Annotated in this window: 53 protein-coding genes and 1 pseudogene (1 of these 54 only partly in view); 23 read left to right on the top strand and 31 right to left on the bottom strand. The window is 70.0% G+C overall.

Annotated features, from left to right (window positions below; all coding sequences use genetic code 11):
• Positions 1–1,198: the 3' portion of an FAD-dependent oxidoreductase gene (locus ACIA73_RS34565; RefSeq protein ID WP_399442880.1), read on the top strand. The gene continues 17 nt to the left of window position 1, outside the view; the window shows 1,198 of its 1,215 coding nt (coding positions 18–1,215); its start codon lies beyond the left edge, outside the window; its stop codon occupies positions 1,196–1,198.
• Between the two features lie 87 nt (positions 1,199–1,285).
• On the opposite strand, the gene recQ is transcribed toward ACIA73_RS34565, so the two are convergent.
• The 15 genes from recQ to ACIA73_RS34490 form a co-directional block, all read right to left on the bottom strand.
• Positions 1,286–3,343: a DNA helicase RecQ gene (recQ, locus tag ACIA73_RS34560; protein ID WP_399442906.1), complete on the bottom strand. Its 2,058-nt coding sequence runs from the start codon at positions 3,341–3,343 to the stop codon at positions 1,286–1,288.
• Between the two features lie 206 nt (positions 3,344–3,549).
• The gene (gene nuoN / locus ACIA73_RS34555) at positions 3,550–5,214 is read right to left on the bottom strand and encodes an NADH-quinone oxidoreductase subunit NuoN (RefSeq protein ID WP_399442879.1); all 1,665 of its coding nucleotides are present in this window, start codon (positions 5,212–5,214) and stop codon (positions 3,550–3,552) included.
• The gene (locus ACIA73_RS34550; RefSeq protein WP_399442878.1) at positions 5,211–6,785 is read right to left on the bottom strand and encodes an NADH-quinone oxidoreductase subunit M; all 1,575 of its coding nucleotides are present in this window, start codon (positions 6,783–6,785) and stop codon (positions 5,211–5,213) included. Before ACIA73_RS34550 ends, nuoN begins: the two co-directional genes overlap by 4 nt.
• A gap of 5 nt (positions 6,786–6,790) precedes the next feature.
• Positions 6,791–8,686 carry an NADH-quinone oxidoreductase subunit L gene (nuoL, locus tag ACIA73_RS34545; protein ID WP_399442877.1) on the bottom strand — a complete coding sequence of 632 codons (1,896 nt, stop codon included), beginning with the start codon at positions 8,684–8,686 and terminating at the stop codon, positions 6,791–6,793.
• A 15-nt stretch (positions 8,687–8,701) separates the two neighbouring features.
• Positions 8,702–9,001, bottom strand: coding sequence for an NADH-quinone oxidoreductase subunit NuoK (gene nuoK, locus ACIA73_RS34540; RefSeq protein ID WP_189554133.1), 300 nt, complete (start codon positions 8,999–9,001; stop codon positions 8,702–8,704).
• The gene (locus ACIA73_RS34535; protein WP_399442876.1) at positions 8,998–9,831 is read right to left on the bottom strand and encodes an NADH-quinone oxidoreductase subunit J; all 834 of its coding nucleotides are present in this window, start codon (positions 9,829–9,831) and stop codon (positions 8,998–9,000) included. The genes nuoK and ACIA73_RS34535 overlap by 4 nt, the downstream gene beginning before the upstream one ends.
• Positions 9,828–10,478, bottom strand: coding sequence for an NADH-quinone oxidoreductase subunit NuoI (nuoI, locus tag ACIA73_RS34530; RefSeq protein WP_399442875.1), 651 nt, complete (start codon positions 10,476–10,478; stop codon positions 9,828–9,830). Before nuoI ends, ACIA73_RS34535 begins: the two co-directional genes overlap by 4 nt.
• Complete coding sequence (nuoH, locus tag ACIA73_RS34525) at positions 10,471–11,832, bottom strand: NADH-quinone oxidoreductase subunit NuoH (RefSeq protein ID WP_399442874.1); 1,362 nt, start codon at positions 11,830–11,832, stop codon at positions 10,471–10,473. Before nuoH ends, nuoI begins: the two co-directional genes overlap by 8 nt.
• Positions 11,829–14,351: an NADH-quinone oxidoreductase subunit G gene (locus ACIA73_RS34520; protein WP_399442873.1), complete on the bottom strand. Its 2,523-nt coding sequence runs from the start codon at positions 14,349–14,351 to the stop codon at positions 11,829–11,831. The genes nuoH and ACIA73_RS34520 overlap by 4 nt, the downstream gene beginning before the upstream one ends.
• Entirely contained in the window at positions 14,348–15,724 is a 1,377-nt protein-coding gene (gene nuoF, locus ACIA73_RS34515) for an NADH-quinone oxidoreductase subunit NuoF (protein WP_399442872.1), read from the bottom strand. Before nuoF ends, ACIA73_RS34520 begins: the two co-directional genes overlap by 4 nt.
• Complete coding sequence (nuoE, locus tag ACIA73_RS34510) at positions 15,721–16,563, bottom strand: NADH-quinone oxidoreductase subunit NuoE (protein WP_399442905.1); 843 nt, start codon at positions 16,561–16,563, stop codon at positions 15,721–15,723. Before nuoE ends, nuoF begins: the two co-directional genes overlap by 4 nt.
• 17 nt (positions 16,564–16,580) lie before the next feature.
• Entirely contained in the window at positions 16,581–17,921 is a 1,341-nt protein-coding gene (locus tag ACIA73_RS34505) for an NADH-quinone oxidoreductase subunit D (protein WP_399442871.1), read from the bottom strand.
• The gene (locus ACIA73_RS34500; protein WP_399442904.1) at positions 17,918–18,637 is read right to left on the bottom strand and encodes an NADH-quinone oxidoreductase subunit C; all 720 of its coding nucleotides are present in this window, start codon (positions 18,635–18,637) and stop codon (positions 17,918–17,920) included. The genes ACIA73_RS34505 and ACIA73_RS34500 overlap by 4 nt, the downstream gene beginning before the upstream one ends.
• 11 nt (positions 18,638–18,648) lie before the next feature.
• Positions 18,649–19,203 carry a NuoB/complex I 20 kDa subunit family protein gene (locus tag ACIA73_RS34495; protein ID WP_384350743.1) on the bottom strand — a complete coding sequence of 185 codons (555 nt, stop codon included), beginning with the start codon at positions 19,201–19,203 and terminating at the stop codon, positions 18,649–18,651.
• An 18-nt stretch (positions 19,204–19,221) separates the two neighbouring features.
• Complete coding sequence (locus ACIA73_RS34490; protein WP_189821185.1) at positions 19,222–19,581, bottom strand: NADH-quinone oxidoreductase subunit A; 360 nt, start codon at positions 19,579–19,581, stop codon at positions 19,222–19,224.
• An 839-nt stretch (positions 19,582–20,420) separates the two neighbouring features.
• Between ACIA73_RS34490 and ACIA73_RS34485 the strand changes: the two genes are divergently transcribed.
• On the top strand, positions 20,421–21,272 hold the full coding sequence (locus tag ACIA73_RS34485) for a C40 family peptidase (RefSeq protein WP_399442870.1): 852 nt from the start codon (positions 20,421–20,423) through the stop codon (positions 21,270–21,272).
• Between the two features lie 162 nt (positions 21,273–21,434).
• On the opposite strand, the gene ACIA73_RS34480 is transcribed toward ACIA73_RS34485, so the two are convergent.
• Positions 21,435–22,031, bottom strand: a complete 597-nt coding sequence (locus ACIA73_RS34480; RefSeq protein ID WP_399442869.1) for a TIGR03086 family metal-binding protein — start codon at positions 22,029–22,031, stop codon at positions 21,435–21,437.
• 72 nt (positions 22,032–22,103) lie between these two features.
• The gene (locus tag ACIA73_RS34475) at positions 22,104–23,033 is read right to left on the bottom strand and encodes a threonine/serine dehydratase (RefSeq protein WP_399442868.1); all 930 of its coding nucleotides are present in this window, start codon (positions 23,031–23,033) and stop codon (positions 22,104–22,106) included.
• Between the two features lie 57 nt (positions 23,034–23,090).
• Here ACIA73_RS34475 and ACIA73_RS34470 point away from each other — a divergent pair, with 57 nt between their 5' ends.
• Positions 23,091–23,723: a TetR/AcrR family transcriptional regulator gene (locus ACIA73_RS34470; RefSeq protein ID WP_399442867.1), complete on the top strand. Its 633-nt coding sequence runs from the start codon at positions 23,091–23,093 to the stop codon at positions 23,721–23,723.
• A 9-nt stretch (positions 23,724–23,732) separates the two neighbouring features.
• On the opposite strand, the gene ACIA73_RS34465 is transcribed toward ACIA73_RS34470, so the two are convergent.
• Positions 23,733–24,209: a GNAT family N-acetyltransferase gene (locus tag ACIA73_RS34465; protein ID WP_399442865.1), complete on the bottom strand. Its 477-nt coding sequence runs from the start codon at positions 24,207–24,209 to the stop codon at positions 23,733–23,735.
• Between the two features lie 169 nt (positions 24,210–24,378).
• Entirely contained in the window at positions 24,379–25,662 is a 1,284-nt protein-coding gene (locus tag ACIA73_RS34460) for a geranylgeranyl reductase family protein (protein WP_399442903.1), read from the bottom strand.
• Between the two features lie 120 nt (positions 25,663–25,782).
• On the opposite strand from ACIA73_RS34460, the gene ACIA73_RS34455 reads away from it, so the two are divergent.
• Entirely contained in the window at positions 25,783–26,346 is a 564-nt protein-coding gene (locus ACIA73_RS34455) for a GNAT family N-acetyltransferase (protein WP_399442864.1), read from the top strand.
• 127 nt (positions 26,347–26,473) lie between these two features.
• Here ACIA73_RS34455 and ACIA73_RS34450 read toward each other — a convergent pair whose 3' ends face one another.
• The 6 genes and pseudogenes from ACIA73_RS34450 to mqnC form a co-directional block, all read right to left on the bottom strand.
• Complete coding sequence (locus ACIA73_RS34450) at positions 26,474–28,669, bottom strand: hypothetical protein (RefSeq protein ID WP_399442909.1); 2,196 nt, start codon at positions 28,667–28,669, stop codon at positions 26,474–26,476.
• 90 nt (positions 28,670–28,759) lie between these two features.
• Positions 28,760–28,828: pseudogene (locus tag ACIA73_RS34445) on the bottom strand (zinc-ribbon domain-containing protein); the annotation flags it as partial.
• 137 nt (positions 28,829–28,965) lie between these two features.
• Positions 28,966–29,943, bottom strand: a complete 978-nt coding sequence (locus ACIA73_RS34440; protein ID WP_399442863.1) for a glutaminase — start codon at positions 29,941–29,943, stop codon at positions 28,966–28,968.
• A complete protein-coding gene (locus ACIA73_RS34435) occupies positions 29,943–30,635 on the bottom strand; it encodes a demethylmenaquinone methyltransferase (protein ID WP_399442862.1) in 693 nt (230 codons plus the stop codon). The genes ACIA73_RS34440 and ACIA73_RS34435 overlap by 1 nt, the downstream gene beginning before the upstream one ends.
• Before the next feature lie 98 nt (positions 30,636–30,733).
• A complete protein-coding gene (locus tag ACIA73_RS34430; RefSeq protein ID WP_399442902.1) occupies positions 30,734–31,273 on the bottom strand; it encodes a hypothetical protein in 540 nt (179 codons plus the stop codon).
• Positions 31,274–31,280: 7 nt separating this feature from the next.
• Complete coding sequence (gene mqnC, locus ACIA73_RS34425) at positions 31,281–32,477, bottom strand: cyclic dehypoxanthinyl futalosine synthase (RefSeq protein WP_399442861.1); 1,197 nt, start codon at positions 32,475–32,477, stop codon at positions 31,281–31,283.
• A 194-nt stretch (positions 32,478–32,671) separates the two neighbouring features.
• Here mqnC and ACIA73_RS34420 point away from each other — a divergent pair, with 194 nt between their 5' ends.
• Positions 32,672–34,138 carry a hypothetical protein gene (locus ACIA73_RS34420; RefSeq protein ID WP_399442859.1) on the top strand — a complete coding sequence of 489 codons (1,467 nt, stop codon included), beginning with the start codon at positions 32,672–32,674 and terminating at the stop codon, positions 34,136–34,138.
• 91 nt (positions 34,139–34,229) lie between these two features.
• Here the strand turns inward: ACIA73_RS34420 and ACIA73_RS34415 are convergent, their stop codons facing one another.
• Positions 34,230–36,035 (bottom strand): protein kinase, encoded by a 1,806-nt coding sequence (locus tag ACIA73_RS34415; protein WP_399442858.1) that lies wholly within the window; start codon positions 36,033–36,035, stop codon positions 34,230–34,232.
• Between the two features lie 329 nt (positions 36,036–36,364).
• On the opposite strand from ACIA73_RS34415, the gene ACIA73_RS34410 reads away from it, so the two are divergent.
• Positions 36,365–37,414 (top strand): alpha/beta hydrolase, encoded by a 1,050-nt coding sequence (locus ACIA73_RS34410; RefSeq protein ID WP_399442857.1) that lies wholly within the window; start codon positions 36,365–36,367, stop codon positions 37,412–37,414.
• Positions 37,415–37,462: 48 nt separating this feature from the next.
• On the opposite strand, the gene ACIA73_RS34405 is transcribed toward ACIA73_RS34410, so the two are convergent.
• Positions 37,463–38,338: a menaquinone biosynthetic enzyme MqnA/MqnD family protein gene (locus ACIA73_RS34405; protein ID WP_399442856.1), complete on the bottom strand. Its 876-nt coding sequence runs from the start codon at positions 38,336–38,338 to the stop codon at positions 37,463–37,465.
• A gap of 296 nt (positions 38,339–38,634) precedes the next feature.
• Here ACIA73_RS34405 and ACIA73_RS34400 point away from each other — a divergent pair, with 296 nt between their 5' ends.
• Positions 38,635–38,838 (top strand): cold-shock protein, encoded by a 204-nt coding sequence (locus tag ACIA73_RS34400; RefSeq protein WP_008738468.1) that lies wholly within the window; start codon positions 38,635–38,637, stop codon positions 38,836–38,838.
• 107 nt (positions 38,839–38,945) lie between these two features.
• On the opposite strand, the gene ACIA73_RS34395 is transcribed toward ACIA73_RS34400, so the two are convergent.
• Entirely contained in the window at positions 38,946–40,910 is a 1,965-nt protein-coding gene (locus ACIA73_RS34395; RefSeq protein ID WP_399442855.1) for an AMP-dependent synthetase/ligase, read from the bottom strand.
• Positions 40,911–41,001: 91 nt separating this feature from the next.
• Between ACIA73_RS34395 and ACIA73_RS34390 the strand changes: the two genes are divergently transcribed.
• The 5 genes from ACIA73_RS34390 to ACIA73_RS34370 all read left to right on the top strand — a co-directional run bounded on the left by ACIA73_RS34390 (position 41,002) and on the right by ACIA73_RS34370 (position 47,012).
• Complete coding sequence (locus ACIA73_RS34390; protein ID WP_399442853.1) at positions 41,002–42,048, top strand: AraC family transcriptional regulator; 1,047 nt, start codon at positions 41,002–41,004, stop codon at positions 42,046–42,048.
• A gap of 104 nt (positions 42,049–42,152) precedes the next feature.
• Complete coding sequence (locus ACIA73_RS34385; RefSeq protein WP_399442852.1) at positions 42,153–43,328, top strand: lipase family protein; 1,176 nt, start codon at positions 42,153–42,155, stop codon at positions 43,326–43,328.
• A 181-nt stretch (positions 43,329–43,509) separates the two neighbouring features.
• Positions 43,510–44,973: an ATP-binding protein gene (locus tag ACIA73_RS34380; protein ID WP_399442851.1), complete on the top strand. Its 1,464-nt coding sequence runs from the start codon at positions 43,510–43,512 to the stop codon at positions 44,971–44,973.
• Between the two features lie 376 nt (positions 44,974–45,349).
• A complete protein-coding gene (locus tag ACIA73_RS34375) occupies positions 45,350–46,273 on the top strand; it encodes a helix-turn-helix domain-containing protein (RefSeq protein WP_399442850.1) in 924 nt (307 codons plus the stop codon).
• A gap of 91 nt (positions 46,274–46,364) precedes the next feature.
• A complete protein-coding gene (locus tag ACIA73_RS34370; protein WP_399442849.1) occupies positions 46,365–47,012 on the top strand; it encodes a maleylpyruvate isomerase N-terminal domain-containing protein in 648 nt (215 codons plus the stop codon).
• 10 nt (positions 47,013–47,022) lie between these two features.
• Here ACIA73_RS34370 and ACIA73_RS34365 read toward each other — a convergent pair whose 3' ends face one another.
• Complete coding sequence (locus tag ACIA73_RS34365; protein ID WP_399442848.1) at positions 47,023–47,448, bottom strand: ATP-binding protein; 426 nt, start codon at positions 47,446–47,448, stop codon at positions 47,023–47,025.
• Positions 47,449–47,571: 123 nt separating this feature from the next.
• On the opposite strand from ACIA73_RS34365, the gene ACIA73_RS34360 reads away from it, so the two are divergent.
• The 11 genes from ACIA73_RS34360 (at position 47,572) to ACIA73_RS34310 (ending at position 54,970) form a co-directional block, all read left to right on the top strand.
• Positions 47,572–48,432: a helix-turn-helix domain-containing protein gene (locus ACIA73_RS34360; protein ID WP_399442847.1), complete on the top strand. Its 861-nt coding sequence runs from the start codon at positions 47,572–47,574 to the stop codon at positions 48,430–48,432.
• Positions 48,429–48,698 carry a DUF397 domain-containing protein gene (locus ACIA73_RS34355; RefSeq protein ID WP_399442846.1) on the top strand — a complete coding sequence of 90 codons (270 nt, stop codon included), beginning with the start codon at positions 48,429–48,431 and terminating at the stop codon, positions 48,696–48,698. The genes ACIA73_RS34360 and ACIA73_RS34355 overlap by 4 nt, the downstream gene beginning before the upstream one ends.
• Positions 48,695–49,480 carry a hypothetical protein gene (locus ACIA73_RS34350; RefSeq protein ID WP_399442845.1) on the top strand — a complete coding sequence of 262 codons (786 nt, stop codon included), beginning with the start codon at positions 48,695–48,697 and terminating at the stop codon, positions 49,478–49,480. Before ACIA73_RS34355 ends, ACIA73_RS34350 begins: the two co-directional genes overlap by 4 nt.
• The gene (locus tag ACIA73_RS34345) at positions 49,473–49,850 is read left to right on the top strand and encodes a hypothetical protein (protein ID WP_399442844.1); all 378 of its coding nucleotides are present in this window, start codon (positions 49,473–49,475) and stop codon (positions 49,848–49,850) included. The genes ACIA73_RS34350 and ACIA73_RS34345 overlap by 8 nt, the downstream gene beginning before the upstream one ends.
• A gap of 23 nt (positions 49,851–49,873) precedes the next feature.
• Positions 49,874–51,190 (top strand): DUF5959 family protein, encoded by a 1,317-nt coding sequence (locus tag ACIA73_RS34340; RefSeq protein ID WP_399442843.1) that lies wholly within the window; start codon positions 49,874–49,876, stop codon positions 51,188–51,190.
• 2 nt (positions 51,191–51,192) lie between these two features.
• Positions 51,193–51,681, top strand: coding sequence for a DUF6924 domain-containing protein (locus ACIA73_RS34335; protein WP_399442842.1), 489 nt, complete (start codon positions 51,193–51,195; stop codon positions 51,679–51,681).
• 163 nt (positions 51,682–51,844) lie between these two features.
• A complete protein-coding gene (locus tag ACIA73_RS34330) occupies positions 51,845–52,240 on the top strand; it encodes a hypothetical protein (RefSeq protein ID WP_399442840.1) in 396 nt (131 codons plus the stop codon).
• Positions 52,237–52,752, top strand: a complete 516-nt coding sequence (locus ACIA73_RS34325) for a hypothetical protein (RefSeq protein WP_399442838.1) — start codon at positions 52,237–52,239, stop codon at positions 52,750–52,752. Before ACIA73_RS34330 ends, ACIA73_RS34325 begins: the two co-directional genes overlap by 4 nt.
• 29 nt (positions 52,753–52,781) lie before the next feature.
• A complete protein-coding gene (locus tag ACIA73_RS34320; protein WP_399442837.1) occupies positions 52,782–53,246 on the top strand; it encodes a hypothetical protein in 465 nt (154 codons plus the stop codon).
• A 207-nt stretch (positions 53,247–53,453) separates the two neighbouring features.
• On the top strand, positions 53,454–54,716 hold the full coding sequence (locus ACIA73_RS34315) for a cytochrome P450 (protein ID WP_399442836.1): 1,263 nt from the start codon (positions 53,454–53,456) through the stop codon (positions 54,714–54,716).
• Between the two features lie 50 nt (positions 54,717–54,766).
• Positions 54,767–54,970: a ferredoxin gene (locus tag ACIA73_RS34310; protein ID WP_399442835.1), complete on the top strand. Its 204-nt coding sequence runs from the start codon at positions 54,767–54,769 to the stop codon at positions 54,968–54,970.
• A gap of 155 nt (positions 54,971–55,125) precedes the next feature.
• On the opposite strand, the gene ACIA73_RS34305 is transcribed toward ACIA73_RS34310, so the two are convergent.
• Both ACIA73_RS34305 and ACIA73_RS34300 read right to left on the bottom strand, forming a co-directional pair.
• Positions 55,126–55,749: a TetR/AcrR family transcriptional regulator gene (locus ACIA73_RS34305; RefSeq protein ID WP_399442901.1), complete on the bottom strand. Its 624-nt coding sequence runs from the start codon at positions 55,747–55,749 to the stop codon at positions 55,126–55,128.
• 215 nt (positions 55,750–55,964) lie between these two features.
• Positions 55,965–56,333 (bottom strand): hypothetical protein, encoded by a 369-nt coding sequence (locus ACIA73_RS34300; protein ID WP_399442834.1) that lies wholly within the window; start codon positions 56,331–56,333, stop codon positions 55,965–55,967.
• Between the last annotated feature and the right edge of the window lie 156 nt (positions 56,334–56,489).

Here is a 56,489-nt window from a genome sequence, read left to right as displayed (position 1 = left end):
TGTGATTCTGCCGGTGGTTGTCATCGGGGCCGGTCCGTACGGCCTGTCCACCGCCGCCCATCTGCGGGCGCGCGGCATCCCGGTCCGGGTCTTCGGTGACCCGATGGTGAGCTGGCGGGCGCACATGCCCGCCGGGATGCTGCTGAAGTCGACCCCGGTCGCCTCCAACATCGACGCCCCGCAGCCGGGGCACAACCTGGTCGACTTCTGCGCGGAGGCGGGGATCACCCGTTACGAGTCGGACTGGGACCTGATCCGGGTGGAGGACTTCGCCGCCTACGGGCAGTGGTTCGCGGACCGGCTGGTCCCGGAGCTGGAGCAGACACGGGTGGTGTCCGTCGACCGGACGGGGCCGGAGTTCTCGCTGAAGCTGGACTCGGGCGAGCAGTTCCGGGCGCGGGCGGTGGTGGTCGCCACCGGGCTCTCCGGGCTGGCCCGTATCCCGCGCGAGCTGGCGGCGGCGGTCCCGGACGGGCCTTCCGCCACCGGACCCGTTTCGCACGCGGTCCAGCACCGGGACCTGTCGGTCTTCGCGGGCAAGGACGTGCTGGTGGTCGGGGCGGGGCAGTCCGCGCTGGAGAACGCGGTGCTGATGGCGGAGGCGGGAGCCTCTTCGGTACGTATCGTGGCCCGCCGGCGTGGGGCGGTCACCTTCGGGGACGCCCCGGACCGCCAGCCCCGCTTCCGCCCGGAGTCACCCTTCGGCCGCGCCTGGTCCCTCTACGCGCTCTCCTACCAGGCCACCTACGTCCGCCAACTCCCGCCCGCCGCACGGCACTACCTGGTCCGGCGGGTCCTCGGCCCACTGGGGGCGTGGTGGCTGCGCGACCGCTTCACCGGGCGGGTGCGGGTCACCGACGGCCGCCGCATCGAGGCCGCCGGCATCGTCGACGGCCGGCCCACTCTCACGCTCTCCGGCGAGGGTCCCTCCGCCCGGCTCTCGGCCGACCACATCATGGCCGCCACGGGGTACCGCACCGACATCTCCTCGATGCCCTTCCTCGGGGACGGCCTGCGCGCGTCCCTCGCCACCACTCTCGGCGCTCCCGTCCTTGACGCCGGTTACTGCTCCTCCGTCCCCGGGCTCCACTTCACCGGCCTTCCGTCCGCCGCGTCCTTCGGCCCCGTCATGCGCTTCGTCTGCGGCACGGCATACGCGTCGCCCCGGGTCGCGGCATCCCTCGCCAAGAATCAGTAGCCACGGCCCTGGAAGGACGTCCTGGCGGGCCGCACCCTCAGCTTGTTCCTCAAGGTCCCGAAGATCGCTGGATCTTGAGGAACAAGCTCAGTTCTCCGGCGGCGGCTCCATCCCCCAGTCCGGCTCGGGCTCCTCGTCCCAGTCCCACTCGGGCACGGACTCCGCAGCCCGCCCCTGCCCCTGCCCCCGTCCCCTCCCGGCCGGGGACGTCGGGGTGGACGCGGACGGCGACGTCACAGCAGCCGCAGCCTCCGGCGCCGGTGCGGGCGCCGCCACCGACTCGCCCAAGCCCGCCAGTACCTCCAGCACCCCCTCCCCGTACGTGGCCAGCTTCTTCTCGCCCAGTCCCCCGATCCGGCCCAGCTCCTCCATCGAGGACGGTCGCACCGAGGCAATCTCCTGCAACGTCGCATTGTGGAAGATCACGTAGGGCGGCACCCCCTGCTCCTTCGCGAGGGACGTCCGCCACTCCCGCAGCGCCTCGAAGACCGGCACCAGCTCGGCCGGCAGATCCACCGGCGCCGCCTTCGCCTTCCGCTCGCCGCGCGAACCGGAGCCGGATCCCCGGGCCGCCGCGGCCCGCTTCGGTTCCTTTCGGAGGCGGATCTCCCGCTGTCCCCCGAGCACCTCCGCGCTCGCGTCCGTCAGCACCAGGGCCCCGTACTCACCCTCGACGGCCAGCAGGCCCTGGGCCAGCAACTGCCTTACCGCACCCCGCCATTCGGCTTCGGAAAGGTCCTCGCCGATACCGAAGACGGACAGCTGGTCGTGGTCGAACTGAATGACCTTCGCGGTCTTCTTGCCGAGCAGGATGTCGATGATCTGCCCCGCCCCGAACTTCTGCTTCCGCTCCCGCTTCAGCCGCACCACCGTGGACAGCACCTTCTGCGCGGGCACCGTGCCGTCGATGGTCTCGGGCGGGGTGAGACAGGTGTCGCAGTTGCCGCACTTCTCGGCGGCCGGCTCCTGCCCGAAGTAGGCCAGGAGCTGCCCGCGCCGGCACTGGGCCGTCTCGCAGAGCGCCAGCATCGCGTCCAGGTGCGCGGCCGCCCGACGGCGGAACGCCTCGTCACCCTCGCCGCTCTGGATCATCTTGCGCTGCTGGACGACGTCCTGGAGCCCGTACGCCATCCAGGCCGTGGACGGCGCCCCGTCACGCCCCGCGCGGCCGGTCTCCTGGTAGTACCCCTCCACCGATTTCGGCAGATCGAGGTGCGCCACGAACCGCACGTCCGGCTTGTCGATGCCCATGCCGAACGCGATGGTCGCGACGACCACCAGGCCCTCCTCGCGGAGGAACCGTGCCTGGTTGCGCGCGCGGGTCCCGCCGTCGAGCCCCGCGTGGTACGGCACCGCCTCGATGCCCTGACCGCGCAGATACTCCGCCGTCGCGTCGACCGACTTCCGCGACAGGCAGTAGACGATGCCCGCGTCCCCGGCGTGCTCCTCGCGCAGGAAGGCGAGCAGCTGCTTCTTCGGTTCGATCTTGGGGACGATCCGGTACTGGATGTTCGGCCGGTCGAAACTGGCGACGAAGTGCCGGGCGTCCGGCATTCCGAGCCGTGCGGTGATCTCCTCGTGGGTGGCCGCCGTGGCCGTCGCGGTGAGGGCGATGCGCGGCACGTCGGGCCAGCGCTCGCCCAGCACCGAGAGGGTCAGGTAGTCGGGGCGGAAGTCATGGCCCCAGGAGGCCACGCAGTGTGCCTCGTCGATCGCGAAGACGGAGACCTTGCCCCGGCCGAGCAGGTCGAGCGTGGCATCCAGACGGAGCCGCTCGGGCGCCAGATAGAGCAGATCGAGCTCGCCGGCGAGGAACTGCGCCTCCATGGAGCGCCGCTCGTCGAAGTCCTGGGTGGAGTTGATGAACCCGGCCCTCACACCGAGTGCCCGCAGGGCGTCCACCTGGTCCTGCATCAGTGCGATCAGCGGCGAGATCACCACACCCACACCTGGCCTGACCAGCGCGGGGATCTGATAGCAGAGGGACTTTCCGCCACCGGTCGGCATCAGCACGACCGCGTCGCCACCACCGACCACCTGGTCGATGATCTCGCCCTGCTCGCCCCGGAAGGCGTCGTACCCGAAGACCCGGTGCAGCGTCCGCAGCGCCTCGCTCTCCGGTCCCGCCCCCTCGGTCGCCGTCATTACGTCCATACCGCTCGTCACGCTCGTCCCGTCCATCGCGCCGTCCCCCGTAGTGATCCCTGGTCCCCGTACTCGTTTCGCACCCACTACCCACGGTAGAGGCACCCACTGACAACCCGGACCAAAAGCCGCCGCCCGGCGCCCCGGAAAAGGGGTGCCGGGCGGCGGCCGACCACACGTGACAAGGGCGACAGGGCCGGTAGGGCCTACCGGACGAACGTCCCCGCCTGCCCCGCCAGATCCAGGAAGTACTGCGGCGCCACACCGAGCACCAGCGTCACCGCCACTCCCACCCCGATCGCCATCATCGTCAGCGGCGAGGGCACGGCGACCGTAGGGCCGTCCGCCTTCGGTTCGCTGAAGAACATCAGCACGATGACCCGGATGTAGAAGAACGCGGCGATTGCCGAGGACAGCACACCGACCACGACCAGCACGCCGGCGCCGCCCTCCGCAGCCGCCTTGAAGACCGCGAACTTGCCCGAGAACCCGGAGGTCAGCGGGATGCCCGCGAAGGCCAGCAGGAAGACCGCGAAGACGGCGGCGACCAGCGGCGAGCGTCGGCCGAGCCCGGCCCACTTGGACAGGTGCGTCGCCTCGCCGCCCGCGTCGCGCACCAGCGTGACCACGGCGAAGGCGCCGATCGTCACGAAGGAGTAGGCGAGGAGGTAGAAGAGGACGGACGAGATCCCGTCGGGGGTGGCCGCGATGACACCGGCCAGGATGAACCCGCCGTGCGCGATCGAGGAGTACGCCAGGAGCCGCTTGATGTCGGTCTGGGTGATGGCGACGACCGCACCGCCCAGCATCGTGACGATCGCGATGCCCCACATGACCGGCCGCCAGTCCCAGGTGAGACCGGGGAGCACGACGTACAGCAGACGGAGCAGCGCGCCGAAGGCCGCGACCTTCGTCGCCGCCGCCATGAAGCCCGTGACCGGGGTCGGCGCACCCTGGTAGACGTCCGGGGTCCACATGTGGAAGGGGACCGCGCCGACCTTGAAGAGCAGCCCCATCAGGATCATCGCCATGCCGATGAGCAGCAGTGCGTCATTGCCCATGGTGCCGGCGAGCGCCGGGTCGATCTTCTGGGCGGTGCCGTCGACGATGTCGGCGATACGGGCGTACGAGACCGAGCCCGCGTACCCGTAGAGCAGCGCGATGCCGAACAGCAGGAACGCCGAGGAGAACGCGCCGAGCAGGAAGTACTTCACGGCCGCCTCCTGCGACATCAGCCGCTTGCGGCGGGCGACGGCGCACAGGAGGTAGAGCGGGAGGGAGAAGACTTCGAGCGCGATGAAGAGGGTGAGGAGGTCGTTGGCGGCCGGGAAGGCGAGCAGTCCCGCGATCGCGAACATCGCGAGCGGGAAGACCTCGGTGGTGGTGAACCCGGCCTTGACCGCGGCCTTTTCGGCGTCGCTGCCCGGTACGGCCGCGGCGTCCGCGGCGAACGAGTCGCTGTGGTTGCCGTGCTGGACGGGGTCGAGCCGTCGCTCGGCGAAAGTGAAGATCGCGACCAGCGAGGCCAGGAGAATCGTCCCCTGGAGGAAGAGAGCCGGCCCGTCGACCGCGATCGCACCCTCGGCCGCGATGTGCGCCTTGGTGGTGGCGAACCCGCTGGCCGCGAGCCCGACGATCGCCGCGAAGGCCGCGGCGATCGCGACCACCGCAATGAACAACTGGGCGTAATAGCGTCCTTTTCGGGGCACGAACGCTTCCGCGAGTACGCCGATGACCGCCGCACTGACCACGATCAGGATCGGCGCCAGCTGGGTGTACTCGATGGTCGGCGCCTCGAAGGTCTTGCCGGGCACCGCGGGATCGGCCGCCGCCAGATTCATCCACAGGCTGTGGACAGCTGCTGCGCTCACTTCGCGGCCTCCATTTCAGGCTTGGGGTCCTGCTTGTTCACGTCGTGCATGGTGTGGGTGATCGCCGGATTGACGATGTCGGTCAGCGGCTTGGGGTAGACCCCGAGCCCGATCAGCATCACGATCAGCGGAATCACCACCACCAGTTCCCGTGCCTTGAGGTCCGGCATCCCGCTGACCTCGGCCTTCACCGGGCCGGTCATGGTGCGCTGGTAGAGCACCAGCACGTAGAGCGCGGCGAGCACGATGCCGGTGGTGGCGATGATCCCGACCACCGGGTAGGCGGCGAACACCCCGACCAGCACCAGGAACTCGCTGACGAACGGAGCGAGTCCCGGCAGCGAGAGGGTGGCCAGTCCACCGATCAGGAAGGTGCCGGCCAGCACCGGGGCCACCTTCTGCACCCCGCCGTAGTCCGCGATCAGCCGCGACCCGCGCCGGGTGATCAGGAAGCCCGCGACCAGCATCAACGCGGCGGTGGAGATGCCGTGGTTGACCATGTAGAGGGTCGCGCCGGACTGACCCTGGCTGGTCATCGCGAAGATGCCCAGGATGATGAAGCCGAAGTGCGAGATCGAGGCGTACGCGATCAGCCGCTTGATGTCCCGCTGGCCGACGGCGAGCAGCGCCCCGTACACGATGCTGATCAGCGCGAGTACCAGGACGACGGGCGTCGCCCACTGGCTGGCCTCCGGGAAGAGCTGGAGGCAGAAGCGCAGCATCGCGAAGGTGCCGACCTTGTCGACGACCGCGGTGATGAGGACGGCGACCGGTGCGGTCGCCTCGCCCATCGCGTTCGGCAGCCAGGTGTGCAGCGGCCACAGCGGGGCCTTCACCGCGAAGGCGAAGAAGAACCCGAGGAAGAGGAGCCGCTCGATGTTGGTCGACATCTCCAGCGTGCCGGCGGCCCGCATCTCGGCGATCTCCGAGAGCGAGAACGTCCCGGCGACGACGTACAGACCGATCACGGCGGCCAGCATGATGAGCCCGCCGACCAGGTTGTACAGCAGGAACTTGACCGCGGCGTACGACCGTTGGGTGGCCGCCGCCTCGTCCGTGCCCGCGTGCGCCCGGTCGCCGAAGCCGCCGATGAGGAAGTACATCGGGATGAGCATGGCTTCGAAGAAGATGTAGAAGAGGAAGACGTCGGTGGCCTCGAAGGAGAGGATCACCATCGCTTCGACCATCAGGATCAGCGCGAAGAAGCCCTGGGTGGGCCGCCACCGCTTGTTGTCCCTCTTTTCGAGGGGGTCGGCGTCGTTCCAGCCGGCGATGATCACGAACGGGATGAGCAGCGCGGTCAGTGCGACCAGCGCCACCCCGATGCCGTCCACACCGAGTTCGTAGCGGACCCCGAAGTCCTTGATCCAGGCGTGCGACTCGGTCAACTGGTAGCGGTCGCCACCCGGTTCGAACCGTACGACGACGATCGCGGCCAGCACCAGCGTGCCGAGCGAGATCGCCAGCGCCAGCCACTTGGCGAGCGTGCGACGGGCGGCCGGGACGGCGGCGGTGAGGATGGCACCGGCCGCCGGGAGGACCGCCACCGCGGTGAGCAGGGGAAAGGACATCGTGATCAGACCGCCCTCATCAGCAGGGTCGCGGCGATGAGGATCGCCGTACCGCCGAACATCGAGACCGCGTACGAGCGGGCGTAGCCGTTCTGGAGCTTGCGCAGCCGGCCCGAGAGCCCGCCGACCGAGGCGGCGGTGCCGTTGACCACGCCGTCGACCACGCTGTGGTCGAGGTAGACCAGCGAGCGGGTGAGGTGCTCACCGCCACGGACCAGGACCACGTGGTTGAAGTCGTCCTGGAGGAGGTCGCGGCGGGCGGCCCGGGTGAGCAGCGAGCCGCGCGGGGCGACCACGGGGACCGGCTTGCGGCCGTACTGGAACCAGGCGGCGACCACGCCGAGCAGCAGCACCACGATCGTCGCGCCGGTGATGACCGGGATGCTGATCGGCGGGTGCGGGTGCTCGAACTTGGTCACCGGCTCAAGCCAGTTGACGAACCGGTCGCCGATGCTGAAGAGACCACCGGCGAAGACCGACCCGAAGGCGAGCACGATCATGGGGATCGTCATCGACTTGGGCGACTCGTGCGGGTGCGGGTCATTGCCTTCCGCGTCCGGCTGCCAGCGCTTCTCGCCGAAGAAGGTCATCAGCATCACGCGCGTCATGTAGAACGCGGTGAGTCCGGCACCCAGCAGGGTGGCCGCACCCAGGATCCAGCCCTGGACACCGCCCGCCGCGAACGCAGCTTCGATGATCTTGTCCTTGGAGAAGAAGCCGGACAGGCCCGGGAAGCCGATGAGCGCCAGATAGCCGAGACCGAAGGTGACGAAGGTGACCGGCATGTACTTGCGCAGGCCGCCGTACTTCCGCATGTCGACCTCGTCGTTCATGCCGTGCATGACCGAACCGGCGCCGAGGAACAGCCCGGCCTTGAAGAAGCCGTGGGTCACCAGGTGCATGATCGCGAAGGCGTAGCCGATCGGGCCGAGCCCGGCCGCGAGGATCATGTAGCCGATCTGCGACATGGTCGATCCGGCGAGCGCCTTCTTGATGTCGTCCTTGGCACAACCGACGATCGCACCGAAGAGCAGCGTGACCGCACCGACGACGGTGACCACCAACTGGGCGTCGGGGGCGGCGTCGAAGATGGCTCCCGAGCGGACGATCAGGTAGACACCGGCCGTCACCATGGTCGCCGCGTGGATCAGGGCCGAGACCGGGGTCGGGCCCTCCATCGCGTCGCCGAGCCAGGACTGGAGCGGTACCTGCGCCGACTTGCCGCACGCGGCGAGCAGCAGCATCAGGCCGATCGCGGTGAGCTTGCCCTCGCTCGCGCCTTCCGCAGCCCCGAGGACCGGCCCGAAGGCGAAGGTCCCGAAGGTGGTGAACATCAGCATGATCGCGATGGACAGGCCGATGTCGCCGACGCGGTTGACCAGGAACGCCTTCTTGGCAGCGGTCGCCGCGCTGGGCTTGTGCTGCCAGAACCCGATGAGCAGGTACGAGGCGAGGCCGACGCCCTCCCAACCGAAGTAGAGCAGGAGGTAGTTGTCGGCGACGACCAGCAGGAGCATCGCCGCGAGGAAGAGGTTCAGGTAGCCGAAGAAGCGCCGGCGGCGCTCGTCGTGCTCCATGTAACCGATCGAGTAGATGTGGATCAGGGTGCCCACACCGGTGATCAGCAGGACGAAGGTCATCGACAGCTGGTCGAGCTGGAAGGCGATGTCCGCCTGGAAGTCCGCGACCGGGACCCAGCTGAACAGCTTCTGGTGCAGGGCGCGGTCGTCCGCGCCCTTGCCCAGCATGTCGATGAAGAGCACGGCGCCGATGGCGAACGAACCGGCGGCGAGCAGGGTGCCCAGCCAGTGGCCGATCCGGTCCAGCCGGCGTCCGCCGCACAGCAGTACGGCCGCTCCGAGCAGTGGCGCCGCGACAAGCAGCGCGATCAGGTTCTCCACGTTTCTTCCGACCCCTTACAGCTTCATCAGGCTGGCGTCGTCGACCGAGGCCGAGTGGCGGGACCGGAACAGCGACACGATGATCGCCAGGCCGACCACGACCTCGGCGGCGGCGACGACCATCGTGAAGAAGGCGATGATCTGGCCGTCGAGATTGCCGTGCATCCGCGAGAACGCGACGAGTGCCAGGTTGCAGGCGTTGAGCATCAGCTCGACGCACATGAACACGACGATGGCGTTGCGCCGGATCAGCACGCCCGCCGCGCCGATGGTGAACAACAGCGAGGCGAGATAGAGGTAGTTGACCGGATTCACTTGGCAGCCTCCTCTTCTCGGTCACCGTCACGGTCGCCGTCACGGCCGAGCCGCTCCGCGGACCGCTGCTCCAGCGCCTTCAGATCGTTCAGCGCCTGTGTCGACACGTCCCGGATCTGGCCGCGCTCTCGCAGCGTCTGCATCACGGTCAGCTCGGACGGGGTGCCGTCCGGGAGCAGACCGGCGATGTCCACCGCGTTGTGCCGGGCGTAGACGCCGGGGGCGGGGAGGGGCGGCAGGTGCTTGCCTTCCCGTACCCGGATCTCAGCCAGCTCGCGCTGGCTCTTGGCGCGCTCGGTGCGCTCGCGGTTGGTGAGGACCATCGCGCCGACCGTCGCCGTGATCAGCAGGGCGCCGGTGATCTCGAAGGCGAAGACGTACTTGGTGAAGATCAGCTCTGCCAGGCCCTGGACGTTGCCCGCCGCGTTGGCCTGGGCGAGTCCGTTGAAGTCCTTCAACTGGGCGTTGCGGATGCCGGCGATGAGCAGGATCCCGAAGCCCAGCCCACAGGTGGCGGCCAGCCAGCGCTGCCCCTTGAGGGTCTCCTTCAGGGAGTCGGCCGCCGTGACGCCGACGAGCATGACCACGAAGAGGAAGAGCATCATGATCGCGCCGGTGTAGACGACGATCTGGACGACGCCCAGGAAGTACGCCCCGTTGGCGAGGTAGAAGACCGCCAGGATGATCATGGTCCCGGCGAGACACAGCGCACTGTGCACGGCCTTCTTCATCAGGATCGTGCACAGCGCGCCGATGACGGCGACCGTGCCCAGAATCCAGAACTGCACGGCTTCACCGGTGGAAGCAGCAGCGGCGAGGGTGCTGGTCATGCCCCCACCACCCTTGCGGAGGCCGGCTCGTCCTCGCCGAAGGTGGACGCGGCCTCCTGGACCCGCTCGCCCTTGCTGAGCGCGACCTGCCGCTCGGTGCCGGGCGCCGCCTCGGTGACCAGACCCCGGTAGTAGTCCTGCTCGTCCGTACCCGGGAAGATCGAGTGCGGGGAGTCGACCATGCCCTCGGTCAGCCCGGCGAGCAGCTGGTCCTTGGTGTAGATCAGGTTCTCGCGGCTGCTGTCGGCCAGTTCGAACTCGTTGGTCATCGTGAGCGCCCGCGTCGGGCACGCCTCGATGCACAGCCCGCACAGGATGCAGCGGGCGTAGTTGATCTGGTAGACGCGGCCGTAGCGCTCGCCCGGGGAGTAGCGCTCCTCCTCGGTGTTGTCCGCGCCCTCGACGTAGATCGCGTCGGCCGGACAGGCCCAGGCGCAGAGTTCGCACCCGATGCACTTCTCCAGTCCGTCGGGGTGCCGGTTGAGCTGGTGGCGGCCGTGGAAGCGCGGCGCGGTCACCTTCGGCGTTTCCGGGTACTGCTCGGTGAGCCGCTTCTTGAACATGGCCTTGAAGGTCACGCCGAAGCCGGCCACGGGGTTCTGCCAGGGGGCCCGGGGGTCCTCGCCCCGGGAAGATGCCTCAGACACCGTCCGCCTCCTTTCCGTCACTCTCTGTAACTCCACTGTCAGTATTACCCGCACCACTGACAACGAGCTCTCGCTCCTGCCTGGAGCGCCTGCGCGGCACCGGCGGCAGCGTCTGTCCGGGTAGCGGGGGTACCGGGAATCCACCGGCCATCGGGTCGAACGCGGCCTGGTCCTCGGGCTGTTCGTCCCTGCCGCGCCGGAAGAAGTCCCAGAGGAACGACAGCAGGAGAACGGCGATCACGCCTCCGGCGACGTACAGCACGATCTGCTGGTACTCGACGTTCGCGTTGCGCAGCGCCCGCACGGTGGCGACCAGCATCAGCCAGACCACCGAAACCGGGATGAGTACCTTCCATCCCAGCTTCATCAACTGGTCGTAGCGCACCCGAGGAAGGGTGCCGCGCAGCCAGATGAAGAAGAACAGCAGCAGTTGCACCTTGAGGATGAACCAGAGCATCGGCCACCAGCCGTGGTTCGCACCCTCCCAGAAGCTGCTGATCGGGTACGGAGCCCGCCAGCCGCCGAGGAAGAGGGTGACCGAGACCGCCGAGACGGTGACCATGTTGACGTACTCGGCCAGCATGAACAGCGCGAACTTGATCGACGAGTACTCGGTGTTGAAGCCACCGACCAGGTCGCCCTCGGACTCCGGCATGTCGAACGGCGCCCGGTTGGTCTCGCCGACCATGGTGACGACGTAGATGATGAAGGACACCGGCAGCAGGATGATGAACCACCGGTCCGCCTGCGCCTCCACGATCGCCGAGGTCGACATCGACCCGGAGTAGAGGAAGACCGAGGCGAAGGCGGCGCCCATCGCGATCTCGTACGAGATCATCTGCGCGCAGGAGCGCAGCCCGCCGAGCAGGGGGTACGTCGAGCCCGACGACCAGCCCGCCAGGACGATGCCGTAGATGCCGACGGAGGCGCACGCCAGGACGTACAGCATGGCGATCGGCAGGTCGGTGAGCTGCATCGTCGTGCGCTGGCCGAAGATCGAGACTTCGTTTCCGGCCGGCCCGAACGGGATGACCGCGATCGCCATGAAGGCCGGGATGGCCGCGACGATCGGCGCCAGGATGTAGACGACCTTGTCGGCGCGCTTGACGACGACGTCTTCCTTCAGCATCAGCTTGATGCCGTCGGCGAGCGACTGGAGCATGCCCCAGGGGCCGTGCCGGTTGGGGCCGATGCGCAGCTGCATCCAGGCGACGACCTTGCGCTCCCACACGATGGAGAAGAGCACGGTGACCATCAGGAACGCGAAGCAGAAGACGGCCTTGATCGCGACGAGCCACCAGGGGTCCGTGCCGAACATCGACAGGTCTTCTGCGGCGAGTGTGTACGTCGTCATGCCGTCACCTCCGTCGGGGAAGTCGGGGCGCCCGGGGCGGAAGTGACCGCGGGGGCCAGCGTGACGAGCTGTCCGGGGCGGGCCCCGGTGTCGGAGAGGACTCCGCCGCCGACCGAGTTCATCGGGAGCCAGACCACCCGGTCGGGCATCTCGGTGACCTGGAGCGGAAGTTGTACGGAACCGGAAGGTCCGGTCACTTCGAGGATGTCGCCGTGCTTGACGCCCGTTTCGGCGGCGGTGGCGGCGGAGAGGCGGGCCACCGACGCGTGGCGCGTACCGGCCAGCGCCTCGTCGCCGTCCTGGAGCTTGCCCTGGTCGAGCAGCATCCGGTGACCTGCGAGAACGGCCTCACCGGCACCCGCACGCGGAAGCGGACGGGACGTCTCCAGCGGTGCGGAGGCGTGCGGTCCGTCCCAGCCGCCGAGCCGGTCCATCTCACGTCGTACGGACTTGAGGTCCGGCAGCGAGAACGCCACATCCATCTCGTCGGCCAGCATGTGCAGGACGCGGGCGTCGCTCGGTGCGAGCGTCCGGGTCATCTGCTCCGGCTTCAGCGCGGCCTCGAACATCCGCGCCCGGCCCTCCCAGTTGAGGAAAGTGCCCGGCTTCTCGGCCACCGCAGCAACCGGAAGCACTACGTCCGCGTGGTCGGTCACCTCGCTCGGCCGCAGCTCCAGCGAGACCAGGAAGCGCACCTCGTCCAGCGCCACCCGCGCCCTGGCCGGGTCCGGCAGGTCCCCGGGCTCGACCCCGGCGACGACCAGCGCCAGCAGCTCACCGGTGGCGGCCGCCTCAATGATCTGACCGGTGTCGCGCCCGTGGCGGTGCGGCAGTTCGGCCACCCGCCAGACGTCGGCGACCTCCTCGCGCGCACGCGGGTCGGTCGCGGGACGGCCACCGGGCAGCAGCGACGGGATCGCTCCGGCCTCGACGGCGCCGCGCTCTCCGGCCCGGCGCGGGATCCACACCAGTTCGGCGCCGGTCGCCGATGCCGCTCGTACCGCGGCGGTCAACGCGCCCGGCACACCGGCCAGTCGCTCGCCGACGACGATCACCGCACCCGGCTCGCGCAGCGCTTCGGCGGCCGTGACGCCGTCCGCCTCCAGTCCCGCGTGCCCGGCCAGCGCGTCCAGCCACTCCGTCTCGGTGCCGGGCGCGGCGGGGAGCAGGGTGCCGCCCGCCTTCTCCAGGCCCCGGGTCGCATGCGAGGCGAGGGCGAAGGTGCGCTGACCGTGCTTGCGGTGGGCCTTGCGCAGCCGCAGGAAGACGCCGGGCGCCTCCTCCTCGGACTCGAACCCGGCGAGCAGTACCGCCGGGGCCTTCTCCAGCGTGGTGTACGTGATCCCCGCACCATCGAGGTCGCGCCCGCGTCCGGCGACGTGGGCGGCCAGGAAGTCGGCCTCCTCGCTGCTGTGCACGCGCGCGCGGAAGTCGATGTCATTGGTGTCGAGGGCGGTACGGGCGAACTTGCTGTAGGCGTAAGCGTCTTCGACCGTCAGCCGGCCACCGGTGAGTACACCGGCCCGGCCGCGCGCCGCCGCCAGTCCCGCGGCGGCGACCGCCAGGGCCTCGGGCCAGCTGGCCGGCTCCAGTTCGCCGCTCTCCTTGTTGCGTACCAGCGGAGTCTTCAGCCGGTCGGGACGCTGGGCGTACCGGAAGCCGAACCTCCCCTTGTCGCACAGCCACTCCTCGTTGACCTCCGGGTCCTCGGCCGCCATCCGCCGCATGACCTTGCCGCGCCGGTGGTCGGTGCGCGTCGCGCAACCGCCCGCGCAGTGCTCACAGACGGAGGGAGAGGACACCAGGTCGAAGGGGCGCGACCGGAAGCGGTACGCCGCCGAGGTCAGCGCGCCGACCGGGCAGATCTGGATGGTGTTGCCGGAGAAGTACGACTCGAAGGGGTCACCCTCGCCGGTGCCGACCTGCTGGAGCGCGCCGCGTTCGATCAGCTCGATCATCGGGTCGCCCGCCACCTGGTTGGAGAACCGGGTGCAGCGCGCACACAGCACACAGCGCTCACGGTCCAGCAGCACCTGGGTGGAGATCGGGACGGGCTTCTCGTACGTCCGCTTCTTCCCGTCGAAACGGGAGTCGGCGTCGCCGTGCGACATCGCCTGGTTCTGCAGGGGGCACTCGCCGCCCTTGTCGCAGACCGGGCAGTCCAACGGGTGGTTGATGAGGAGGAGTTCCATCACTCCGCGCTGCGCCTTGTCGGCGACCGGCGAGGTGAGCTGGGACTTCACGACCATGCCGTCGGTGCAGGTGATGGTGCAGGACGCCATCGGCTTGCGCTGGCCCTCCACCTCGACGATGCACTGGCGGCAGGCGCCGGCCGGGTCGAGGAGGGGGTGGTCGCAGAAGCGGGGGATCTCGATGCCGAGGAGTTCGGCGGCGCGGATCACCAGGGTTCCCTTGGGGACGCTGATGTCGATGCCGTCGATGGTGAGGGACACGAGGTCCTCGGGCGGGACCGCCGCCTCGCCGCCTGAGGAGGACGCGCTGTGGGTCGTGATGGTCATGCGTTCACCTCCGTGGTGTCGGAGTGCCGGTCGGCCCAGACGGTCGACTTGGCGGGGTCGAAGGGGCAGCCCTTGCCGGTGATGTGCCGCTCGTACTCCTCGCGGAAGTACTTGAGCGAGGAGAAGATCGGCGAGGCCGCCCCGTCCCCGAGCGCGCAGAAGGACTTGCCGTTGATGTTGTCGGCGATGTCGTTGAGCTTTTCGAGGTCGGACATCTGGCCCTTGCCGGCCTCGATGTCGCGCAGCAACTGGACCAGCCAGTACGTCCCTTCGCGACACGGGGTGCACTTGCCGCAGGACTCGTGGGCGTAGAACTCGGTCCAGCGGGTCACCGCGCGGACCACACAGGTGGTCTCGTCGAAGCACTGGAGCGCCTTGGTGCCGAGCATGGAACCGGCCGCTCCGACGCCCTCGTAGTCGAGGGGTACGTCGAGGTGCTCATCGGTGAACATCGGGGTCGAGGAGCCGCCCGGCGTCCAGAACTTGAGCCGGTGTCCCGGTCGCATTCCGCCGCTCATGTCGAGCAGCTGGCGCAGCGTGATTCCCAACGGGGCTTCGAACTGACCGGGGTTGGCGACATGTCCGCTCAGTGAGTACAGCGTGAAGCCCGGGGACTTCTCGCTGCCCATGGAACGGAACCAGTCTTTGCCCCGGTTGAGAATCGCGGGAACCGATGCGATCGACTCGACGTTGTTGACAACAGTGGGACAGGCATAGAGCCCGGCGACCGCGGGGAAGGGAGGACGCAGCCGGGGCTGGCCGCGACGGCCTTCGAGCGAGTCGAGCAGTGCGGTCTCTTCTCCGCAGATGTACGCACCCGCCCCCGCGTGCACGGTGAGTTCGAGATCGAGTCCGCTGCCGAGGACGTCCTTGCCGAGGTAACCGGCGGCGTACGCCTCCCGCACCGCCTCGTGCAGCCTGCGCAGCACGGGGACGGTTTCACCACGCAGATAGATGAACGCGTGACTCGACCGGATCGCGTAGCACGCGATCACAATGCCCTCGATGAGGCTGTGCGGGTTCGCGAAGAGGAGCGGGATGTCCTTGCAGGTTCCCGGTTCCGATTCGTCGGCGTTGACAACTAGATAGTGCGGCTTTCCGTCGCCCTGCGGAATGAACTGCCACTTCATTCCGGTGGGGAATCCGGCCCCGCCCCGCCCGCGGAGACCGGAGTCCTTCACATAGGCGATCAGGTCGTCGGGGGTCATCGCGAGGGCCTTGCGCAGACCCTCGTAGCCCTCGTGCCTGCGGTAGGTCTCCAGGGTCCACGACCGGGGGTCGTCCCAGAAGGCGGACAGGACCGGCGAGAGCAGCTTCTCGGGGCTGTCCCCGTTGCTGCCGTTGCCGTCGATCTCGGTGGTCACGGTCATCACTCCCCCTCCTCGGAAGAAGGCCCGGCCGGGTGCTGCTCGGGTGCGGCAGCGGGGTCGGACGCCGAGGTCTGCTGCGGTGCGTCGTGCGAGCTGAGGTGCTGGGAGCCGGGCTGCGGGGCGTCCTTGGCCTCGCCGCTCCCGGCTTCACCGCGCGGCGATACGACGCGGGGGGCACCCAGCGTCTCGCCCTTGGCCAGCCGGAGGCCGAGCAGTGAGGCGTGCCCGGCGCCGCCGGAGGCCTCGACCGCGCCGGGGCGCTCGTCGGGGAAGCCGGCCAGGATGCGGGCGGTCTCCTTGTAGGTGCACAGCGGGGCGCCGCGGGTGGGCTCGACGGGGCGGCCCGCGCGCAGGTCGTCCACCAGCTGCTTGGCCGACTCGGGCGTCTGGTCGTCGAAGAACTCCCAGTTGACCATCACCACGGGGGCGTAGTCGCAGGCGGCGTTGCACTCGATGTGTTCGAGGGTGACCTTGCCGTCGGCGGTGGTCTCGTTGTTGCCGACCCCGAGGTAGGTCTTCAGCTCGTCGAAGATGGCGTCGCCGCCCATCACCGCGCAGAGCGTGTTGGTGCAGACGCCGACCTGGTAGTCGCCGGAGGCCTTGCGCCGGTACATGGTGTAGAAGGTCGCCACCGCGGTGACCTCGGCGGTGGTGAGGTCGAGGACCTCGGCGCAGAAGCGCATCCCGGTGCGGGAGACGTACCCCTCCTCGGACTGCACCAGGTGCAGCAGCGGCAGCAGCGCGGAGCGGCTGTCGGGGTAGCGGGCGATGACCTCCCTCGCATCCGCTTCGAGGCGGGCCCGGACCTCGTCCGGGTAGGCGGGGGCAGGCAGTTGGGGCATGCCCAGTGACACATCGGTCATCGGTCGACGCCTCCCATCACGGGGTCGATGGAGGCGACGGCGACGATGACGTCGGCGACCTGGCCGCCCTCGCACATCGCTGCCATGGCCTGGAGGTTGGTGAAGGACGGGTCGCGGAAGTGGACCCGGTAGGGACGGGTGCCGCCGTCGGAGACGACGTGTACGCCGAGTTCGCCCTTGGGGGACTCCACTGCCGCGTACGCCTGGCCGGCCGGGACCCGGAAGCCCTCGGTGACCAGCTTGAAGTGGTGGATCAGGGCCTCCATGGAGGTGCCCATGATCTTGCGGATGTGGTCGAGGGAGTTGCCGAGGCCGTCCGCGCCGATGGCGAGCTGGGCGGGCCAGGCGATCTTCTTGTCGGCCACCATGACCGGTCCCGGCTCCTTGAGGCGGGCCAGGCACTGCTCGACGATGTCCAGGGACTGGCGCATCTCTTCGAGCCGGATGAGGAAGCGGCCGTAGGAGTCGCAGGTGTCGGCGGTGGGGACCTCGAAGTCGTAGGTCTCGTAGCCGCAGTAGGGGTCGGTCTTGCGCAGGTCGTGCGGCAGGCCCGCCGAGCGGAGCACCGGACCGGTCGCACCCAGCGCCATGCAGCCGGTGAGGTCGAGGTGGCCGACGTCCTGCATGCGGGCCTTGAAGATGGGGTTGCCGGTGGCGAGCTTGTCGTACTCCGGCAGGTTCTTGCGCATGGTCTTCAGGAGCTCGGCGAGCTTGTCCAGGGCGCCCGGCGGGAGGTCCTGGGCGAGGCCGCCGGGGCGGATGTACGCGTGGTTCATCCGCAGGCCGGTGATCAGCTCGAAGACGTCCAGGATGAGTTCACGGTCCCGGAAGCCGTAGATCATGATCGTGGTCGCGCCGAGTTCCATGCCGCCGGTGGCGATGCACACCAGGTGCGAGGAGAGCCGGTTGAGCTCCATCAGCAGGACGCGGATGACGCTGGCGCGGTCGGGGATCTGGTCGGTGATGCCGAGCAGCTTCTCGACGCCGAGGCAGTACGCCGTCTCGTTGAAGAACGGCGTCAGATAATCCATGCGCGTGACGAAGGTGGTGCCCTGCGTCCAGTTCCGGAATTCGAGGTTCTTCTCGATGCCGGTGTGGAGGTAGCCGATGCCGCAGCGGGCCTCGGTGACGGTCTCGCCGTCGATCTCCAGGATCAGGCGGAGCACACCGTGCGTGGACGGGTGCTGGGGGCCCATGTTGACGATGATGCGTTCGTCGTCGGACTTGGCCGCTGACTGGACGACCTCGTCCCAGTCGCCGCCGGTGACCGTGTAGACGGTGCCTTCGGTTGTCTCCCGTGCCGATGCGGAAGAAGGAGAGGAGGGGGGAGTGGTCACGAGTACGACCTCCGCTGGTCCGGAGCCGGGATCTGGGCGCCCTTGTACTCGACGGCGATGCCGCCGAGGGGGTAGTCCTTGCGCTGCGGGAAGCCCTGCCAGTCGTCCGGCATCATGATCCGGGTCAGGGCGGGGTGGCCGTCGAAGATCAGGCCGAAGAAGTCGTACGTCTCGCGCTCGTGCCAGTCGTTGGTCGGATAGACGGAGACCAGCGACGGGACGTGCGGATCGGCGTCGGGGGCACTGACTTCCAGCCGGATCAGCCGGCCGTGGGTGAGCGAGCGCAGGTGGTAGACCGCGTGCAGCTCGCGTCCCTTGTCCTCCAGGAAGTGCACACCGCTGACACCGGTGCACAGCTCGAAGCGCAGGGCCGGGTCGTCGCGCAGGGTGCGGGCGACCGTCAGCAGGTGCTCGCGGGCGACGTGGAAGGTGAGTTCGCCGCGGTCGACGACCGTCTCCTCGATGGCGTTCGAGGGGAGCAGGTCCTGCTCCTCCAGAGCTCCTTCGAGTTCGTCGGCGACCTCGTCGAACCATCCGCCGTACGGCCGCGAGGTGGCGCCGGGGAAGGTGACGGTGCGGACGAGCCCTCCGTAACCCGTCGTATCGCCACCGTTGTTGGCGCCGAACATGCCCTTGCGGACGCGCAGCACCTCGCCGTTCTCGTCGCGCTGGGCGGGGACGCCGGTGGCGCCCTCGCCCGAGCCGGTTCCGTTCACTGGCTTCTCGCTCACCGGAGCAGGCCCTTCATCTCGATGGTGGGGAGCGCCTTGAGGGCCGCTTCCTCCGCCTCGCGGGCCGCTTCCTCCGCGTTCACGCCGAGCTTGGAGCCCTGGATCTTCTGGTGGAGCTTGAGGATCGCGTCGATCAGCATCTCGGGGCGCGGCGGGCAGCCCGGCAGATAGATGTCGACGGGCACGATGTGGTCGACGCCCTGGACGATCGCGTAGTTGTTGAACATGCCGCCCGAGGAGGCGCAGACCCCCATGGAAATGACCCACTTGGGGTTCGGCATCTGGTCGTAGACCTGTCGCAGCACCGGCGCCATCTTCTGGCTGACCCGGCCCGCCACGATCATCAGGTCCGCCTGCCGCGGCGAACCGCGGAAGACCTCCATGCCGAAGCGGGCCAGGTCGTACCGGCCCGCTCCCGTCGTCATCATCTCGATGGCGCAGCAGGCGAGGCCGAACGTCGCGGGGAAGACGGAGGACTTCCGCACCCAGCCCGCGGCCTGTTCGACCGTCGTCAGCAGAAAGCCGCTCGGCAGTTTCTCTTCGAGTCCCATGGGTGTTCCCTCAGCCCCTCAGTCCCATTCCAGGCCGCCGCGACGCCATACATACGCGTACGCGACAAAAACGGTGAGCACGAAGAGGAGCATCTCGACGAGCCCGAAAATCCCCAGGGCGTCGAAGGAGACCGCCCAGGGGTAGAGGAAGACGATCTCGATGTCGAAGACGATGAACAGCATCGCCGTCAGGTAGTACTTGATGGGAAAGCGTCCGCCGCCGGCCGGCGTGGGGGTGGGCTCGATGCCGCACTCGTACGCTTCCTGCTTTGCCCGGTTGTAGCGCTTGGGTCCGATAAGCGTGGCCATGACCACGGAGAAGATCGCAAACCCTGCCCCGAGGGCGCCGAGCACAAGGATGGGCGCGTAAGCATTCACCCTCCTCGCTCCTTCCAGTCGTCCTTGACCGTTGGACCGCGCCGGGCTCGTGCTTGCCCCGGAGCGGGGGGGCCGGTGCGCCTCTCCCCGTCTCCCATTCGCCCTTGACCGCGAGGACGGTATGAAGATCGCGGATATGTGAGGCAGTTCACAAGCCTGACTGCCCCGCATCCTATGCCTGTCCCTCTGTGATCTGCGACACGGGGTACGACAACGCCTTTGTGATCTCTGCCACCTGACGAAGGATCATGAAGCCGGATGCACGGTGATCTAGGTACGTGAAGCGCGCGAGTGATCACCAGACGTGACATTCAGGCGCGTTGGCGCTGGTGAGAGGGGTGGCGCTCTATCAAGAGGTGGCTGCTACAAGCAAATTGGAGCTGGACGCGACTCGCGTGATAGGCGCGCGGAGCGACCCTTTCGTCCCGTCGCGCACACCCCACCCCTCTCCCGCTCAGCTGAATTCGCGTGCGCTCACCCGCGCGAGAGGGGGGCCGGGAGGCGAGTGGACACGTGCACGCGTTCACGAGCCGCGGAGACCGAAAGCGGACTCCGGGGACAACGACGTAAACCACGGGCAGGGATTGTGACCTGCGTCACTGTCGATGATCCGTCAGAAAGACGGGCTTGGCCATGCGTGTGAACGGATGGTAGGCGTCGGGGCAATTCGGACGTATCGCGGAAAACCCGTGATCACAGGGTTGCCTGCGTGTGCCCGATTTGCCCTTTACGGCGTCAATAAGGGTGCGCGGACGCCCAATTCGGGCCGCTGGTTGGCAACTGTGGCGCAGACCACGTTTCTTGATGCCGACTCGTTACCTCTGATAGCGGTAGTTCTCATGTCCCACACCGCTCACATACCCAGCCACCGGAAGCCCCGCCGCAGCGCCTCGAAGCTGGCGCTCCGAGCCGGAGTTGCCGGTGGCGTCCTCAGCACCATCGCGGTGGCTGGTGCGGCGTCTCCGGCCATGGCCGACCCGGTTCACGAGACCGTCGAGATGCCGACGCTCACCGCGGCCCCCACCGCGGCGACGACCACCGCCCCCACGGCCAGCGCCGAGGCCACCCAGCAGATCGCCTTCGAGTACGACCGCCAGGCCCGCCAGGAGGCGGCCGCCGCGGACGCCGCGAAGGACGCCAAGACGGCCAAGGCCGAGGCGGACCGCAAGGCCGAGGCCAAGAAGAAGGCCGACGAGGCCCGTGAGAAGGCCGCGGAGCAGGCCGAGCAGGAACGCGCCTCGCGTTCCTCCGCCCGCACCACGCTCGCCTCCACCGGCTCCTCGGAGGGCTCCGGCTCGTCCGGCTCCTCCTCCACCGCCTCCTCCTCCAACGCGAGCGGCAGCGCCGCCGCCGTCATCGCGTTCGCCCGCGCCCAGGTCGGCGACGCGTACGTGATGGGCAGCACCGGCCCCAACGCGTGGGACTGCTCCGGTCTCATGCAGGCCGCGTTCGGCTCCATCGGTGTGGACCTGCCGCGCGTCTCGCAGGGTCAGTCGACCGCGGGCACGCAGGTCGGCCTCGACAACCTCCAGCCCGGCGACATCCTCTACTGGGGCAGCGCGGGCAGCGCCTATCACGTGGGCGTCTACGTGGGCGGCGGCAACTTCGTCGGCGCGCAGAACTCCAGCACGGGCGTCGTCGAGCGTCCGCTGTCCTACGACCCGCCGACCGGCGCGGTGCGGGTTCTCTGAGTCCCCGCTTCCACCCTTCAGTTCGTACGGCCGAGGGCCGTCGCTCCCGGAAGACCGGGGGCGACGGCCCTCGGCCGTTGCCGTCCCCACGGGTGATTCCGCACGTCCTGGGCGGATTTGGGGCGCAATCCACTCATCGGGCTTCCGGTGGCCGGGGTGGGATCACCCCGTCGGAGCCCAGTCCGCACGCCTCCCCAGGTAGTGGAGCAGGGCTGCCGCCTCGTCGCCGTCCGCCGGCGGCGCGAGCGCGTCCGCGAAGGCGAAGCCCCGCAGGGGTTCGGCCAGGGCGAGTGCCACCGGGTGCAGGGCGCGGGCCAGTTCCCCGGTGAGCGGGGACCGGCCGCCGGTGGCCACCGCGATGTCCCAGGCGTGGACGGCCGCGTCGAGTGCGGCCGCCCCCACCGCCTGCGCGGCGGGCAGGGCGAAGGGCGGCAGCGGTACGGGGACGTCCACGGCGTCCGGCGCGACCTCCGCGAAGGCGGCGGTGGTGCGGGTCAGCGCCGCTTCGAGGAGCGCGGTGGGCGTGACGCCCTCGTCGAAGGTGCCCTTGGGGTCGAACGGGTCGTACGCCGGCCCGTCGCCCCCGGTCAGCTTCGCCGCGTACGCGAGCTGGTCGCCCGCCGCGTGCTGGAGCACCTGAGCCACGTTCCACTGCTCGCAGGGAGTGGCCAGCCCCCAGTCACCCGGCCCCACTTGAGCCACCGCTTCCCGCATCGCCCGGTGTGCCGAGTCCAGTACTTCCCACTCTGTCTGCGTCATGGCCCGAACCTAGCCAAGCGGGCCCGGGTCCGTAAGTCGGTCGGGCAAGCAGGCCCGCTTACCGGCTGCGGCCTACCGGTTGAGATCCCCGAGCCCGGTGTTCGCCCCGCACAGCACGACCGCGACCCGCTCCCCCGGCGCCGGTTGGTAGGCGTACGCCGTCGCCGCCGCGTGCTCGACGGCGAGGCGGCGCTCGTCCCAGAGGCGAAGGCGGGCGGCGATGACCGCTTCGTCCGGTACGAGGACGGAGCGCACCCCGTCGCGCATGGCCACCGCGAGCGCCGTCCCGGAGACGCGGGGCGCTCCCAGCGAGTCGGCCGCGATCGAGTCCACCGGGGTGTCCACGACGCGGCCCGCCTCCAGGGCCGCGTGGAGTGCGCGGCAGTTCTCCGGCTCCACCGCGACCACCTCGACCCCGCGCTCCAGGGCGGCGGTTGCGACACCGGCGAAGAGCCCGCCGCCGCCCACCGAGACCACCAGCGTGTCCAGCCCGCCGGGAACCCGGCTCAGGATCTCCTCGGTGAGGGTTCCCGCGCCCGCCGCGATCAGCGGGTGGTCGTACGCGTGCGAGGCCAGCGCCCCCGAGGACGCCGCGAACTCGGAGCAGGCGGCCCGCGCCTCGTCGTACCTGGTGCCCACGAGGCGTACCTCCGCGCCGTACGTACGCAGCCGCGCGACCTTGACCGGCGGTGCGGTCTCGGGCAGGAACACCGTCGCCCGCACCCCGTGCTCCCGTGCCGCCCAGGCGCAGGCCAGCCCCGCGTTGCCGCCCGAGGCGATGGTCAGTCCGGTGTCAGGGAGGGTGCCGGACTCGCGGTGGGCGAGCAGGAAGTTCATCGCGCCCCGGGCCTTGAAGCTGCCGGTGTGCTGCATGAACTCCAGGGCGAGGAAGCTGCCGGAGTCGCCAGGGGCCACCGTCACGGGCCGGATGTGTCCGGCGATGCGGTCGGCGGCGGCCTTGATGTCACCGGGGGTGAGGTACGGGGCGCTGAGCTGCGGCACGGGGACTCCAGGGCGAGGACGCAAACATTTGATACGGCGTACCGTACGGTGTATCCCATGCCGAGGCAATCACCTTCCCTGGACCGCGCGACCCCCGAACTCATCGCGGAGACCGCCCTGTCGATCATCGACCGCGACGGCCCGCAGGCACTGAGCTTCCGCAGCCTCGCCGACCGGCTGGGCATCTCGCACGCGACCGTGCAGCGGCGGTGCACCGACCTCGCCGGACTGCTCGACCTGTGTACGGACCACCTGGCGGCCGGCATTCCGGAGGTTCCGCCGGGCACGGACGCGGCGGAGGCGACCGGGATCCGGTTCCGGGCGCTGTACGAACTGCTGGTGGCGCATCCCGGGCTGGCCGCGCTGCGCGGGGCGCGGCCGTGGCTGGGGCCGCAGTTGCTGGCCCGGCTGACGGAGCCCGAGGTCGCCGCGCACATGGCGCACGGGATGACGGCGGCGCAGGCCATGGCGGCGTACCGCCGGATGTATCTGCTCACGCTGGGGTGCGCGACGTTCGTGGACCACCGCTCACCGCAGGAGAACGCGACCCGCACCCGGACCGCGCTCGCCGCGCTGGCTCCGGAGTCCTTTCCGGCGCTGACGGGTCATGTGGAGGAGATCCTGCCGGTGCTGGCGGACCATGAGGTGTTTTATGGCGCGTTGCGTCAACTGATCGACGCGGCGCGGTAGTGGGTGCGATCAGGCGCGCGGCAGGCGGATGAGGAAGGCGTCGACCGGGTCCTCGTGTTCCAGGACGAAGCCGTGCCGCTCGTAGAGGCGGCGGGCGGGGCTGCCCTGGAGGACTTGGAGGCGTACCGGGAAGTTCTCCCGGTCGCTGTGGGCGAGCAGTGCGTTCAGTACGGCGGTGCCCAGGCCGCGGCCCTGGTGGGCGGGGTCGACGTAGAAGCTTTCCAGCCATCGGCAGGTGTCGGCTTCCGGGCGCAGGACCACGCATCCTGCGAAGGTTCCGGCTACTTCGATGAGCTGGGTGTGCTCGGGGGTGTAGCTGTCGCGGAAGCGCTGGCGGACGCGTATCGGGTCGTAGACACCGAGGCGTTCCAGGTCGGGGCGCATGACTTGGGCGCGGAGTTCGGCGATGCGGTCGATGTCGGTGGGGGTGGCGGGGGTCAGGCGCCAGTCGGTGCCGGAGGGAGGGGTGGTGGTCGCCGTGTTCATGGGCGGAGTATTTCAGCAGGGTGGGGCGGGGCGGGTGGGGTGCGACTCCGTCGGGGGCCGCCCCCTTGCCCGCCCGTTCCGCCCCCGGGGGGCGGCCCCGCCGCCCAAGCGGGCTGAGGTAACGCGGGCGTGCCGCCGCCCAAGCGGGCGGGGTAATGCGGAGGAGATGTCAGGAGTTGGGGGCTACCTTGGCGAGGCCGTTGATGATGCGGTCCATCGCGTCGCCGCCCGTGGGGTCGGTGAGGTTGGCCAGCATCTTCAAGGTGAAGCGCATCAGGACCGGGTGGGTGAGGCCGCGTTCGGCCGCCAGCTTCATGATCTTCGGGTTGCCGATGAGCTTCACGAACGCGCGGCCCATCGTGTAGTAGCCCCCGTACGTGTCCTTCAGGACCTGCGGGTAGCGGGCCAGCGCCATCTCCCGCTGGGCGGGGGTGGCCCGGGCGTGGGCCTGCACGATGACCTCCGAGGCGATCTGCCCCGACTCCATGGCGTACGCGATGCCCTCACCGTTGAACGGGTTGACCATGCCACCCGCGTCGCCGACCAGCAACAGGCCCTTGGTGTAGTGCGGCTGGCGGTTGAAGGCCATCGGGAGGGCGGCCCCCCGGATCGGCATCGTCATGTTCTCGGGCGTGTAGCCCCACTCCGCCGGCATCGACGCGCACCACGCCTTGAGCACCTCGCGCCAGTCCAGCTCCTTGAACGCCTTGGAGGAGTTGAGGATGCCGAGGCCGACGTTGGACGTACCGTCGCCCATGCCGAAGATCCAGCCGTAGCCGGGCAGCAGCCGGTCCTGCGGGCCGCGCCGGTCCCACAGCTCCAGCCAGGACTCCAGGTAGTCGTCGTCGTGGCGGGGCGAGGTGAAGTACGTCCGGACTGCGACACCCATCGGGCGGTCGTCACGGCGGTGCAGGCCCATCGCCAGGGAGAGCCGGGTGGAGTTGCCGTCGGCCGCGACCACCAGAGGCGCGTGGAAGGTGACGGGGAGCTTCTCCTCGCCGAGCTTGGCCTCGACCCCGGTGATACGTCCGGTACGGGCGTCCAGGACCGGCGCGCCGACATTGCACCGCTCGTACAGCCGGGCGCCCGCCTTCTGCGCCTGCCGGGCCAGCTGCTCGTCGAAGTCGTCACGCTTGCGGACGAGTCCGTAGTCGGGGAACGAGGCCAGCTCCGGCCAGTCCAGCTGAAGGCGCTGGCCGCCGCCGATGATGCGCAGGCCCTTGTTGCGCAGCCAGCCCGCTTCCTCCGAGATGTCGATCCCCATCGACACCAGCTGCTTGGTGGCGCGGGGGGTGAGGCCGTCGCCGCAGACCTTCTCGCGCGGGAAGGCGGTCTTTTCCAGCAGGAGGACGTCGAGCCCGGCCTTCGCCAGGTAGTACGCGGTGGCGGAACCGGCAGGTCCGGCCCCGACGACGATCACATCTGCGCTGTGCTCGGAGGGGGGCGCGGTCACGGGCTGCTCGGTCACGGCGATCTCTCCCGTAGAACTCGGAGTCGATTAAGTGCCTTGACGGCACAGGTCGAAGGGCAGTCTATGGGGGCGTACTCCTCCATCACCCGAAGGGCTGCCCTCATGACCCTCACGCCCCCCTTGTCCCCCGCGCCGTCTGCGGCGGTGTCTCCCTTGCCGCCGGTGGTGCGGCTGCGAGTGCCGATCGAGGAGGACGCGTATGCCTGGTACGACGTGTTCAAGGACCGCGAGGTCATGGAATTCCACGGCGGCAGGCCCGCCGGTGTCTCGGTCTACGAGGAACTGACCGCCAGACAGCGCAAGCACGACGCCGAACTGGGCTTCTGTCTCTGGACGCTGCTCGACGAGGACGACGCGGTGATCGGCTTCACCGGCGCCCAGCCGTGGCCGCACCAGCACTACGGCCCGGTCGGCGAGATCGAGATCGGCTGGCGGCTGGGCCGCGCCCACTGGGGCCGGGGCTACGCCACCGCCGCCGCACGGGCCACCGTCGAGCGGGTACGGGCGGCGGGCGTACGGGAGGTGGCGGCGATGGTGGACACCCGCAATGTGCGGTCCGTCGCGGTCACCGAACGGCTCGGGATGCGGCGCACCGAGGTCTTCGTGGTGCCGGGCTCGGCATCGGAGCCGGAGCGCAAGGGCTACTGCTTCCGGCTGACGCTGTGACGCGGTGACGCGGTGAGCCGCTGTTCGCGGACGGTGCGGGGACGGGCCCATGTGCGGTGGCCCGCTCCCTGCCCCTTGCCGTGGCCGGCGGTCGAGTGTGCCGGGTGCTGCGCCGGCCGACCGGTGGCTAGCTCCTGAGCTGCCAGGCAGTCGTCGCGTTGTCGAAGATCCTCCGGCTGTACGACCACGCGTCCTGATAGGACGTCACGAAGATCGAGTAGTCGGTGCCGTCGGGCGCGAAGTGCCCCTGGTCGATGGCGTGCACGATGCGGTTGGTCTCCGCCTCGACGTAGCTGTACTCCCAGAGGGCGCCGGGGCGGCCCTGGAAGGTGTTCCGCTCAAGGCGGATGCGCTGATAGCCCGGCCGCTTGGCCCTGGTGTTCTGCTCCAGGGTGAGGAAGTTGTCGTACGAGGACGCGTACGGGGGGCTCGGTACGACGCCGACGAGCAGGTGGTCCATGCCGGTGCTGCCCGCGTAGGTGATCTGCCCCTGTTGCTCCTTCTCCCGGCTCCACAGTTCGGGGATCACGAAGCTGAATCCCCTGGGGTCGTCGGCCCTCTTGAATCCGGCGGGCGGTGCGGCGCCCGCCGGGGGCGGAGTCGGGCTCGGAGTCGGGCTCGGAGTCGGGCTCGGAGTCGGGCTCGGAGTCGGGCTCGGGCTCGTCGCATCGGTTTCCGCCCGGGCGCCGGAGGCCGCTGCGGCCGGCGGCTTGCCGTCCGTACCGCCGTCCCTGAGCAGGAGGACACCGGCGGTGACGCCACCGCCGACAAGGAACGCGGCGGCGATCACCCCGCCCCAGAGGACGGCCGGATTCCGGCGGGTGGGGGTGCCGCCGTGGGGCGGGAGGCCATGACCGGGAGCCTGGGCGGGACTCTGGGCGGGACCCTGAGCGGGCCACCCCGGCTGGGCCGGGATGCCCCCCTGGCCGCCGGCTCCCGCCGGGAAGCCGGTTGAGCCGCCGCCCCTACCGGCAGCAGCCACCACCAGCGCCCCCGCCACCCATGCCAGCCCGAACAGCAGCGCGTACGGGATGCTCGGGCCCACCTCGGCCGTGCCGCGCAGCGTGCCGAGTTCACCGAAGGAGCCCGAGGCCGCGAAGGAGACCCCCACGATGGCCTGAAGGATCAGGAAGAGCCCCAGGAAGAGGCCGGCCGCCAGGAATTGTCCGCCGCGCTGCCCCGGCATCCGGCGCCTCAGCTGCATCGTGAGCAGCAGTGCGCACACCAACCCCAGTGCGAGTGCGCCGACCACGGCCCCGGCACCCGATCCCTCGCCGAGTTCGGGCAGGCCGACGCTGCCGCGCTCGGCACCTTCGCTGAAGAGGCTGAAGCGGCCCTGGATGTCGTAGTCGACCGGGACGCCCCAGCTGATGCCGAGCGTCAGCAGCCCGATGTTGGGCAGCAGGAGCAGGGTGGCCAGCAGGTCACCGCCGTCGGCCGACCGGGCGTTGACGAGCAGGACCACGAATCCGACCACCGCACTCAGCGCCACGGCTGCGGCCATGGCCCGTACCGCCGTGCCCAGGGCCCGTACCGCCAGCGCCGTCCCCGGCCGCCGCCCCGCCCACTGGGCAAGGTCGTCGCGCAGCAGCACGCCGCTGGTGACGGCCAGTGCGAGCACGCCCGCGCCCAGCGCGCCGAGCACCACCGAGACCGAGAACTCGACCTCCTGGAGCGCGGGTTGCGCGAACAGGCCGAGCAGCAGCACCCCGGCGACGACCAGCAGGGTGACCCGTACGGCTGCCTCAAGTCCTGCGGTACGGGAGGGGAGCTGACCGGCTCCACCGCCGTACGGCATGGGCTGTCGCGACGCGGCGAGGGTGCGCCGCAGCAGCCAGGCGCCGAGCAGCAGGGCGGCGATCCACAGGACGGTGACGGTGAGCGGGACGAAGGAGAGCGCCATGCCGTCGGCGTCGCCGACCGACCCCGGGGAGCCGGTGCCGAAGCGGTCGCCGAAGCTGCCGCTGTCGGTACCGGAGGACGAGCCCGAGTCGAACTCGCTTGCCTGTGCGTGCAGTTCGAGTCCGGCGCCGAAGCCCTGGAACAGCAGAGCCAGCGCGACCCGCCACCGGTCGCCGAAGCCGACGATCTCCTTGGTGGGGCCGAGGTCGCCGCCGCCCCCGTCCTGCCCGTACGTCGGGACGGCCAGCGCGAACGACGCCACCAGCAGCAGCCCGAGCGGCCAGGCGGCCGCCCTGAGCCCTCCTGCCCAGCCGCCGCGCAGCACTCGGGAAACGAACTGGCCTGCGGCGGAAGGCTGTTGGGCAGGCGGCGGGGTTACGGGGGCGGTGGGGCCCCAGCCGGGAGGAGCGGGCGGAGCCATGGACGGTGGCGGCGGCGTGCGGCCGGGCAGCGGTGCGTGACCGGGGAGCGGTGGTGTGGACGCTGCCGGGGCCGCGTCCTCCCGTTCCCTCCCGCAGCTCATACAGAAGCGGGCCCGGTCGGGGATGGCGGTCCCGCAGTGGGGACAGTGCAGCGCCATGGGGAGACTCCGGTCAGCAGCGGGGAACGCGGTCGGTTCTGGGGTACGTGAAAGCGTTCTGGGGTACGTGAAGGAACTGACCCATCCTGCCCGGAAGTTGGTTCCGTAAGAAGGCCTATTTCCCCCGTAGGGAATCGTCAGAAGACCGAGAGCCCCGTCAGGGTCGTGAAGCGGTCCAGGGCCGCTGTGCCCGCCACCGAATTTCCCTGCGGGTCGAGACCCGGGCTCCACACGCAGAGCGTGCACACCCCCGGCACGACCGCGACGATGCCGCCGCCGACGCCGCTCTTGCCGGGGAGGCCGACCCGGTAGGCGAACTCGCCCGCCGCGTCGTACGTGCCGCAGGTCAGCATCACCGCGTTGATCTGCTTGGCGAGCCGGCGCGGGAGGAGGCGGGTGCCGTCGGCGCGCAGACCGTGGTTGGCGAGGAAGCGGGTGGCCAGGGCCAGGTCGCCGCAGTTCATCTCGATCGAGCACTGCCAGAAGTAGTGGTCGAGGAGGGCGGGGATGGGGTTGGCGATGTTGCCGTAGGAGGCCATGAAGTAGGCGAGGGCGGCGTTGCGGTCGCCGTTGTCGGACTCGGAGGTGGCTACCTCGGGGTCGAAGGAGACGTCCGGGTTGCCGCTCTCCTGCCGTACGAAGTCCAGGAGTTCGCTGCTCGCGTCGCCGGTGAGGGTCTGGAGGCGGTCGGTGACGACCAGCGCGCCGGCGTTGATGAAGGGGTTGCGGGGGATGCCGTTCTCGTACTCCAGCTGGACCAGGGAGTTGAACGGGTTGCCGGACGGTTCGCGGCCGACCTTCTCCCAGAGGTCGTCGCCGCCCTGGGCGAGGGCGAGGGCCAGCGCGAAGACCTTGGTGATGGACTGGGTGGAGAAGGGCTGCTGCCAGTCCCCCACCCCGTACACCTTGCCGTCGAGATCGGCGATGGCCATCCCGAAGCTGCTGGGGTCGACGCAGGCGAGTGCGGGGATGTACGCGGCGATCTGGCCGGTGCCGATCTGCGGACGTACGTCCGCCTCGATCTGCGTCAGGATGCCCTGGAAGTCGAAGTCGACGGGCTGATCGTGCTCGGACTCCCGCCCGGACCCGGACTCCACGGCTCCCTGCCCGCTCATCAGACCCGCACACCTCGGTGCATGGCCACCACGCCGCCGGTCAGGTTGCGCCAGGCGACCTTCGACCAGCCCGCCCGCTGGAGCTTCTCGGCGAGTCCGGCCTGGTCGGGCCAGGCGCGGATGGACTCGGCGAGGTAGACGTACGCGTCGGGGTTGGAGGAGACGGCCCGCGCGACCGGCGGCAGCGCCCGCATCAGGTACTCGTTGTAGAGGGTCCTGAACGGCGCCCAGGTCGGATCGGAGAACTCGCAGATCACCACCCGCCCGCCCTTCTTCGTCACCCGGAGCATCTCCTTCAGCGCGGCGTCGGTGTCGGCGACGTTGCGCAGCCCGAAGGAGATGGTGACGGCGTCGAAGGACTCGTCCCGGAAGGGAAGCTTCGTGGCGTCACCTGCGGTGAAGGGCAGGTACGCGTGCTTCCGCTTCCCCTCGCGCAGCATCCCGATCGAGAAGTCGCACGGCACGACGTACGCCCCGGTGGCGGCGAAGGGGAGGGAGGAGGTAGCGGTACCGGCGGCGAGGTCCAGAACCCGCTTCCCGGGCCCCGGATCGACGGCCCGGGTCACTTCCTTGCGCCAGGCACGGTCCTGGCCGAGGGAGAGCACCGTGTTGGTGAGGTCGTAGTTCGCCGCCACGCCGTCGAACATCGAGGCGACTTCCTGCGGCTGCTTGTCCAAGGATGCACGAGTCACTCGGCCATTGTGCCGGGTTACGGGGGTGACGGCGGCGGCGGGGGCGCTCCCCTCCCCCTCCCGGTGGCCCGCCTGGGTGGCGGGGCCGCCTGGAAGGGTTACGCCCGGTACACCAGTCGGCCCCCCACCACCGTCGCCAGGCACTTCCCCTCCGGCTCGGTGAAGATCGCGAAGTCGGCTGCGGCGGAGCGGGTGAGGGGGGACGGGCGTGGGGTGTGGAGTACCCGTACCGGTGAGCGGTCGACCGCGAGGCGTACCGCGGGGTGGGTGAAGGGGCCCGCGACCGCCGTGGTCCCGTGGGCCAGGAGGCGCTGGATTCCGCGGCGGGCACTGGCGCCCCACCTGGTGTCGGTCATGTCGAGGTCGCGCAGGGCGGAGCCGGACAGCGGTGCGGTGCCCAGGGTGTCCGCCTCGCGCGGGTCTGGCCAGTAGTGCTGCTGGAGGAGGGCGACCGCGTCCGGCTCGTACCGCCCGGGGGTGAGACAGCCGTCCCACTCTCTGGTACGGGCGCCGGTCCCGAGGTGCGGGGCCAGTTCCTCGTACCGGCCGATGGCACGGATGCGGTCGCCGTCCACGACGACCGCGTCACCGGAGACATCCGTCTCCCGGATCCCCAGGACCCGGTGAACCGTCAGCACCACGGCCTCAGTTGGAGGCGAGGAGCTTCAGCTCGGGGTGAGCCGTGCCGCCCTCGATCGCCGTGGAGGAGAGGTGCGAGACGACATGGTCGTCGACCGGGTCGTTGGCCGGGTCGGTGTGGACGACCAGGTGTTCGTAGGTGGTGGCGCGCTGGGCGGGGACGCGGCCGGCCTTGCGGATGAGGTCGATGATCTCCATCCGGTTGGAGCGGTGCTTGGCTCCGGCGGAGGAGACGACGTTCTCTTCGAGCATGATCGAACCGAGGTCGTCGGCGCCGTAGTGCAGGGACAGCTGGCCGACCTCCTTGCCGGTGGTCAGCCACGAGCCCTGGATGTGGGCGACGTTGTCGAGGAAGATCCGCGCGATCGCGATGAGGCGCAGGTACTCGAAGAGGGTGGCCTGGGTACGGCCCTTGAGAGCGTTGTTCTGCGGCTGGTACGTGTACGGGATGAAGGCCCGGAAGCCACCCGTCCGGTCCTGTACGTCGCGGATCATGCTCAGGTGCTCGATCCGCTCGGCGTTGGTCTCGCCGGTGCCCATCAGCATGGTGGAGGTGGACTCGACGCCCAGGTTGTGCGCCTCCTCCATGATCTCCAGCCAGCGCTCGCCGGACTCCTTGAGCGGCGCGATGGCCTTGCGCGGGCGGGCCGGGAGCAGCTCGGCGCCCGCGCCCGCGAAGGAGTCGAGACCGGCGGCGTGGATCCGCTGGATCGCTTCCTTCGTCGACACCTTGGAGATCCGCGCCATGTGCTCGATCTCGGAGGCGCCGAGCGAGTGGATCACCAGCTGCGGGTACGCCTTCTTGATCGCGGCGAAGTGCTCCTCGTAGTACTCGACGCCGTAGTCCGGGTGGTGACCGCCCTGGAACATGATCTGGGTGCCGCCCAGCTCGACCGTCTCCGCACAGCGGCGCAGGATGTCGTCGAGGTCGCGCGTCCATACGTCGTCGCTCTTCGGCGCCGCGAAGAAGGCGCAGAACTTGCACGCGGTGACGCACGAGTTCGTGTAGTTGATGTTGCGCTCGATGATGTACGTCGCGATGTGCTCGGTGCCGGCGTAGCGACGGCGGCGTACGGCGTCGGCGGCCTGGCCCAGCGCGTGCAGCGGGGCGTCGCGGTACAGGTCGAGGGCTTCCTCGGGGGTGACGCGGCCACCCTCGGCGGCACGGTCAAGGACTGACTGAAGGTCGGCCTTCTCGGTCACCGGGGGTTCCTTCCCAAGGGGGGATACAGACGCACGTCAAGACCGATCCAGCCTACGCCAGGCCCTCCCCGGACCGGTCGCGCAGCCCCCACCGCCCCGGGCCGACCCTGTGCCCGCCCGCCCCGCGCACCCGCCGCCCCCGTACCCTGCGCCAGGATCCCGCCCCGCCCCCCGCCCCCAGGAGGCCGCACGTCGTGCCGCTCCACGCCCGCCGCGCCGTCACCCTGCTCGCCGCCTCCCTGCTGGGCCTGCTCGGCCTCCTCGCCCCGCCCGCCACGGCGGCCGCCGGGAAGCCCGACCCCACCGCGGAACGCCAGGCCGCTTACCTGGCGCAGGAGTTGAGGGCGAGCAACATCTACCTCTCGGACCAGCTCCCCCGCGACCTCCCCCGCTCCGACGCGCCCCGCCTCGCCAGGGCCGCCGCCCGCACCGGCGTCCCGACGTACGTCATCGCGCTGCCCAAGCTCGACAGCCCGCAGGAGGACCAGCTCCTGGACGCCGTGCACAGGAGGCTCGGGCGGGACGGTCTGTATGTGCTGCTCACCGCGAACTGGGTCGCCGAGGCCCGTGCGTACGGTGTCCGCACGACCTCGGCGGACGCCGACGCCGCCGCGCGTGCCGCCCGCTACACCCAGCCGATGAACGACCCCGCCCTCCAGAGCTTCGAGCGGTTCGTGGACCTCCTGGGGTCGGGCGAGGCGCAGGCCGGGGCGCGGGCCGCCGACGAGAAGTACCGGTCGGGCGATGTGGAGCCGGAGCCGGTCCACACCACGGTCGAGCAGCGCGAGAAGCTCGCAGGCCGGCTGTCGATCCTGCTCGGCGCGGTCCCGGCCGTGGTCCTGGTGCTCTTCGTGTACGTACGGACGACACGGCACCGCCCCCCGCCGCCGCAGGCCGGACCCGCCGCCCCCACGCCCTCCTTCACCCGCCGCAGCTGGCTCCTCGGCGCACTCGCCGCCGTGCTGACCGCCGCGGTGATGGTGGCGGGCGCCGTGGTGTTCCTCGACGACGAGACCCGGGACGACACCGCCACCCCGCCGACCGCCCGCGAGACCGCCGCCCGCACGGACCGGGTGATCGCCGGGCTGAAGCGCGCGCCGGTGTACGCGGACCCGGAGACCGCCCCGCTCTCGGCGGCCGAGCAGGCCGCGATGGTCGAGCGGGTCGAGGGGATCGCGGCCAGGCACCGGACGCCGGTGTTCGTCGTCGCGCTGCCGGTGGACGACTCCGACGAGTCCAAGGGCGACCCCGCCCTGATCCTGCGCACCCTGCACCGCAAGACCGGCCGCGACGGGATCTATGTGGTGTCCGGCACGGGATGGGAGCGCGGGGTGGTCGTGGCCGGGTACCAGGCCCCGGTCAGGACCTTCGACGCCGAGTCGACCGGCCGCCGGCTCGACATCGCGTTGCCCGTCACCGACGGCCTGAACAGGGTGCTCGACGACCTGGACAAGGCCGTGGCCGCCGAACCCGAGGACCCGTGGCCGCTGCCCGAGTGGGCCGGCAGCCCGCTGGACGACGACCTGCTGCCGCCGCTGTTCGCCCCCGGCACCAACATCGGCGGGGCGTTCGTCGGCGTCATGCTCGGCGGAGCGTTCTGTGTGGGGGCGATCCCGCTCGGGAAGTTCCTGCGCAGGAAATTCCGTGGGACCGCTTCATGAGGGCCGAGACTCCCTGAGGAGTCCCGCTAGTTGAGGGCTACCGCTTCGTGAGGAGCTACCGCTTCGTGAGGGGCTACCGCTTCTTGAGGGGCTACCGCTTCTTGAGGGCGCCGTACGGCTTGCCCTGCTGCGCGGACGGGGAGGTGTACTGGAGCGTGCCGTCCTGGTTGCGCGAGAGCAGCAGTTCGCTGGAGTCGCCGGAGCAGAGCAGCGGGGTGGAGGGGCGGTCCGGGTCGGTGCGGTCGGCCACCCGGATCGTCCCGGTGGTGGCGGAGAGCAGCTTGCCGATGCCGTAGCACTTGGCGCCGTACGCGTCGTAGGTGGTTCTGACCACGTCCTCGCCCTTGCCGCCCTTGGTGATCGTCACACTGATGCTGCCGTGCGGCAGGTTGCTGGTGGCCTCGGTGAGGTTGCCGGACCAGGTGCCGAGGAAGGCGTCCGGTACGGCGTCGAGGGACGAGGGCGGTGAGGAGGCGTCGCCCGGAGGGTCTTCGGGGGTCGCCGGGGCGCTCGCGGACGGGGGTTGGCTGTGCGCGCCGGTGCCCTTCCGGCCGTTCGAGTCCGTGCCCGTCCAGAGGTCCGTCAGGAAGCTCGCGCCGATCAGCCCGACGGCGAGCGCACCCGCGACCGCCAGTACCAGGGTGCAACTGCGGCGCCTGCCCTGCCCGTTGGTCCCGGGCCGGGCCGTCTCGGTGGCGAGGGACACGGATATGCCGGGCTTCCCGGGGGGAGACGTGGGATGCGCGGGCGCGCCGGTCCCGGCGGAGGAGTCCGTTACGCCCCGGGCGCCGGTCCCGGACGTACCCGGCCCCGATGCGCCCACGGGCGTCCCGTACCCCGCCGGAGCCGGACCGAATTCCCCCATCGGCACGGCACCGACAGCCCCGCCATTCCGCTCCACCCCATGGGTGAACGGCACCGGCCCCGACGCCGCGACGCCCCCAGCCCCGGAGGCCCCAGGAACCCCGGAATCCCCGGCCTCCCCAGCCGCCCCTGTCCCTCCCGCCTCAAGATCCAGCAGCCGTACCGCTCCCCGCCCCGCCTCCGCCACCATCTCCCCCGGCAGCCATCCCGCCGCCACCGCGGCCGCAGCCCCGCCCGGAACCAGCCGTTCCGCGATCTCCGCCGGACTCGGCCGGTCCGCCGCCGCCTTCGCGAGGCACTCGGCGACCAACTCCCTCAAGTCCCCCTCCAGGCCGACCAGTTCCGGTTCCTCGTGCACCACCTTGTAGAGGAGCGAGGCGGCGGAGTCACCGGGGAAGGGGGCCGCACCGGTGGCCGCGTACGACAGGACCGCACCCAGCGAGAAGACGTCCGCGGCCGAGCTGACCCCCTTGCCCAGAATCTGCTCGGGCGACATGTAGCCGGGCGAGCCGATCGAGACACCGGTGGAGGTGAGCGAGGCCGTGCCGTCGGTGGCGCGGGCGATGCCGAAGTCGATCAGCCGGGGTCCGTCCAGCGTCAGCAGCACATTGGACGGCTTCACGTCCCGGTGCACGAGGCCCAGTGCGTGCACCGCCGTCAGCGCCTCCGCGAGGCCCGCGCCCAGCACCCGTACCGAGAAATCGGGCAGCGGACCGTGCGCGGCAACCGCCTGCGTCAATGAGGGGCCCGCCACGTACCCCGTCGCCACCCACGGCACCGGAGCGTCCGGATCGGCGTCCAGAACCGGCGCCGTCCAGGCCCCGCCGACCAGCCGCGCGGCCTCCACCTCACGGCGGAAACGGGCCCGGAACTCCTCGTCCAGGGCGAAGTGCGGATGCACGATCTTGACCGCGACGGTCCGGCCCCCGGCACTGCGCCCGAGGTACACCCGGCCCATGCCGCCCGACCCCAGCCGCCCGAGCAGCCGGTAGTCACCGATATTCTGCGGTTCGCCCGCTTCCAGCGGCTGCATGGTGATGCGCTCCCCCGAGGAACCGGCACCGAAGTACCGGCACCGAACGACGACTTGCACGACTTACCGAGACACGACTTACAGAGACACGAGTTACCGAGACACGCGTGACCGACTGGCCGGCTCACGGGTTACCGGCACACGCGCCACCGAAAGGCTTACCGAAAGGCCAGGACCGGACACCACCTACGGCTCCCCGTCCACAGTAGGCCCGAGGTGTGCGGGATCACCCGGACAAGTCGAACACCGGGCCAACCGATCCCCGCAAGCCCGCATCTCCTTCTACGCAACCGACACGCCACCCACACCTCACCCGCCCGGAGCCACCGATGAAGCGCCCGACGAAGCGCCCGACGAAGCGCCTGTTCAGCCGCCTGATAGCGGCCACCCTGGTCGGCTCGGCGCTGACCCTCTCGCTCTCCGGCTGCTCGGACGAAGGCTCCCAGATCGACTTCAACTCGGGCTTCGACGGCGAGGGTTCGCCGCAGAGCGGCGTCAACCGTGCCTCGGTGGCCAACGACGGAGTCAGCCGGCTGCCGATGGGGCCGCGCGCGGACTTCCGCATCACCGGCACCCTGGAGGACGGCACCAAGGTCGCCGAGACGACGCTCACCGGAGCGAAGTCCGGCGTTACCGGCAAGGTGTGGGTATGGGCGCCGAAGGAATACTTCGACCCCAAGTACGAACGGAGCGGCTTTCCGGTGCTGATCGCCCTTCCCGGGGCGTACGGATTCAATAGCAATTACTGGGCGAAGCCGACCATTCCATTCCTGGACACCGTTGCCCGGATGGCCGACGAGGGCACCAGCCTGCCCTTCGTCGTCGTCATGCCGATCCTGAATCCGGCGAAGCGGTACTACGACGGAAGCGATATCCCGGGGCAGCCGAAGATGGGCACCTGGGTGACGGACGACGTTCCCGATTTCGTCAGGGCGAATTTCCGTACGTTCAATTCACGGGACGGCTGGGCGTTCATGGGTTCGTCGTCGGGCGGTTTCGTCGCACTGAAATCCGTGCTCAAGCGCCCGGACCGTTTCAAGGCGGTCATTTCCTCGGGGCCGGACATCGTGCCGGACTCCCCGTTGTGGAAGAACCACCCCAAGGAGAAGCTCGCCAACAATCCGCGCAAGCTGGCCGGCGATCTGATCAAGCGGCCGGGTGGCCCGGACATCTATCTCGCCTTCCAGGTCGGCTCGACGGAAACGCTGATCCCCCGGGTCAACCGTTTCATCAAGGACTTCGGCAAGGGCCCGGTCAAGACCCACCTGGAGGTCGTCCCGGACGGCGTCCACAGCCCGGGGACATACGTCAGGGGAATGGAGGCGGGCAGCCTCGGCTGGATCAGCCAGCACCTCAAGGCGCCCGTCCCCTCCGAGTGACCCGCCCCCGGCTGCCCCCGGACCACTCCCCCGCACCCGCGCCTCGGACTACTCCTTGCCGAGCAGGGTGACCTCTACGTCCTCGGGGTAGCCGGTGGTCGCGCCGGTCCTGCGCGCGAACTCCCTTACGCCCTCGATCTGGTCGGGGCCGAAGCGGAAGTCCAGCGTCGTGAAGTACTTCGCCAGCAGCTCCGCGTCGAAGTCCTCCCACTGCGCGGCGGCCTCGGCGACCCGGTCCACCTCCGCCAGTGAGAGGTCGCGGGAGGCCAGGAACGCCTCGTGCACGGTCTTCACGTGGTGCGGCTCGCGGGCCGCGTAGTCCTTCCTGGCCGCCCAGACCGCGAAGACGAACGGCAGCCCCGTCCACTCCTTCCACATCTGCCCCAGGTCGTGGACCTGGAGGCCCAGGCGCGGGGCGTCGTGCAGTGCGGCCCGCAGGGCGGCGTCCCCGATGAGTACGGCGGCGTCGGCCTCCCCCATCATCAGCGGGAGGTCCGGCGGGCAGGTGTAGTAGTCGGGCTCGACGCCGTACTGCTCGCTGAGCAGCAGCTGCGCCAGGCGTACCGAGGTGCGCGAGGTGGAGCCGAGGGCGACCCGCGCCTTGTCCAGTTCCTCCAGCGGCACCTTGGAGACGATCACGCAGGACATCACCGGGCCGTCGCAGCCGACCGCGAGATCGGGGAAGGCGACCAGGTCGTCGGCGTTGCGCAGGAACTCGACCAGGGTGACGGGACCGATGTCGAGGTCGCCGCGTACGAGCTGTTCACTGAGCCGCTCGGGGGTGTCCTTCGTCAGCTCCAGGTTCAGCAGGGTTCCGGTGCGTGCGAGCCCCCAGTAGAGGGGCATGCAGTTGAGGAACTGGATGTGGCCGACGCGGGGCCGGATGCGGTTGGGCGTCAGCTCGCCAGCGGTTGAATTGTCCACATGCGCGAGGCTAGACCCGAGTGAGACGGAGGGCCCCTCCGGGGGTCCCGAGGGGGCCCACTCGGCCCTGTGGGAACCCCTTCTGACGTCAGCCGACACGCCCGTGTCAAACATCCGAGTGACGTGATCTTTCCCTCTACCGCTTGCCCGAGAGTGCATGCTAGGCTCGCCCGCAAGTTGCAGTTTGGTTTCCCTTGCAGTACAGAGCCTGCGGAGCATGTAACCCGCAGGCTTTTGTTTTCAGACTTCCTTGTAGGTTCTGGAGCAGGGCAACCCTTTGGCCCATGGGAGGGCTTATGGCTACCGGAACCGTCAAGTGGTTCAACGCTGAAAAGGGCTTCGGCTTCATCGCCCAGGACGGCGGCGGCCCGGATGTCTTCGTCCACTACTCCGCGATCAACGCATCTGGTTTCCGCTCGCTTGAGGAGAACCAGCTTGTGAACTTCGACGTCACGCAGGGCCCGAAGGGCCCGCAGGCGGAGAACGTCACCCCGGCCTGATCCGGGAACGACCGATCGCGGTCGTTTACCAGCAGTACCCAAGGAGCCCTGCTTCCGTTTCCGGAAGCAGGGCTCCTGCCTTTTGTGCATTGCTCCCTTTTATGCGCTTACGCGTACAGCTCCTCGATGTCGTCGGCGTACCGCTCCAGAAGCGCCCGCCGCCGGACCTTCAGGGTCGGGGTGAGTTCTCCGCCCGCGATGGTGAAGTCCCCGTCCAGAATCGCGAAGGCGCGGATGCGGGCCGGGCGTGAGGCGCGGGCGTTGGCCGCCTCGACGGCCTGGTGGACCAGTTCCCGGACGCCGGGGTGCCGACCGGGGTGTTCGCCCAGTGCGTGGCCCTCCCTGGCGGCCCACCCGGCGATCTCCTCCGCGTCCAGGGTGATCAGGGCGACCGGGTGTGGACGGCGGTCGCCGACCATCACCGCGTGCGAGATGTACCGGGACTGCTGGATGGCCTGCTCGACGAGGGCCGGGGTGAGGTTCTTCCCCGAGGAGGTGATGATCAGGTCCTTCTTGCGGCCGGTGATGCTGAGGTAGCCGTCCTCGGCGAGTTCCCCCAGGTCGCCGGTGTGCAGCCACCCCTCGGCGTCCAGAGCGTCCCGGGTGGCTTCGCGGGCCCCGTCCCCGTCCCCGTAGTACCCGCCGAAGACCATCGGGCCGCGTGCCAGCACCTCCCCTCCCTCGCCGATCCGGATCTCGCAGCCGGGGTAGGCGCGGCCGACCGTGCCGTACCGCACCGCACCGGGCCTGTTCAGCGAGATCACCCCGCCGGACTCGGTCAGCCCGTACCCCTCGTACACGGGTATCGAGCAGGCCCGCAGAAAGTCCAGGGTCTGTGGAGCGAGGGGGGCGGCCCCCGTCAGCGCCCACCGGAGCTCCCCGCCGAAGGCCCCCCGCACCGGCCCGTACAGCGCCTGGTCCGCAGCCTCGTACGCCTCCCGCAACTCCTCCGGAAGCCTCCCCTCCGCCGCCAGCACCCCGATCCTGACCGCCTCCGCGAACCTCTCCGCCCCGCCCTCCTGCGCCTCCGCCAGCCCCTGCACCACCGCATGCACCTTCTCGAACAACCGTGGCACGGACGGCAGATGGGTCGGCCTGACCTCCGCCAACTCCCCGATCACGTCCTCGATCCGCCCCCCGAAGTAGCACAACTCCCCGCCGAACATCAGGGTGTTGAACTGGATCAGCTGAGCGAGGAGATGCGCGAGCGGCAGATAGAGGTACGTCCGGTCCCCCGGCCCGCCCTCGATCATCTCGGCTCCGCCGTCGAGCACGGCGGAGAAGTTGCCGTGAGTGATCCGGCACCCCTTGGGCGGCCCGGTCGTCCCGGACGTGTAGACGAGGGACGCGAGGTCCCCGCCCCCTACGGACGCGGCCCGCCCGAGGAAGTCCTCGACGGTCACGGAGCCCGGGGGCAGCGCCCCGAGCTCATCCAGCAGCACCGTGCGCGGGATGCCGGACGCCCGGGTGGCCGGGCCCCCTTCCCCGTAGCCCGCTCGTGCTTCCCCGTGGCCCGCTCGTGCTCCCACGTAGCCCGCTCGTGCTTCCTGGCCCGCTCCTGGTGCGGCGGGGCCGCCCCCCGGACGCGCCGGCGCCCCACCCCCGGCCGCCTCGCCCCGTACCTCCGCGGACCCCACCCCTGCGGACCCCACCGCCACGGCCCCCTCGCCCCGCACCCGCTCCACTCTCTTCGCCTGCTCCACGCTCTCGCAGAGGACCAGACCGGCCCCCGAGTCCCCCAGCACCCAGGCCAGTTCCTCGTCCCCCGCCGTCGGGTAGACGGGGACCACCACCCCACCCACCGCCAGCACCGCGAAGTGCGCGTACGTCCACGCGACGGATGTCTCCCCGAGGAGGGCGACCCGGTCGCCGGACGCGACCCCGGCCGCCATCAGCCCCCGCCCGATCTCCCTTACACGGTCCCGCAGTTGGTTGTACGAGACCGGCTCGGCCCCCTTCCCCCGCAACGCCGGCAGCCCGCTGTGCCGCCGCCCCGCCCACTCGGTGAACATTCCCAGACCCACCGGTCGCGGCAGATCCAGCTCCGGCACAGACCTCGTCGTCTCCGTCATGACCCGACGGTAAGGAGCCACCCCACCACCCGCGATGACCGGAAACGTCACCCCCACTACCCCCATCGCTCAAATCCACTACCGTCCGACCATGGGCAAGCGGACCATCACCGTGCACCACGTACGTGCCGTGCTCCGCGGCGCCGAGCGTTCCGGGGCCGACACCGTCCCCCTGCTCCAGGCCGCCCAGATACCCCCGCTCCTCCTCGGCGACGATCGCGCACGTGTCACCTCCGTCCAGTTCGCCCGGCTCTTCCGGGCGTTGTACCGGGCGACGGAGGACGAGTTCCTGGGGCTCTCGGCCACCCCCAGCCGCCCCGGCACCTTCGCGATGATGTGTTACGCCGCCCTGGCCTGCCCGGACCTCGGGCGGGCGATCCATCGCGGCACCGCCTTCTACGGCCTCTTCGACGGCGGTCCCGAGCTGGCCCTCACCCGCACCCCCACCGAGGCCGTCTTCACGGTCCACAACCAGCTCGACGCCAACGAGGACCACTTCCTCACCGAGTGCATGGTGATCATCTGGCACCGGCTGTGCAGCTGGCTCACCGGGAGCCGCATACCCCTGCGCTGGGCCGAGTTCAGGTATGCGCCGCCGCCGCACGAGGCGGAGTACGCGTTCCTCTTCGGCTGCCCGGTCCGCTTCGGCGCCCCGCGCACCGCCGCCGGTTTCGACGCGCACTGGCTCGACGCCCCCGTCGTACAGGACGAGTCGACCCTCCACCCCCTCCTGCACCGCGCCCCCTTCGACCTCCTCACCCGCCGCGAGTACGGCACGACCGTCGCCGAGCAGGTGCGCCGCAACCTCGCCCGGTCCCTGCGCGCGAGCCCCCGCCTGCCCACCCTCACCGAGACCGCCACCCGCCTCTCGGTCAGCCCGGCCACCCTGCGCCGCCGCCTCGACCGGGAGAGCACCTCGTTCCAGCAGCTCAAGGACACCGTCCGCCGGGACGCCGCCATCGCGGGCCTCGCCGAGGGCGGCGAGCCGATCGCCGAACTCGCGACGCGGCTGGGCTTCTCCGAGGACACCTCCTTCCACCGGGCGTTCCGCCGCTGGACGGGGACGACCCCGGGGGCGTACCGCATGGACCACCAGTCACCGCCGCCTCCCGGGAGCGAACCGCCGACGCTCCTGTGAGACTCCGCGTCAGTCAAGCTGAGCTTTCCGGTCAGCCCCTTACCTACTAGCCGGTCACTACGTTCTCCCCACGACGCACCCCCCACCGCTCGCAGGGAGAGCCGATGTCCGTACGTCACAGAGTCCTCGCCGCAGCAGCAGCACTCACCCTCACCGCCGCACTGCCGACCGCCGCTACCGCCGTCGCCTCCGAAGAGGCCCCGGCCGCCGCCGCTTCCGCCCCCGGCGACCTCCTCTCCGCCGCCCCCACCTCCTTCCACCCCCTCCCCCTCCAGCCGACCAACACCGACGCCTGGCACATCGAGTACCGCTCGAAGACGGCGAAGGGCGCCCCGAACACGGTCTCCGGCACGGTCGTCGTCCCGAAGGACGGCCGGAAGGGCCCGCGCCCGCTCGTCACGTACGCCGTGGGCACGGTCGGCATGGGTGACCAGTGCGCCCCGAGCGCCGGTTTTCCGTACGGTACGACGGTCGAGGCGACCCTCATCAACCAAGCGGTGCAACGGGGCTGGGCGGTGGCCGTCACCGACTACGAGGGCCTCGGCACCCCCGGCGACCACACCTACACGGTCGGCCGCGCCGAGGGCCAGGCCGTGCTGGACGCGGCCCGCGCGGCGCTGCGGCTGCCCGCCGACAGGACCGGTCTGACCAAGGAGTCCCCGGTCGGCATCATGGGCTATTCGCAGGGCGGCCAGGCCAGCAGCTGGGCCGCCGAGCTGCACGACTCGTACGCCCCCGAGCTGAACGTCAAGGGCACGGCGACCGGTGGTGTTCCGGCCGACCTGATGGAGGTCGCCAAGTTCAACGACGGCAACCTCGGGGCGGGCCTGATCCTGATGGCGGCAGCCGGCCACGACACCGCGTACCCCGAGCTGAAGCTCGACTCCTACCTCAACCAGCAGGGCAAGAACTACGTCAGTTTCATGCGCAAGAACTGCGTGGCGATCAACGCGATCTCCGCACCCTTCAAGCGCATCGCCGACGTGACCACCACCAACCCGCTGGAGGCCCCTGACTGGAAGGCCGCCCTGGGCGCTTCCAAGCTCGGCACCCACGCCCCCGACCACCCGGTGTACCTCTATCACGGCGGTCTCGACGAGCTGATCCCGTACAAGGTCGGCCAGCAGCTCCGCGCCGACTGGTGCGAGGCCGGCGCCAAGGTCCAGTGGCGCAGCCACCCCCTCCTCGAACACATCGGCGGCGTCACGGTCGGCGCCTTCCCTGCCATGGACTGGCTGAACGACCGCTTCGCGGGCAAACCGTCGAGCGGCAACTGCTAGCCGGATTCCGTACGGGCCCGGCCCGCACATCCCCTTCCGGTTGGCCGTGGCGCCCCCGTGGCGCCTCGGCCGACCGGCCCGGAAGTCCCGACAAGCGCTCCACCGAGCTTTGGGTAGACTCAATCTACGTAGATCGCATCTACGTAGATGCGATCTACCAAATGCTACGGACGGAGCCACCATGGCAGTGACCAAGGGTTTCGTGGGCCGCAAGACCGAGCTGTCCCTCCTGGCCAAGCGCCTCGACCGGGTGACCTCCTCGGGCGCCGGAGCGGCCGTGGCAATAAGGGGCCGCCGTCAGGTGGGCAAGTCACGGCTGGTCCAGGAGTTCTGCGACCGCGCGGGCGTCCCGTACCTCTACTTCACGGCGACCAAGGGCGCGTCCCCCGTCGAGGAGACCATCGCCTTCCTGGCGGAACTGCGCGCCTCGAAACTCTCCGCCGACCCTGAACTCGTCCCCGACTCGCCTTCCACGCACGGCAGCTGGCCGGACACCCTCCGCATACTCGCCACACTCCTCCCCACCGACCGCCCTTCCCTCGTCGTCATCGACGAGCTGCCGTGGCTCGCCGAGCAGGACTCCCTCTTCGACGGGGCGCTCCAGACGGCCTGGGACCGCCTCCTCTCTCCCCGCCCGGTCCTGTTGCTCCTCCTCGGCAGTGACCTGCACATGATGGAGCGGCTGACGGCGTACGACCGGCCCTTCCACGGCCGCGCCGACAACCTCACCCTCAGCCCCCTCAACCCCGCCGAAACCGGCACCGCACTCGGCCTGGCCCCCGCCGACGCCATCGACGCGCACCTGGTCTCCGGCGGGCTCCCCGGCATCCTGCGCGCCTGGCCGCACGCCACCCCGGCCCTGGACTTCCTCCGCGAGGAGTGCGCGGACCCGGCCTCCCCGGTGTTCGGCGTCCCGGAGGCCGCCCTCCTCGCCCAGTTCCCGAACCCTGACCAGTCCCGCCGCGTGCTCGAAGCGATCGGCAGCGGCGAACGCACCCACGCGGCGATCGCCTCCTCCGCCGGCGGCCGCGAAGGCGCACTCGCCTCCGGTTCCCTGTCCCCCCTGCTGCGCCGCCTCGCCATCGAAAAGCGCATCGTGGCCGCCGACGAGCCCCTCTCCACCACCCCCGGCAAGCCCACCCTTTACCGCATCGCCGACAGCAACCTTCGCCTCTACCTGTCGGCACTGCGCTCCGCCCACGAGCTGGTCCGCAGGGGACGCCCCGAAGCCGCGTACCGCCTGATCGAACGCCGCTGGTCCACCTGGCGCGGCAAGGCCGTCGAGCCCCTGATCCGAGACGCCCTTGAACTGGCCGCTGCCGCAGGAGAGTTGACACCCTTCCCCGACACGGAAGCCGTCGGCTCCTGGTGGAACCGCCGCTTCGACCCCGAACTCGACCTGATCGGCACGGACCGCGCCCCCCTCGCCCGCCACATCCACTTCGTCGGCTCGATCAAGTGGCTGAACACCCCCTTCGACACCCACGACCTCACCGAACTGACCCGCTCCGCCCCCCAGGTCCCGGGCTTCGCCCCGACGACGGCCCTGGTGGCGGTCTCCCGCTCGGGCTTCCACCACCAGGCTGCCGGCGCACCGGACCTGAAGCTCACATGGGGACCGGAGGACGTGGTGGCGGCGTACTGAACGAGGCACAGGGCGGGAAACCCCAGGTCGGCACCGGATCGTGGGTTTCCCGGTTCCGGTGACCCACGACGCAAAACCCTTAACCACTCAGCGAAATCGACCCCCCTGCCCGACCGCCGTTTTCACCTGCGGGGGGTGCACGCGGGGTGAGTCACTCGTATGGGTGGTTGCGCCAATTCAGGTGCAATGCAAGGGAATTGGGACGCTAGGGTCTGGCACAGACCCACCGGCCGTGATGCTGGTAGGACCCCACAGCAACCACGCACATAGCGGCCTCAGACCGGGATAGCCGTCCCGGCCGAGACCTCCCCACGCAGGAAGAAGAACCTTCCCCATGGATGTGAAGCACCTTAACGCGCCCATTGGCGTGCGCCACGTGAAGTACCGGCATACCAACCGCTATTGCGTCGTCGGCAACCACCTCTCCCAGCACCCCGAGATGTCGCTGACCGCGATCGGCCTGGGCGTTCACATCCAGTCGCTGCCGGACGGCGTACGCATCGGCATCAAGGAACTCGCGCAGAAGTTCCGCGAGGGCGAGATTCGAATCGGCGCCGCGCTGCGGGAGTTGGTGAAGTTCGGGTATCTGGAGCGGCAGCGTGTCCAGGTCGCGTACGGCAGGTACGCCACCGTGACGACATTCTTCGAGCACCCTGCCGCGAAGGTACGGGCGGCCTTCGAATCGCTCACCGGGAGCAGCGGGAGCAGTCCGCGCAGTACGCCTGCCGAGCCGGAGCCCAGGCCCGAGCCGGAGCCCGTCCCCGAGCCGCAGCCCAGGCCACTCCCCGAGCCCGCCCCCGACCCCACCACGGAGATCACCCTCTCCCCCACCCCCCTCCGACTGCCGCCCCCCGCACCCCAGTTGGAGGTCACCCCGGAGCGCCACCGCCTCGCCTGCACACTCCTCGCCGGCCTCCGCGTCCACGACCCGCGCCTTCACCTCCCCCACCGCGATGTCGAGCGCCTCGCCCCGGCCGTCTGCGCCTGGCTGGAGCGCGGTATTTCGCCGCAGGAGGTGCAGGACGTACTGCTGAAGGGCCTGCGCGGGTCTCCCGTGCGCCATCCGGCCGGGCTGGTGGAGTGGCGGCTGGCCGAACTCCTGCCGTTCGAGTCGCTGGAAAGGCCGCGTTTCCTCTACCCGGCGCGCATGCCCGTGGAGCGGCAGCACCCGTTCCAGACCTGCGAGGAATGCGGACTCGCCGTCCGCGCGCCACAGCCGGGCGTACTGTGCCGCAGCTGCCAGGAGGGATCCGACGCGGACCTCGCGGCTTTCGTACTCCGGGGCGGCTTCGCGTCCTGAACGGCTCACCACACCTGTCCACCAGGCGGAACACTCGTCCACCACGTGGAACAATCCGCCGCCGTGATCATCCGCCTGCGACCATCCCCGCATGACCGATGCGACAGCAATACGCAAGACCTACCTCGACGCCGCCGAGCAGGCCGTCCACCTGCTGGCCACGGAGCAGGTGGCCAAGCGCTGGGAGACCGGGTCCGTGCTCCCCGGGATGACGGTGGGCGCTCTGGCCGGGCACCTCGCGAACAGCGTGCTCCAGGTGGAGTGGTTCCTCGACGGTGAGATCGTCGGGGCGGAGCCGGTCTCCCCGGTCCGCTACTACGCGCGGCTCGCGGGTACGGCCGTACCGGACTCGGCGCTGAATGTCGGCGTCCGCGCCCGCAGCGCGGAAACCGCCGTCGCCGGTCCGGCCGTCGTGGCCGGTCAGGCCCGCCAGGCATGGGACCGGCTGGCGCAGCGGCTGCTCGTGGAGCCCGTCGACCGTCGGGTGTCCATCCTGCACCGGCCGGGCGAGGAGATGCTGCTCGACGGCTATCTGCACACCCGTTGCGTCGAGCTGGGCGTCCACCTGGAAGACCTCGCACTCAGCGTCGATGCGTCGAACCCGGTGCCGGAGGCCGCGCTCGCCGTCGCGGTGGACGTACTGGTTGCCGCCGCGCGCGACCGGCACGGCGACCAGGCCGTACTGCATGCACTGGCCAGGCGCGAGCGGGACGGCGCCGACGCGCTGCGAGTCCTGTAGTACCCACCGATTACGGGGCGGAGGCGGGCCACGGCAGCTCCGCCCACACCGTCTTGCCGGGGTTGCGCTCCGTTACGCCCCAGCGCGGGGCCAGCTCCCCCACCAGCAGCAGCCCGAGGCCGCCCTCCTCGTCCGGCGCGGCCGGCCGTTCCACCGGCCGTCGCTCGCCCCGCGCGTCCGTCACATCGATTCTCAGTACGTCGCTGAGCGCGAGCCGCAGCCCGAAGTCCCTTCCGGGCAGGTGCCCGTGGAGTACGGCGTTGGCGGCCAGCTCCGCCACCACACTCACCACGGCGTCCGAGAACTCGCACCCGTACGGCACCCCCCACTCCCCCAACGTCTGCTGCGCCAGCAACCGCGCGAGTCGCGCTCCGCGCCGGGTGGAGGTGATGCGCTGCTCGAACTCGGCCTTGAGGGTGGCGATTTCACTGTTCATGTGACAGAGCGTGGTCGGTCTGTCCTACCCTGACCAGGAGAAAGCCGACGACTGTGGGTAGTTGTACGGGTACGCGGCACACGGCGTACGGCTTGTCGGCCGTGACGGACGGGACGGCACTGGATGACGGAGCAGGAAACGACCCCCGAGACCCCTCCCGAGGAAGACGGAACAGCCCACCTCTTCAGCGCGCTGGGCAAACAGATCAAGGCGTTGCGCGAGCATCGAGGGCTTACGCAACGGGAGTTGGCGGACGCGTCGCACTTCGGGGTCGACCTGATCTCGGCGATCGAGCGGGGGGTGCGGACGCCCCAACCGGACCTGCTGGTGGCAGTGGACCCCGTGCTGGGCGCGCACGGTGCGCTGAGCGCGGCGATCCCGGACGTGGAGAAGGCCCTCACGCGGACCCGGACCAGACATCCGCAGTGGTACCGGGACTATGCGGGGTTGGAGGCCCAGGCCCTCGAACTCCATCATTACGGCAACCAGGTCATCCACGGTCTCCTTCAGACCGAGGCGTACGCCCGCGCGATCTTCACCCAGCGTCAGCCGCTGCTCAGTGTGGACATGGTCGAGAAGCGCGTGGCGGACCGCCTATCGCGGCAGAGCGTCTTCGAAGCATGGCCACCGCCGCAGTACAGCTTCATCTTCGAGGAGGCCGTTCTACGGCGGCCGATCGGCGGGCGGGCGGTGCACCAGGAGCAGTTGCGGCGACTGCTCACCGTGGGGGCACTGCGCAACGTACGTATCCAGGTAATGGAGACCAGTTGCGAGGAACACCCCAACATGGATGGCGCGTTCACTCTTCTGACCGCCAAGAATGAGCAACGCGTCGGCTACACAGAAGTACAAGGCTTCCCGCGCCTCATCACCGACGCTCGTGAGGTCAGGGAGATCCAGGCCCGCTATGGGATCATGCAGACGATGGCTCTCAGGCCGCCCGCCTCGATGGCCTTGATCGAGAAGATTCTGGGAGAGCAATGAACGCCGAAGCACTCAGCTGGTTCAAGTCGAGCTACAGCGGTGGCGAAGGCGGCGAATGCCTCGAAGTCGCCTACGACTGGCGGAAGTCGAGCTACAGCGGCGGCGAAGGCGGCGACTGCCTGGAGGTCTCCCCCCTCCCCTCCGCCATCCACGTCCGCGACAGCAAACTCGCCTCCGCCAGCCCCGAACTCTGCCTCACCCCCACGGCCTGGGCCACCTTCCTCGCCCACGCCGCCACCACCGCCACGGCCACCGTCACGGCATGACGCTCGCTCGACTACTCGCTCACCGACGCCTCGGCGCAAGGGAGTTGGCGGTCCGCACCGGTACCGCCGTGGCCGCCGTACGCGACGTACTCACCGGAACCACCCCAGCATCCCCCGCCCTCCTCCGAAGGCTCGGGCCCGTACTGGGGTGGGAGCCCCTGGACCTGTTCATCCTGGCCGGGCTGCCCGTCCCGGAGGACCTGACTCCGCTGGACGCCGAGGCCGGACGGCCCACCGCCCGCATCGTCATGGACGGGATGCACCTCCCGCCCGCCGTACGGCAGGAACTCCTCCGCCACATGCGCGCCCTCCCCCAGCGGGAACGGCGCTCCCCCTTCACCCCGAAGCACCTGGAACTCGCCCACCCGGAGGAGCCCGGCGGGCAGCTCATCCGCATGTTCCTGTACCGCAACCTGTCCTGGCAGGACCTGGCCCACGTCATGTACGTCGTCACGCCGTCCTACCTCTCGGCCTCCACCTACGGCATGGTCGGCGCCGGGCGTGCGCACCTGACGCCCCGCCTCGTCACCGACTTCGCGACCCTCCTGGGCCACGACCCCACCGAGCTGGCCGCCGTCACGGACGTACCCCTGCCCACTGCGCCCTTCTCCCCGCCGCCACCCGCGACCCCCGCCGCCCACGACGCCGTCGCCCTGCTCCGGGAGGCCCGCCGCCTTTCCGCCCTCCAGGCCGACCAGGTCGCGGGGCTGGCCCGCTCGCTGCGCGCGGAGCCCCGCGACGTCAACCTCGCCGACCTCTCCCACCAGGACCCCGGTGCCTGACATACCCACCGGCAGCACCGCCCCCTGGCTCAGAGGATTCGGCCTCGGCGCCCTCGCAGGCGTCCCCACCTCCCTCCTGGCCACCGTCCTCATCGCCTCCATCTGGCACACCTGCCACATCGGCCCCATAGGCCTCGGCATGATGCTCGGCGCCCCGCTGTTCTGGTTCCTGACCACAGCGCTCTGGGTCCTCACCCTCGGCCCCCTGAGCCGCTTCGGCAGCGGGCGCGCAACAGCCCTGGCCCTCCTCCTGAACGTCCTCCTCCTCTGGCTCCTCGTATCCACGGTCGGCGCCATCAACGACTACCCGTCCCTGGGCTGTCCCCCCGACAACGTCCCGCCCTGGTGGCCTGCGTTCATCCCGATCTGACCGATCCGACAGGAGCGACACCCGTGGAACTGTTCCGCCTGGGTGACGAGGGAAGCAGCGTCGTCCTCCGCATCCGCCAAGCCGAGCCCCTCCGCGCAGGCGGCGGCCACATGCTGGGCGGCACGATCACGATCGATACCCCGTTCGTGCAGGGGAGCACCACCATCGTTCTGTTCCCCGGGGACCTCACCGCCTGGCAGCAGTCCCTGGACTCCCTCGACGCGGGCTACGACATCGCCTGGCACGATCACGCGAGCTCCCCCTGGGTGTACATCGAGCGCGACGCCCCCGAGGAACGGGCCCACATCACCGTGCACGACCCCTCCATGGCCATGACCAAGGTGACCGTGACCGTGCCACTGACCGACGCCTGGTTCGACGACGCGTACGACCGCCTGGAGCGGGTGTTGCGGACCTGGCCGGTGGACGCCGTGGACGCCGTGGACGCCGAAGACCCTGGGGACGAGAGTGAGAGCACGTTGATCGACGCCGTCGAGGCCCTGCTGTATCCGCGCATGACGCTCAGCACGGACACCTCGCCGCCACCGAGAGGTGCGCGACTGATTCCATTCGAAGTCCCGTACACAGAGAGCCTGTTGGAGCTCGCGGCCGAGCTCACCCGCCACCACGGAGACCCCGTCCTCCTCGCCACCCACGGCACCCTGGACCCCACCGCCGACGCGACCGCCCGCCCCCTCCTCGCGCCCTTCGAGGGCAGGCTGGTGGAGATGCGGGCCTGGGAGGAGTTCGGGAACTGGGTCGGGTGCGGGACGGTCCGGGACGAGTGGGGCGGAACAAAACCGGTGGTCCTGGTCCTCAGGCGCCACCTTCCGCCCACAGCAGACGAGTTGATCGGCAACCTGTCCTGGATGGACAAACTCGTCGCCGTCACGGGGTGGGACCCGGACCGCCGTACCGCCATCGACTGGACGGCCGCCGAGGCCCTGCTCGGCACGCCGCTGCCGAGCGACTACAGGGAACTGGTCGAACGCTTCGGCCCCGACGGGCAGTTCGACGACTACCTGAGCGTCTATCCGCCCGGCCGGATCGCGGACCTCTCGGAGGCTCTCGCGGCCCACGAGGACCACCCGCCGGGGAAGCTGCTGTGGTGGGCGGGCAGCGAGCACCGACAGGACCTCTGCTGGCTCGCCGACGGCCCCGACCCCGACCGCTGGCCGGTCCTGCACCGCAGGGACGCCACCGAGAACTGGGAACGGTACGAAGGCACCGCCACGGAGTTCGTGTTCCGGATGCTCACCGAGCCGGCGCACCCCTACTCCATCGCCTGGGCCTTCGACAGGCACTGGTTCACTGCGCTGAGTACGAGAGGCGAGGAGTAGACGTGTTGCCGGAGATTGTCGGGCGCGACGAGTTCGCGGCCTTGGTCGTCAGGACCGATTACAGCGATGAGGCGGGCTGGCGGGAGGTGGTTGTGGCGCTGAACCAACCGTACGGAGAGCGGGGGGAGTTCGAGGGTGACGTACATCTGGTGGATGACCCGGTCTGGGCGGGTGCGTCTGAGGACGCGGTGCTGGCAGTGGTCGCCAGGGACGAGGATCTGAGTGTGGTGTTCCTGGCCGACCGGGTCACGATGCGGTCCGCCGACCGGGCTCTGCTGGCGCTCGATGTCCGGCCCGAGGAGGAGGAAGAGGATCTCGATCCCGTGTACTACCAGGAGCTTGCGGACGCCCCGCCCGCTCCCCGGGAGTTCCGGACGATTCCGGCCGGCGCGCACGACGTACACGCGAATCTGTCGATCGGGAACATGGACTTCGAGGAGTTCGCGCAGGAGGCGGGGACGGACCCCGAGGGGGTGTACCGGTCCCTCTGAGGAGGTGGGGTGACGATCTGGGGGTGGATTTCGCTGGAGTGAGTGGGGGGTGTGTGGTGCGCTCTCCGTGACTCACGGATTCACGCGTGCGTGAGCGGAAGCGGGAGGGGTGGAAGCCGTGGCCGGTGGTACGAAGGGGAAGCGGAGACCTGGGGCTGCGGACATGCGGCGGATCGCTCTGGGATATGTGGAGCAGGTGAGTGCGGGGCAGGGCCGGACACCGTTGGACTTCTCCGTACGGAGTCTGCGAATCGCGGACCTCCTGGTACGGGAGTTGCGGGCTGATGGGGCTGAACAGGCGGATGTGGCACCGCAGTTGTTCGGGCTCGGGGCCTATGTGGGGGAAGTGATCGTGCGGAACGCGGGGGCGGCCTGGGTCGATCTCGACTCGTCGCAGCAGAAGTACTTCCGGCAGTGGGTGGGCGTGCGGATGGCGGACGGGATGACGCGGAGTCCGCTGGGGACGGTGTCGAACCGGTTCGGGGGTGGCTTCGAGGAGTCGCTGGAGATCTATTACCTGACCCTGCCGGGGCGGGTGCGGGCGCGGTCGGCGGCGTGAGCGGGTCGGGGGGTGCGGAGTGGGACGCGGTGGCCCGGCTCCGTCTGCGGCGGACGCTTCAGTTGTGGGCGTTGGTGCTGGCCGGCCCCTGCGTTCTCGTAACGCTGGGGTATCTGGCGTTGGTGGTGATCCAGCCGGGGTCCCCGGCAGAGCCGAGCCGGGAGGAGATCGCCGGGACGTGGGTGAGTCCGGAGGGTGGGCGGCTGGTGTTCGGGAAGGGCGGGGAATTCACCGGGTCGGGGATGACGCTGCCGGTTTCGTGTGGGGGCGGGGCGTTCTCCCGAAGGGCGGACCGCGCGGCGGGGAACGGGAGTTGGGATATCGGGTCGTTCCCGGATGAGGGGCCCGGGGCCAAGGTCGAGTTCGGGTTCCTCGGCGGGAAGACGGTGAAGGAGTGCCCCATGTGGGCCGTACTGCTCGATTCCCCGCCGTCGTCGCCCGAGATCTACCTTCTCCAGGACGACGGCACCGGCGAACGGTATCGGCGCTCGCCCGACTCCCCCGGGCGGTGAAACTCCCACTTACGCTGTGAGTTGATCACATGCGGGAGAGACGGGGTGAGGGTGTGGCGACCTGGGGACTGATCGTCGAGTTCACGGCGGGCATGGGCGAGCGCAAGCGGAGCGAGGCCTTTGTGCTGGCGCAGGTGGAGGGGTCGCGGGAGGAGGCGCTGGCGGAGTTGGAGCGGCGGGCGCGGGGGTTTTCGCCGGAGCATCCTCGGAGTCCGAAGCGGCGACGGCTGTTCCGGGACCGGGACGGTTTCCTGCTGGTCATTGACGGGGCGATGAGTACGTTCAACACGCGTTTCACGGCTGCGGAGTTGATCGAGGACAGTGCGGCGCTGCGGGTTGTGGAGCCCGCGCCGGAACCAGAGCCGGAACCGGAACCGGAACCCCTCGCGGAGCCCCGACCGGAACCGGTGGTCGATCCAGTTCCCGACGTGGCGCGGTACTCCGACGGGGTGCCGGTCACCCCCTCCTGGCTGGGCCGCACCGACCTGCCGTGAGGTCGGCTCTCCCGCAGAGCCGGACGGCTGGAGGCTGGAGGCTGGAGGGCCGGCCGGCCGGTGGGCGTGGGCTCCCCCGGGTGGGATTCCGTTTGGCTGAACATCGCGTAGACCAAATAGGTGCCTCGGGCATCTAGTGAACAGTGATCGGTAAGTGATCGGTAGAGGTCTCTCCACCTTTCCCCCCGCGAGCCAGTGAGGTCGTCCGTGACTGAGACAGCCAGCGCACCCGAGGCATTCACAGCATCCGAGCCCGCATCCCCGTCCGCGCCCGATTCCGCGCCCGTCGTCTTCCCGCAGAACCGCACCTGTCCGTACGACCCGGCGCCCGGCTACGACCCCGTACGGGCGACCGGACAGCCCGTTCAGCGCGTCGAGATCTACGACGGAACGGAGGTGTGGATGGTCAGCGGGCTCGCGGAGGCACGGGCGCTGCTCGCCGACCAGCGGCTGTCGAACGCCAGGGAACGGCCGGACTTCCCGGTGTTCCAGCAGCGACTCGAAGGCGTGGAGCGGCGGCGGGTGGAGCTGCTGGGCGTGGACGACCCCGAACACAACGTTCAGCGGCGGAAGTTGATCCCCAGCTTCACACTCAAGCGCACCGCGTCGCTGCGGCCCGCGATCCAGGAGATCGTGGACAGGCTGCTGGACGCGATGGAGGAGCTGCCGGAACCGGCCACCGACCTGGTCGGCGCGTTCGCCCTGCCGGTGCCCTCGATGGTGATCTGCGCCCTGCTCGGGGTGCCGTACGAGGACCACGAGTTCTTCGAGGAGCAGTCGCGGTTGCTGCTGCGGGGGCGCGGCCGGGAGGAGGTCGAGGCCGCGCGGGACGCGCTGGACGCCTATCTGGGCGATCTGGTTGACCGGAAACGAGCCCCGGTTACGGAGGCGGATTCAAGCCTTCCGGTCGGGCTGCTCGACGACATGATCGGGGCCTTCGACGACCGCGCGGAACTGGTCAACATCGCCGGGATCCTGCTGATCGCCGGGCACGAGACCACCGCGAACATGATCGCGCTGGGTACGTACACCCTGCTGGAACACCCGGAGCAGCTGGCCGGTTTCACGGCGGACGACGCCGATGTGCCGGCGGCCTGCGAGGAACTGCTGCGGTTCCTCTCCATCGCCGACGGGATGACCCGGCTGGCGACGGAGGACATCAAGGTCGGCGGCGTGACGATTCGGGCGGGCGAGGCCGTCGTACTGGCGACGTCGCTGATCAACCGGGACCCGGCGGCGTTCGAGGAGCCGAACAAGCTGGACGTGGCGCGCGGGGAACGGCATTTGGCGTTCGGCTTCGGCATCCACCAGTGCCTGGGCCAGAACCTGGCGCGGGCGGAGATGGAGATCGCGCTGAGCACGCTCTTCCGGCGGCTGCCCGGACTGCGCCTCGGCGCCCCGGCGGACCAGATCCCGTGCAAGCCGGGCGACACGATCCAGGGACTGCCGGAACTGCCGGTGGTGTGGTGAGCGGCCACGCGCGAAGTCCGGGGACACGGCGAATCGGAGAGGGCACGGCCATGCGCATCGACATCGACACGGACGTCTGTATCGGGGCGGGACAGTGTGCGATGACCGCACCGACGGTCTTCACCCAGGACGACGACGGACTCTCGGAGTTGCTCCCGGGCCAGGAGGACGGCGGCGGCAGCCCACTGGTGCGGGAGGCGGCGAGGGCCTGCCCGGTGGGAGCGATCGCGGTGGTCGCGGATCCCGCGACGTAACTCCCGCGACGTAACTCCCGCAGCGTGATGCCCGCGACGTGATGCCCTCAACGTCATGTCAGGGATGTCATGCCGGGGACGTCATGCCGGGGAGTGGGCGTCGGCCTGTCCGTCGCCCACTCCCCGGCCCCGGCCCAGCCCCGCCCCCAGTCCGGTCACCGGCCTGCTGACGGCGACCAGCGCTCGCCCTTCATCAGGTTCTCCAGTCCCGCCCAGGAGAAGTTCATCAGCGTCGAGGCGGCTTCCTTCGCCGAGACGCCGGGGGTGGTGTTCGCCCAGTCGGCGAGCGATTCGGCCGCGCCGATCAGCGCATGGGCGAGCCCGGCCACCTCCCGGTCGGCGAGATGCGGGTCGCAGCGGGCCTCCCGGGCGGCGTTGCCTATCAGGTGGTTCACGAACGTCACGATCTCCTCCCGCATCGTCTCCACCTCGGCCGCGAACGGCTCCCCGTGGGTGCGGGCCTGGTTGTGCAGTACGGCCCAGCCGTCCGGATGCTCGGCGGTGTGCGTGAAGAAGGCGGTCAGCCCGTCCCACAACTGCCGGTCGGCCGGCAACTCCGGGCGGACACCGGCCCGTACCGCCGTCACCAGCGAGCCCGCCTCACGGCGGATGCATGCCGTGAACAGCTCGTCCTTCGAGTTCAGATAGAGGTAGACCAGGGGCTTGGAGACTCCCGCCAGCTCGGCGATCTGGTCCATCGACGCGGCCCTGTACCCCCGCCGCGCGAACGTCTCCACCGCCGCGTCCAGCATCTGCTGCTCCCGCACCGCCCGAGGCATCCGTTTGCCCCGGCCCGCCGCCACCGCCGTACTGTCCGACGCCCCCATACCGCTGTCCCCTGCCCTTCGCCCCGCCGGCCCGGTCAGTGGCCGCCGCACTCTCTTACTTCCGGGTAAGGGTACGGCGCTGCAAGGGGCCGGGCGGGGCTGAGGGGCGAGGGGGGCTGAGGGGCGAGAGGGGCCGAGGCCTCTCGACACGGGAAGCGCGGTGCGCCCTAGAGCCAGCCCTTCTTCTTGACGACGGCGAACGTGCCGAGCGCCGCGACCACGACCGAGGCGAGCAGGACCGGCAGGGCGTAGAAGTTGTCGAAGCCGTACTCGTTGAGGTGCTCGAAGTTGGCGCCCGGGATCGCGGCGAAGGTCGAAGGGATGACGAACATCAGGGTGATCGCGGCGACCTTGCGGTTCTGGACGGTGGAGATGACCTGGTCCTCCGTCAGCTTGTTGAGACGGTCCATGTCGGCGTTGAAGTCCCGGAGTTCGTCCCGGATCTCGCGCAGCAGCTCGACGGTCTCGGGCTGGTGGCCGGGGGAGGTGAGGGATGCGTCGGAGGCGTACGTCTTGAAGGTGTTGTCGTGCGTCATGAGGACTCCTGAAGGCGGGCCCGAGCAGGCCCGGAAGGCGCCCGCAACCACTGCTCAACGGTGCGGCTGACGCCCGGGGCCCGGATCAAGTCGGCCGGGGCGGGGCGGGGTTCAGACGCGGGGAGCAGGGGTGGAGGCGATACGGAATGCAGAGTT

The organism is Streptomyces sp. NPDC051561, from assembly GCF_044454195.1.
Taxonomy (GTDB): domain Bacteria; phylum Actinomycetota; class Actinomycetes; order Streptomycetales; family Streptomycetaceae; genus Streptomyces.
The sequence above is the reverse complement of the archived record's forward strand: the minus strand, read 5'-3'. Positions and strand labels throughout refer to the sequence as shown.

Bases quoted from the DNA above. Each gene is read 5' to 3' on its own strand.
- recQ (WP_399442906.1), bottom strand. From the start codon at position 3,343: ATGACGGCGACCGAGGGGGCGGGACCGGAGAGCGAGGCGCTGCGGACG.
- ACIA73_RS34550 (WP_399442878.1), bottom strand. From the start codon at position 6,785: ATGTCCTTTCCCCTGCTCACCGCGGTGGCGGTCCTCCCGGCGGCCGGT.
- ACIA73_RS34535 (WP_399442876.1), bottom strand. From the start codon at position 9,831: ATGACCAGCACCCTCGCCGCTGCTGCTTCCACCGGTGAAGCCGTGCAG.
- nuoH (WP_399442874.1), bottom strand. From the start codon at position 11,832: ATGACGACGTACACACTCGCCGCAGAAGACCTGTCGATGTTCGGCACG.
- ACIA73_RS34520 (WP_399442873.1), bottom strand. From the start codon at position 14,351: ATGACCATCACGACCCACAGCGCGTCCTCCTCAGGCGGCGAGGCGGCG.
- nuoE (WP_399442905.1), bottom strand. From the start codon at position 16,563: ATGCCCCAACTGCCTGCCCCCGCCTACCCGGACGAGGTCCGGGCCCGC.
- ACIA73_RS34495 (WP_384350743.1), bottom strand. From the start codon at position 19,203: ATGGGACTCGAAGAGAAACTGCCGAGCGGCTTTCTGCTGACGACGGTC.
- ACIA73_RS34485 (WP_399442870.1), top strand. From the start codon at position 20,421: ATGTCCCACACCGCTCACATACCCAGCCACCGGAAGCCCCGCCGCAGC.
- ACIA73_RS34480 (WP_399442869.1), bottom strand. From the start codon at position 22,031: ATGACGCAGACAGAGTGGGAAGTACTGGACTCGGCACACCGGGCGATG.
- ACIA73_RS34470 (WP_399442867.1), top strand. From the start codon at position 23,091: ATGCCGAGGCAATCACCTTCCCTGGACCGCGCGACCCCCGAACTCATC.
- ACIA73_RS34465 (WP_399442865.1), bottom strand. From the start codon at position 24,209: ATGAACACGGCGACCACCACCCCTCCCTCCGGCACCGACTGGCGCCTG.
- ACIA73_RS34455 (WP_399442864.1), top strand. From the start codon at position 25,783: ATGACCCTCACGCCCCCCTTGTCCCCCGCGCCGTCTGCGGCGGTGTCT.
- ACIA73_RS34450 (WP_399442909.1), bottom strand. From the start codon at position 28,669: ATGGCTCCGCCCGCTCCTCCCGGCTGGGGCCCCACCGCCCCCGTAACC.
- ACIA73_RS34440 (WP_399442863.1), bottom strand. From the start codon at position 29,943: ATGAGCGGGCAGGGAGCCGTGGAGTCCGGGTCCGGGCGGGAGTCCGAG.
- ACIA73_RS34415 (WP_399442858.1), bottom strand. From the start codon at position 36,035: ATGCAGCCGCTGGAAGCGGGCGAACCGCAGAATATCGGTGACTACCGG.
- ACIA73_RS34410 (WP_399442857.1), top strand. From the start codon at position 36,365: ATGAAGCGCCCGACGAAGCGCCCGACGAAGCGCCTGTTCAGCCGCCTG.
- ACIA73_RS34400 (WP_008738468.1), top strand. From the start codon at position 38,635: ATGGCTACCGGAACCGTCAAGTGGTTCAACGCTGAAAAGGGCTTCGGC.
- ACIA73_RS34395 (WP_399442855.1), bottom strand. From the start codon at position 40,910: ATGACGGAGACGACGAGGTCTGTGCCGGAGCTGGATCTGCCGCGACCG.
- ACIA73_RS34390 (WP_399442853.1), top strand. From the start codon at position 41,002: ATGGGCAAGCGGACCATCACCGTGCACCACGTACGTGCCGTGCTCCGC.
- ACIA73_RS34385 (WP_399442852.1), top strand. From the start codon at position 42,153: ATGTCCGTACGTCACAGAGTCCTCGCCGCAGCAGCAGCACTCACCCTC.
- ACIA73_RS34380 (WP_399442851.1), top strand. From the start codon at position 43,510: ATGGCAGTGACCAAGGGTTTCGTGGGCCGCAAGACCGAGCTGTCCCTC.
- ACIA73_RS34370 (WP_399442849.1), top strand. From the start codon at position 46,365: ATGACCGATGCGACAGCAATACGCAAGACCTACCTCGACGCCGCCGAG.
- ACIA73_RS34365 (WP_399442848.1), bottom strand. From the start codon at position 47,448: ATGAACAGTGAAATCGCCACCCTCAAGGCCGAGTTCGAGCAGCGCATC.
- ACIA73_RS34360 (WP_399442847.1), top strand. From the start codon at position 47,572: ATGACGGAGCAGGAAACGACCCCCGAGACCCCTCCCGAGGAAGACGGA.
- ACIA73_RS34355 (WP_399442846.1), top strand. From the start codon at position 48,429: ATGAACGCCGAAGCACTCAGCTGGTTCAAGTCGAGCTACAGCGGTGGC.
- ACIA73_RS34350 (WP_399442845.1), top strand. From the start codon at position 48,695: ATGACGCTCGCTCGACTACTCGCTCACCGACGCCTCGGCGCAAGGGAG.
- ACIA73_RS34330 (WP_399442840.1), top strand. From the start codon at position 51,845: ATGCGGCGGATCGCTCTGGGATATGTGGAGCAGGTGAGTGCGGGGCAG.
- ACIA73_RS34320 (WP_399442837.1), top strand. From the start codon at position 52,782: ATGCGGGAGAGACGGGGTGAGGGTGTGGCGACCTGGGGACTGATCGTC.
- ACIA73_RS34310 (WP_399442835.1), top strand. From the start codon at position 54,767: ATGCGCATCGACATCGACACGGACGTCTGTATCGGGGCGGGACAGTGT.
- ACIA73_RS34305 (WP_399442901.1), bottom strand. From the start codon at position 55,749: ATGCCTCGGGCGGTGCGGGAGCAGCAGATGCTGGACGCGGCGGTGGAG.
- ACIA73_RS34300 (WP_399442834.1), bottom strand. From the start codon at position 56,333: ATGACGCACGACAACACCTTCAAGACGTACGCCTCCGACGCATCCCTC.